The 57,671-nt window shown below is 34.9% G+C and carries 64 protein-coding genes and 2 pseudogenes (2 of these 66 only partly in view); 37 read left to right on the top strand and 29 right to left on the bottom strand.

Translation table 11 applies throughout. The features are described 5' to 3' along the window. From NST56_RS10190 to NST56_RS10130, 13 genes are all read right to left on the bottom strand, one after another. On the bottom strand, positions 1-160 hold the 5' end (the start) of the coding sequence (locus NST56_RS10190; protein WP_339181727.1) for a site-specific integrase. The gene continues 917 nt to the left of window position 1, outside the view; 160 of the gene's 1,077 nt are visible here — the first part of the coding sequence; it begins with the start codon at positions 158-160; its stop codon lies beyond the left edge, outside the window. After that, entirely contained in the window at positions 150-362 is a 213-nt protein-coding gene (locus NST56_RS10185) for a helix-turn-helix transcriptional regulator (protein ID WP_116315982.1), read from the bottom strand. The genes NST56_RS10190 and NST56_RS10185 overlap by 11 nt, the downstream gene beginning before the upstream one ends. A gap of 48 nt (positions 363-410) precedes the next feature. Then, positions 411-728 (bottom strand): hypothetical protein, encoded by a 318-nt coding sequence (locus NST56_RS10180; RefSeq protein ID WP_339182152.1) that lies wholly within the window; start codon positions 726-728, stop codon positions 411-413. 2 nt (positions 729-730) lie between these two features. Beyond that, complete coding sequence (locus NST56_RS10175) at positions 731-931, bottom strand: hypothetical protein (protein ID WP_004399418.1); 201 nt, start codon at positions 929-931, stop codon at positions 731-733. Positions 932-1,259: 328 nt separating this feature from the next. Next, positions 1,260-1,388 (bottom strand): lysogeny pheromone AimP family peptide, encoded by a 129-nt coding sequence (locus NST56_RS10170; protein WP_339181723.1) that lies wholly within the window; start codon positions 1,386-1,388, stop codon positions 1,260-1,262. 26 nt (positions 1,389-1,414) lie between these two features. Continuing rightward, entirely contained in the window at positions 1,415-2,575 is a 1,161-nt protein-coding gene (locus tag NST56_RS10165) for an AimR family lysis-lysogeny pheromone receptor (protein WP_339181721.1), read from the bottom strand. A gap of 165 nt (positions 2,576-2,740) precedes the next feature. Next, positions 2,741-3,343, bottom strand: a complete 603-nt coding sequence (locus tag NST56_RS10160; protein WP_225516788.1) for a hypothetical protein — start codon at positions 3,341-3,343, stop codon at positions 2,741-2,743. Between the two features lie 49 nt (positions 3,344-3,392). Next, a complete protein-coding gene (locus NST56_RS10155) occupies positions 3,393-3,731 on the bottom strand; it encodes a hypothetical protein (protein WP_339181718.1) in 339 nt (112 codons plus the stop codon). A 62-nt stretch (positions 3,732-3,793) separates the two neighbouring features. After that, complete coding sequence (locus tag NST56_RS10150) at positions 3,794-4,171, bottom strand: hypothetical protein (protein WP_225516786.1); 378 nt, start codon at positions 4,169-4,171, stop codon at positions 3,794-3,796. Then, positions 4,164-4,847 (bottom strand): hypothetical protein, encoded by a 684-nt coding sequence (locus NST56_RS10145; RefSeq protein ID WP_339181713.1) that lies wholly within the window; start codon positions 4,845-4,847, stop codon positions 4,164-4,166. Before NST56_RS10145 ends, NST56_RS10150 begins: the two co-directional genes overlap by 8 nt. A gap of 52 nt (positions 4,848-4,899) precedes the next feature. Next, complete coding sequence (locus tag NST56_RS10140; RefSeq protein ID WP_339181710.1) at positions 4,900-5,031, bottom strand: hypothetical protein; 132 nt, start codon at positions 5,029-5,031, stop codon at positions 4,900-4,902. 11 nt (positions 5,032-5,042) lie between these two features. Continuing rightward, the gene (locus NST56_RS10135) at positions 5,043-5,258 is read right to left on the bottom strand and encodes a hypothetical protein (RefSeq protein ID WP_339181707.1); all 216 of its coding nucleotides are present in this window, start codon (positions 5,256-5,258) and stop codon (positions 5,043-5,045) included. Between the two features lie 3 nt (positions 5,259-5,261). After that, complete coding sequence (locus NST56_RS10130) at positions 5,262-5,513, bottom strand: hypothetical protein (protein WP_339181705.1); 252 nt, start codon at positions 5,511-5,513, stop codon at positions 5,262-5,264. 70 nt (positions 5,514-5,583) lie between these two features. On the opposite strand from NST56_RS10130, the gene NST56_RS10125 reads away from it, so the two are divergent. Next, positions 5,584-5,763, top strand: a complete 180-nt coding sequence (locus tag NST56_RS10125; RefSeq protein WP_254517587.1) for a hypothetical protein — start codon at positions 5,584-5,586, stop codon at positions 5,761-5,763. Position 5,764: 1 nt separating this feature from the next. Here the strand turns inward: NST56_RS10125 and NST56_RS10120 are convergent, their stop codons facing one another. The 14 genes and pseudogenes from NST56_RS10120 to NST56_RS10055 all read right to left on the bottom strand — a co-directional run bounded on the left by NST56_RS10120 (position 5,765) and on the right by NST56_RS10055 (position 16,241). Further along, positions 5,765-6,574 carry a hypothetical protein gene (locus NST56_RS10120; RefSeq protein ID WP_339181699.1) on the bottom strand — a complete coding sequence of 270 codons (810 nt, stop codon included), beginning with the start codon at positions 6,572-6,574 and terminating at the stop codon, positions 5,765-5,767. 310 nt (positions 6,575-6,884) lie between these two features. Then, on the bottom strand, positions 6,885-7,112 hold the full coding sequence (locus NST56_RS10115; protein ID WP_339182149.1) for a helix-turn-helix transcriptional regulator: 228 nt from the start codon (positions 7,110-7,112) through the stop codon (positions 6,885-6,887). An 89-nt stretch (positions 7,113-7,201) separates the two neighbouring features. After that, the gene (locus NST56_RS10110) at positions 7,202-7,645 is read right to left on the bottom strand and encodes a hypothetical protein (RefSeq protein ID WP_187956761.1); all 444 of its coding nucleotides are present in this window, start codon (positions 7,643-7,645) and stop codon (positions 7,202-7,204) included. A gap of 95 nt (positions 7,646-7,740) precedes the next feature. Next, the gene (locus tag NST56_RS10105; RefSeq protein WP_339182146.1) at positions 7,741-8,124 is read right to left on the bottom strand and encodes a UPF0715 family protein; all 384 of its coding nucleotides are present in this window, start codon (positions 8,122-8,124) and stop codon (positions 7,741-7,743) included. Between the two features lie 82 nt (positions 8,125-8,206). Then, a complete protein-coding gene (locus NST56_RS10100; RefSeq protein ID WP_339181694.1) occupies positions 8,207-8,425 on the bottom strand; it encodes a hypothetical protein in 219 nt (72 codons plus the stop codon). A 160-nt stretch (positions 8,426-8,585) separates the two neighbouring features. Next, positions 8,586-8,750, bottom strand: a complete 165-nt coding sequence (locus NST56_RS10095) for a hypothetical protein (RefSeq protein WP_159376880.1) — start codon at positions 8,748-8,750, stop codon at positions 8,586-8,588. Positions 8,751-8,875: 125 nt separating this feature from the next. Beyond that, positions 8,876-9,442 carry a hypothetical protein gene (locus tag NST56_RS10090; RefSeq protein WP_339181690.1) on the bottom strand — a complete coding sequence of 189 codons (567 nt, stop codon included), beginning with the start codon at positions 9,440-9,442 and terminating at the stop codon, positions 8,876-8,878. Between the two features lie 55 nt (positions 9,443-9,497). Beyond that, entirely contained in the window at positions 9,498-11,099 is a 1,602-nt protein-coding gene (locus tag NST56_RS10085; protein ID WP_339181687.1) for a DUF4942 domain-containing protein, read from the bottom strand. A 54-nt stretch (positions 11,100-11,153) separates the two neighbouring features. Then, the gene (locus NST56_RS10080) at positions 11,154-13,031 is read right to left on the bottom strand and encodes an LPD29 domain-containing protein (protein WP_339181684.1); all 1,878 of its coding nucleotides are present in this window, start codon (positions 13,029-13,031) and stop codon (positions 11,154-11,156) included. Positions 13,032-13,360: 329 nt separating this feature from the next. Further along, positions 13,361-14,578, bottom strand: coding sequence for a hypothetical protein (locus tag NST56_RS10075; RefSeq protein WP_213377198.1), 1,218 nt, complete (start codon positions 14,576-14,578; stop codon positions 13,361-13,363). An 18-nt stretch (positions 14,579-14,596) separates the two neighbouring features. Further along, complete coding sequence (locus tag NST56_RS10070; RefSeq protein WP_339181683.1) at positions 14,597-15,442, bottom strand: GIY-YIG nuclease family protein; 846 nt, start codon at positions 15,440-15,442, stop codon at positions 14,597-14,599. 120 nt (positions 15,443-15,562) lie between these two features. Further along, positions 15,563-15,751: a hypothetical protein gene (locus NST56_RS10065; RefSeq protein ID WP_339181682.1), complete on the bottom strand. Its 189-nt coding sequence runs from the start codon at positions 15,749-15,751 to the stop codon at positions 15,563-15,565. Positions 15,752-15,795: 44 nt separating this feature from the next. Then, positions 15,796-16,046 (bottom strand): annotated as a pseudogene (locus NST56_RS10060) (hypothetical protein). An 18-nt stretch (positions 16,047-16,064) separates the two neighbouring features. After that, entirely contained in the window at positions 16,065-16,241 is a 177-nt protein-coding gene (locus tag NST56_RS10055; RefSeq protein ID WP_017696861.1) for a hypothetical protein, read from the bottom strand. 951 nt (positions 16,242-17,192) lie between these two features. Between NST56_RS10055 and NST56_RS10050 the strand changes: the two genes are divergently transcribed. From NST56_RS10050 to NST56_RS10035, 4 genes and pseudogenes are all read left to right on the top strand, one after another. Continuing rightward, on the top strand, positions 17,193-17,387 hold the full coding sequence (locus NST56_RS10050) for a hypothetical protein (protein WP_268468630.1): 195 nt from the start codon (positions 17,193-17,195) through the stop codon (positions 17,385-17,387). Between the two features lie 39 nt (positions 17,388-17,426). Continuing rightward, positions 17,427-19,946: a DNA-directed RNA polymerase YonO gene (gene yonO / locus NST56_RS10045; RefSeq protein ID WP_339181678.1), complete on the top strand. Its 2,520-nt coding sequence runs from the start codon at positions 17,427-17,429 to the stop codon at positions 19,944-19,946. A 244-nt stretch (positions 19,947-20,190) separates the two neighbouring features. Next, positions 20,191-20,469 carry an HU-related DNA-binding protein HupN gene (hupN, locus tag NST56_RS10040; RefSeq protein ID WP_004399274.1) on the top strand — a complete coding sequence of 93 codons (279 nt, stop codon included), beginning with the start codon at positions 20,191-20,193 and terminating at the stop codon, positions 20,467-20,469. 556 nt (positions 20,470-21,025) lie between these two features. Beyond that, positions 21,026-21,135, top strand: a pseudogene (locus tag NST56_RS10035) (hypothetical protein); the annotation flags it as partial. 701 nt (positions 21,136-21,836) lie between these two features. Here NST56_RS10035 and NST56_RS10030 read toward each other — a convergent pair. Then, the gene (locus tag NST56_RS10030; protein WP_019712269.1) at positions 21,837-22,016 is read right to left on the bottom strand and encodes a hypothetical protein; all 180 of its coding nucleotides are present in this window, start codon (positions 22,014-22,016) and stop codon (positions 21,837-21,839) included. Between the two features lie 272 nt (positions 22,017-22,288). Here NST56_RS10030 and NST56_RS10025 point away from each other — a divergent pair, with 272 nt between their 5' ends. Continuing rightward, a complete protein-coding gene (locus NST56_RS10025; protein ID WP_019712268.1) occupies positions 22,289-22,474 on the top strand; it encodes a YonK family protein in 186 nt (61 codons plus the stop codon). Between the two features lie 11 nt (positions 22,475-22,485). Next, a complete protein-coding gene (locus NST56_RS10020) occupies positions 22,486-23,691 on the top strand; it encodes a metallophosphoesterase family protein (RefSeq protein ID WP_286238975.1) in 1,206 nt (401 codons plus the stop codon). A gap of 357 nt (positions 23,692-24,048) precedes the next feature. Here NST56_RS10020 and NST56_RS10015 read toward each other — a convergent pair whose 3' ends face one another. Then, positions 24,049-24,960 carry a P63C domain-containing protein gene (locus NST56_RS10015; protein WP_339181674.1) on the bottom strand — a complete coding sequence of 304 codons (912 nt, stop codon included), beginning with the start codon at positions 24,958-24,960 and terminating at the stop codon, positions 24,049-24,051. Between the two features lie 643 nt (positions 24,961-25,603). Between NST56_RS10015 and NST56_RS10010 the strand changes: the two genes are divergently transcribed. The 30 genes from NST56_RS10010 to NST56_RS09865 all read left to right on the top strand — a co-directional run. Continuing rightward, the gene (locus tag NST56_RS10010; RefSeq protein ID WP_339181673.1) at positions 25,604-26,596 is read left to right on the top strand and encodes a hypothetical protein; all 993 of its coding nucleotides are present in this window, start codon (positions 25,604-25,606) and stop codon (positions 26,594-26,596) included. Next, a complete protein-coding gene (locus NST56_RS10005; RefSeq protein WP_032721637.1) occupies positions 26,596-28,344 on the top strand; it encodes a hypothetical protein in 1,749 nt (582 codons plus the stop codon). Before NST56_RS10010 ends, NST56_RS10005 begins: the two co-directional genes overlap by 1 nt. 23 nt (positions 28,345-28,367) lie before the next feature. After that, the gene (locus NST56_RS10000) at positions 28,368-29,906 is read left to right on the top strand and encodes a hypothetical protein (RefSeq protein WP_339181670.1); all 1,539 of its coding nucleotides are present in this window, start codon (positions 28,368-28,370) and stop codon (positions 29,904-29,906) included. Positions 29,907-29,924: 18 nt separating this feature from the next. Next, the gene (locus NST56_RS09995; protein ID WP_339181667.1) at positions 29,925-31,073 is read left to right on the top strand and encodes a hypothetical protein; all 1,149 of its coding nucleotides are present in this window, start codon (positions 29,925-29,927) and stop codon (positions 31,071-31,073) included. 39 nt (positions 31,074-31,112) lie between these two features. Further along, entirely contained in the window at positions 31,113-31,577 is a 465-nt protein-coding gene (locus NST56_RS09990) for a hypothetical protein (protein ID WP_160243852.1), read from the top strand. Between the two features lie 25 nt (positions 31,578-31,602). Beyond that, positions 31,603-32,706: a hypothetical protein gene (locus tag NST56_RS09985; RefSeq protein WP_339181662.1), complete on the top strand. Its 1,104-nt coding sequence runs from the start codon at positions 31,603-31,605 to the stop codon at positions 32,704-32,706. Between the two features lie 50 nt (positions 32,707-32,756). Further along, the gene (locus NST56_RS09980) at positions 32,757-33,230 is read left to right on the top strand and encodes a hypothetical protein (RefSeq protein WP_339181659.1); all 474 of its coding nucleotides are present in this window, start codon (positions 32,757-32,759) and stop codon (positions 33,228-33,230) included. A gap of 11 nt (positions 33,231-33,241) precedes the next feature. Then, on the top strand, positions 33,242-33,628 hold the full coding sequence (locus NST56_RS09975) for a hypothetical protein (protein WP_119996894.1): 387 nt from the start codon (positions 33,242-33,244) through the stop codon (positions 33,626-33,628). Positions 33,629-33,637: 9 nt separating this feature from the next. After that, positions 33,638-34,300 carry a hypothetical protein gene (locus tag NST56_RS09970; RefSeq protein WP_339181652.1) on the top strand — a complete coding sequence of 221 codons (663 nt, stop codon included), beginning with the start codon at positions 33,638-33,640 and terminating at the stop codon, positions 34,298-34,300. Further along, positions 34,297-34,803, top strand: a complete 507-nt coding sequence (locus NST56_RS09965; RefSeq protein ID WP_071580916.1) for a hypothetical protein — start codon at positions 34,297-34,299, stop codon at positions 34,801-34,803. Before NST56_RS09970 ends, NST56_RS09965 begins: the two co-directional genes overlap by 4 nt. Continuing rightward, the gene (locus tag NST56_RS09960; protein ID WP_339181647.1) at positions 34,800-35,510 is read left to right on the top strand and encodes a hypothetical protein; all 711 of its coding nucleotides are present in this window, start codon (positions 34,800-34,802) and stop codon (positions 35,508-35,510) included. Before NST56_RS09965 ends, NST56_RS09960 begins: the two co-directional genes overlap by 4 nt. A 42-nt stretch (positions 35,511-35,552) precedes the next feature. Continuing rightward, positions 35,553-36,359: a hypothetical protein gene (locus tag NST56_RS09955; protein WP_339181644.1), complete on the top strand. Its 807-nt coding sequence runs from the start codon at positions 35,553-35,555 to the stop codon at positions 36,357-36,359. 17 nt (positions 36,360-36,376) lie between these two features. After that, positions 36,377-36,988 carry a hypothetical protein gene (locus NST56_RS09950; protein WP_339182144.1) on the top strand — a complete coding sequence of 204 codons (612 nt, stop codon included), beginning with the start codon at positions 36,377-36,379 and terminating at the stop codon, positions 36,986-36,988. Continuing rightward, complete coding sequence (locus NST56_RS09945; RefSeq protein ID WP_339181641.1) at positions 36,988-37,215, top strand: hypothetical protein; 228 nt, start codon at positions 36,988-36,990, stop codon at positions 37,213-37,215. Before NST56_RS09950 ends, NST56_RS09945 begins: the two co-directional genes overlap by 1 nt. Before the next feature lie 63 nt (positions 37,216-37,278). Next, the gene (locus tag NST56_RS09940; protein WP_041352947.1) at positions 37,279-37,635 is read left to right on the top strand and encodes a hypothetical protein; all 357 of its coding nucleotides are present in this window, start codon (positions 37,279-37,281) and stop codon (positions 37,633-37,635) included. Between the two features lies 1 nt (position 37,636). Beyond that, entirely contained in the window at positions 37,637-38,854 is a 1,218-nt protein-coding gene (locus NST56_RS09935) for a hypothetical protein (protein ID WP_339181637.1), read from the top strand. A gap of 10 nt (positions 38,855-38,864) precedes the next feature. Further along, positions 38,865-39,215, top strand: a complete 351-nt coding sequence (locus NST56_RS09930) for a hypothetical protein (RefSeq protein WP_339181633.1) — start codon at positions 38,865-38,867, stop codon at positions 39,213-39,215. Beyond that, on the top strand, positions 39,212-39,403 hold the full coding sequence (locus NST56_RS09925) for an XkdX family protein (RefSeq protein WP_339181630.1): 192 nt from the start codon (positions 39,212-39,214) through the stop codon (positions 39,401-39,403). The genes NST56_RS09930 and NST56_RS09925 overlap by 4 nt, the downstream gene beginning before the upstream one ends. Positions 39,404-39,452: 49 nt before the next feature. Further along, positions 39,453-39,953 carry a hypothetical protein gene (locus tag NST56_RS09920; protein WP_226466709.1) on the top strand — a complete coding sequence of 167 codons (501 nt, stop codon included), beginning with the start codon at positions 39,453-39,455 and terminating at the stop codon, positions 39,951-39,953. After that, positions 39,937-40,356 (top strand): hypothetical protein, encoded by a 420-nt coding sequence (locus tag NST56_RS09915; RefSeq protein ID WP_144484068.1) that lies wholly within the window; start codon positions 39,937-39,939, stop codon positions 40,354-40,356. The genes NST56_RS09920 and NST56_RS09915 overlap by 17 nt, the downstream gene beginning before the upstream one ends. Positions 40,357-40,369: 13 nt before the next feature. Beyond that, positions 40,370-41,371 (top strand): site-specific integrase, encoded by a 1,002-nt coding sequence (locus NST56_RS09910; RefSeq protein ID WP_339181624.1) that lies wholly within the window; start codon positions 40,370-40,372, stop codon positions 41,369-41,371. Between the two features lie 223 nt (positions 41,372-41,594). Continuing rightward, the gene (locus NST56_RS09905) at positions 41,595-42,044 is read left to right on the top strand and encodes a hypothetical protein (RefSeq protein ID WP_339181622.1); all 450 of its coding nucleotides are present in this window, start codon (positions 41,595-41,597) and stop codon (positions 42,042-42,044) included. A 78-nt stretch (positions 42,045-42,122) separates the two neighbouring features. Beyond that, complete coding sequence (locus NST56_RS09900; protein ID WP_339181619.1) at positions 42,123-42,812, top strand: immunity protein; 690 nt, start codon at positions 42,123-42,125, stop codon at positions 42,810-42,812. Positions 42,813-42,865: 53 nt separating this feature from the next. Then, on the top strand, positions 42,866-49,756 hold the full coding sequence (cwlP, locus tag NST56_RS09895; protein ID WP_339181616.1) for a transglycosylase CwlP: 6,891 nt from the start codon (positions 42,866-42,868) through the stop codon (positions 49,754-49,756). 40 nt (positions 49,757-49,796) lie between these two features. Then, on the top strand, positions 49,797-50,558 hold the full coding sequence (locus tag NST56_RS09890; protein WP_339181615.1) for a distal tail protein Dit: 762 nt from the start codon (positions 49,797-49,799) through the stop codon (positions 50,556-50,558). A 12-nt stretch (positions 50,559-50,570) separates the two neighbouring features. Next, on the top strand, positions 50,571-53,213 hold the full coding sequence (locus NST56_RS09885) for a phage tail protein (RefSeq protein WP_339181612.1): 2,643 nt from the start codon (positions 50,571-50,573) through the stop codon (positions 53,211-53,213). A gap of 15 nt (positions 53,214-53,228) precedes the next feature. After that, on the top strand, positions 53,229-54,050 hold the full coding sequence (locus NST56_RS09880) for a hypothetical protein (RefSeq protein WP_160244985.1): 822 nt from the start codon (positions 53,229-53,231) through the stop codon (positions 54,048-54,050). A gap of 36 nt (positions 54,051-54,086) precedes the next feature. Continuing rightward, positions 54,087-56,021 carry a phosphodiester glycosidase family protein gene (locus NST56_RS09875; RefSeq protein ID WP_339181609.1) on the top strand — a complete coding sequence of 645 codons (1,935 nt, stop codon included), beginning with the start codon at positions 54,087-54,089 and terminating at the stop codon, positions 56,019-56,021. 173 nt (positions 56,022-56,194) lie between these two features. Further along, positions 56,195-57,298 carry an N-acetylmuramoyl-L-alanine amidase BlyA gene (gene blyA, locus NST56_RS09870; RefSeq protein ID WP_339181607.1) on the top strand — a complete coding sequence of 368 codons (1,104 nt, stop codon included), beginning with the start codon at positions 56,195-56,197 and terminating at the stop codon, positions 57,296-57,298. Positions 57,299-57,413: 115 nt separating this feature from the next. Continuing rightward, positions 57,414-57,671: the 5' portion of a hypothetical protein gene (locus NST56_RS09865; protein WP_072183127.1), read on the top strand. 135 nt of this gene lie beyond the right edge of the window; 258 of the gene's 393 nt are visible here — the first part of the coding sequence; it begins with the start codon at positions 57,414-57,416; its stop codon lies beyond the right edge, outside the window.

The raw sequence follows: 57,671 nt of genomic DNA, 5'->3' as shown, positions 1-57,671 counted from the left end.
CCCCTTCATAATTCTTTCTTGTGTTAGACACCCTTGTAGTTAATGAAGGCATCATATAGTTAGAATTCCCTGAGCTACTTCTTATATCTTTATTGATTAAAAAGCCTTCGATATCATCGTAAACCGCATAATTTTTTAATTGTTTAACTTTATTTTGCATTATCTTCTCCTCCTTTCTCATCCAATAACTCATCAATAGAGACATTCAATACAAGAGCGATAAGCTTTATGGTTGTAACATCTGATTCATCTGGCATTTCAATGATTTTGTTTAATGTCTGAATATCAATCATTGTCTCCCTCGACAATTCCTCTATTGTGATGCCACGTTTGACCATTAGCTGTTTTATTCGCTCTGACATGTCAACCTCCTATTTTTTATGTATACTATAGACTACAGTGCGTATATGTTATGGTTGATAAATAAACTCTTCAAATTCAATTGCTATATGTCTTTTTAAATTCTTAACAAAATGTATTAGGGATCTAAAATGTGGATTATTTTCAATGCTTCTTTTTAGTCCATCTCCTCCTAATAATACTCTATTTAGATCTTTTAATAATGCTGCTATCTCTATTTTTGCACCATGTAGATCATCTTCAGTTTTTGCATTAACAATCATTTTTCTTATGTTTAGTACACTCTCTATGTAAGTTTGTTTTGCATTTAAAACAAAATCGGCATCAATATCGTTTTGATTTGTAGACCTAAGTTCTACAACATGCATCATTAATCCTCCTTGTATTCGCTTAGCAATTTCATGTATCCTTTAGTTAGTTGTTTTCTAACATTTTCATTCTTCATTATTTTTGACTTTTCAATGCTTTTTTCATGAAAGAATAAATCATTTTTAACTAAGCTTTCAACTTTCTTTTGGTAAATGGTCTTATGCATTGTCATACTGTTTTTTAAGTAACTAATTGCGGACATACCACCAACCTCCTATATACATATTTTTTATCTTTTCCATCTATAGCAATTGTAATGCATTACAAAAGGGAAGTAAAGATTTTTTTAACGACAAATAGCACATTCTACGCAATTTTTTTTGCGAATGTGCTGCTTTCTAATTCCTTTCATTTAATTAGGGTGTATGTACTTGAAGTTGATCACTAGAAGTTATAAAAACTTAATATTTAAGTGATGGCCTTAAAACTACAAAAGACGCTTAGCTCAAAAGAGCCAAACGTCTTCCATTTCTTTGGTTAATTTAATTAAGTAAATAATAATACTAATAATTCTATGTGTCAATGTTTAATTACGCTCCGCGTACAATGCCAGCAACTTGATAGTCCCCTGAAGCTTGTTCATTTGAAGATGCTTTAGCACTCACAAACGAGATTGATAAAACAGCCGCAATAGTAATTGCCATAATAAATCTCTTCATTTCATCACCTCCTTTCATTGTTAAGTTTACATAGTAATAATCTTAAGTAATCTTGGGTTTTCGCCCATTTTTTCTAACTGAATAAGAGGCATTTTAATAGAGAGCTTGTCTTGCGATGATTTGAAATACTCAACAGATTTAAAAAATGCTTCTTTCTCGTTCGTTATAAGTCCTTTTAAATAATAATGGAACCCCAATTCGTTCTCATTTTGGTCTCTTTCCTCTAGTTTGTTTAACAATTGAAGTGCTTTGCTTAGTTCTTTATGATTAATTAATTCGAATATAACCTCTTGCATGTCTGTCACTGCATCTGAGTCATAATTGATCCATTCATTTTTCTTGTTCCAAAAATTGTTTAAAAAACTTAAATTTCTTTTGAAAAACTCCTCAAACCCTGGATTCCCCTTAGCAAACTTCAATCCAATTAAGTAGTTCTGCTTGCTTAAATTAAAGTCTGAAAAAATGTATGAAGTTCCAATGGTTAAATAACTAAATACCAAAAATCTTTGAGTATCAGTAGATGATATTGCTTTTTGTGCATACTCCCTACACAATTCAAGATTATTTTCATTCAAATAAATATTTGATAAGAGCACATTTATGCGAGTTTCAAAAGAGTTTTTTAAATATCGATTTTCTTTTATTTCACTAAGGTCTATTTGCTGAAATAAAAGCATCATCGGAGCGAAGTTTCCTTTATTTAAACAATCATACATAAGGAGCATTTTTGAGAAGATGTTCATCTCTGCAGTTTTAATTCTTTGTTTTCCAATGTTTGCAGAGGCTTCAAAAACATCTATTTCCCCTTTAGACAGTTCTCTATGTATTTTATACACTTTTCCATATTCTTTACTTTTCATATTGCTACAAGAAATCATTGAATCTATTAAAACATCCTCTATTTCAAAAAACATATTTGCATCAGCATACTCCAATGCACTTCTTGCTGCCTTTGTCTTAACATCTAGGTTTAAACAGTAATCTTTCATTAATTCATATTCACGGTCTGGATACTGACTCTTAACAATATTGACTATTGAAGAAAACTCATTAAATGTTTTCCCATCATGGTTTAAGAAGTCATAAAGAGGATTGGGGTTTTTAAGGCCAGCTACTGTTGCCCATTTATTCATTAAAGAGTTGTCATTTTCCAAGTCTTTCTTCATAGCTATCCTTATTAACTCCATTATTTCCCCTCATTTCTTTTTGTTGTCTTTATTGGTTAACTTAATAATACTATAGACCACTTCTCCAGTCAATAATTTTATACATATTTTTTGTATTTGTTTCTCTTTAAAATTCTTATTTTATTTAATATTTAGGAGGCGAAGATATGCCTCCCTAGTGAAGAGTCATTTAGAACAATTTCCTTCTTTTTTAACTGAAGGAGTTTTCAAGTAATCATGCTTATAAATGATGGTATCCGGCTTTGAATATTCATTGTATGTTACTTCAAAACCATTTTTCTGATAAAAGTGTACCAACCTATCATAGTGATCCATATCTTCCGGAGATATCCATCCTGTTATTGGCAATCTCTCTGCATGAGCTACTTTTTTTAAGTAACTCATAGCTATTGTTCCATAACCTTTTGAAGTGTTGTCATCATAAGTAATTATGTCCTGGATATAAATATTATCCTCTCGTATTTGTGTTAAAAATTTTATTAGAAAGAAATCAGTCCTTATAGGTTTTGTTAATTGATAAATTAAAATATCTAAATCAATCCCACCATACCCTTCTCTCTTGTTTTGGATTATAATGATATCATTTCCATATTTGTCTTTCGTTATTTCAAGTATATGGTACCTAGCATCTTTGGTAATTTTAATAATGTTTTTTATTATGATTTCTTTAATAGATAAGGTTCTTTCTGCTTCCTGATTTTTCTTAATCATAAAAGATAAATAGCCCTCTAGTTCTTTAATTCTGTTCTTTTTCTTACCCAAAAACATTTTGGAACCTCCTATATAAAACAATTATTTTACATAGACACAAAGAGGATTAATCCTCTTTGTGCATAGCCGGCCAAAAAAATTTCTCAATCTCCTTTTTCAAGTCTTCCTGTGCTTTGGGCCCAAGTTTATTAAATATGGATTTCATGAGAGAACGTTGCTCAAATATAATGTCAACGAGCTCATCCCTTTTTTGGCTTTTGTAACCGCTTCGTGTTGTAAGCCACTCATCATCATAACCAATACATTCTAATAATAATGTTTGCATATTTTTATTTCTTTTTTTAATATGTTCAGCACGTTTCATTCCTTCTTTAAATCCCCTTTTAAAAGCGTTCGCTTCTAATTGGTTTAATTCAAATTGTTTTTGATATTCCTCTATGCTCATGCGTATATCCTTTCTGATTAGAAATATTATCATTGTTGTACTATTATTTTCTTAAGGTATTATTAGTTTAACCACTTTAAATCTGTAAACGTTTTGAATTCATGTACACCACCGCTTAACGTAGAACTTACATTTAAATCAGTAAGCATAACCCTGGAGCCTTTTTCGGTATAACCAATAAGACTTAAGATTTCTGAATTCTCTTCAGTTAAAAACATTAAATCCATTTTTGCTTCACCGGTAAAATATCCTTTGTAATATGAGCTTAATTGAATACTTTCGCCTACCCACCCACTATCTGTTCTGTTAACTCTTACAGTCTTCTTCTCCTTAAAAAAGATAGCTTCATTAATATCATAATGGGCTAAACCTATAAATAAAGTGCATTCTCTTAATGTAATAGGCGATTTATATTTATTTCTAAATAGTGTATTAATCATTTTTATTCCTCGATTCGGAATGGATTGCAGCCAAGACGTGTTTTAAATCTTCCACCTGATCAACTAAATCATCCATATTCCGTTTGACCAAGTGAGATAATCCATATCTTTCTGCAAAATCAATCTCATATGAACGGACAATTTTTTTGGCTCCTCTACTTTCTTTTGGGGCAGTATAATAACTAATTAAAACATTTGATTTCATGGGTGAATTTGATTTTTTATATTGATCAATGGTATTAAAAAAGAAGCTAATTTCTTCTCCTTTTTCTAGAAGAGCAGTTCTTTGAAAAATGTTTAACTTATTTAATGACATATCACGATAGGGAATGTCTGGATCAAAAACAACATTTACATCATATGCTTGTCCTCCCCCAGTATTTTTAAGTTCTAAGTTTAAACAACCTAAACTTTCTTTATCAGGCATTACTTTGACTGTAACAGCAGGCTCTTCCATCGCAACACGTTGTCGCCTAACCTCTGTATAAGATATATAAGTTACAATTAATAATGCCAGTCCTCCAATCGCTGCAACAGTTGTTGCTATTGCACTAAGACCTGATAACATCTCGTTGTCAAAGTCGTTTCCTACAAAATTATATAAATGTACTACTATCGCTAATGAAATACAAATAAATAAGATAATTGCTGCTATTTTTACATATGATGTTTTCACAATATCTCTCCAATCATATCAACAATAATTTTAAAAACACGATTACCCCTTTTCAAAGCCGCTTCCATTCAACATACACAAATCGCTTTTGATACAAGTCTTCAAGTATAGCAGCCCATTCAATCCATCCTTCAGCAACAATGCTTTTCTTTTCCTCACCTTCAATCCACTCTATCCAATACACATGAACACCCCTTACCGACTCACTACTTGAATTTCCCTTACCTCACATTGAACATCACACTTAATTTTGAGCTCACTAGCTACCTCAATAACTTCTAACATATTATGCATTTTAGAAGCTTCATGGAGGTCATTAGATGTCAAATAACCACTCTCATCTAACTTAAATGATTTGAAGTATTCCTTGTTTTCAAACTGCAATACATAAAAATAATCAAGCAAAGGCATAAATCAACCTCTTTTAAATAATTTTGTAATCCTCATTACTAATGGCAGTAAACCAATTAACATGAAAAAAGCAATCACATTAAGCTTATTTTTGAAAAACAGGCTGGCCAAATTCCTTTCCATGCCCGCTGCTGTTTCTTTATCCATGAGTTCTTTAAACTCATCATCATAGACCTGATCAACAAAAATAAACTTAATGCCGGTCAATAATTCAACTCCAAGCCAGATAATTAAAAAATAAGCCAATCCAATCATTTGTTCCCTCCCTATATCGAACGAAATTTGGTATTCTTGAGTATGTTGAATAAATTATGTAGGTGATCTTGTGGAAGAGACATACGAAACAAACGGGTATGATACTTCAATCGTTTATGATTACAAAGAATATCCTGATGTAAAATATGGCCGATGCGACAATTGTGATTACACTTTGTTCAAAAGCTCTGTGAAGAGTGGCATATTCTTGCGTGAATGTCGGCGTTGTGGTATGAAAAAGAGCATTTAGATTAATGCTCTTTTTGTTTATTTTTATTTCTCTTGTAAAGCTTTTGACTCGGTGCTGCTTCGTTAAATAATATTTTACTTGTATCCTTATTTAAAAGTAACTCTCCATTATCTCTGAGTACAAATGTTGGTTCAATTTGTCCCGCCGGAAAGTGTAGATACTTAATAATTTCATATTCAAAATCAATGTGACGAAGTTTTTCAATATTAAATATTTTTTCTTCATGAATATCATCGATTATGCAATTGGCATCATTAAGAGCTCTTCGAAAACGTTCATACAAGAAAAAAATTTTGCTTACCGGAATTATTTTCCCATAATTATAAAGGGTTGCAGGTTCATTGAATGCTATTGTTATTTGAAAAAGTTGTGTATCAAAATCTTTCGTAATGTTTATTGCCATTAAAGGACGGATAAATTTTCTTCGTATATCATAATCATTTCCTTTAGAGGTATTTAAAACTCTTGGTATAAAGCAAAGATTTGATATTTGACAATCTAATCCCTTATTATTAAGGTGATCAACAACATACCCTTCTTTAGTTGCCTTTTCTAGCTCATCTTTACCATACCAATATTCCATTATAAATCTATGAAGATCAATTTGTTTCCCTTTTATTTTCGTGTAAATATATGGGTGGAGCTTCATCTTTTTCTTATTATCACGCCGACCATACCTTATGTTCCATTTTTTCGATTTTATCTTTAACCATAGATCATCAGTATAATCAGTTATTCCTAAGGCATTTACTTCAGGTTTATCTGTATAGAAATAAATTTTATTATTTTGCACATATACTTCCATTGCCATTCATTTCACTACCTTTTCTGCCATGAACAATATTATTGGATAAGCCTAATTTATGAAATCATTTTCACCGCAAGTTGTTTCGTTCGAAATAAAAAAATGCTACATCAATTTATCTGCTATTGTTATCTTTTTGTTTCTGTTCTAAGTGGCATATGTAATTGCCATTGCCCAATAAATGAAATAGTAATTGATAAACATACGGTGCTGACTATCGCTAATTAAAATGTTCTTTCTCTTTAAAAGTACGATTTTATGTAGACCTAGAAAACTTGTAATTCTTTCCTAACCTTATAACTTTAGTATACCATTTTCATCCTGAGTGATCGATATGGTTATGATTTTTATGGAAAATCAATAACTCAGGCAGCTCGATGTTTAGATATGTACAGACTTTATCTAACAGCTCTCTTGGATACCGCTCCATTTCATCTCTGTATAGCTTTCTGACAGTCGGATACTCATGATCAATATCCCTGGAAAGTTTCCGGATACTGATCTTTCTTTTGTCTAATATGTGCTTTAAATTTGATTTAATCAGTGTTCTCACCTCAATTTTGAATACTTAAAATGATCATTAAATTTGTATTAATGGCCAAGGCTTTCAATCAGCCTTGACCCTAAAGAAGCTTAAAATGGATAGTCATCGGGCTCGTCATGGTCAATCCCATATTTGCCTTTGATTTTTACGTCCCCACAACCGGGATTCTTTTCGATCACTAAAGAATGATTTTTATACGGATCTCCTTCCACTCGATCGGTTGCAGAAAAATCAAAATGGTTTCCTGTGAATTCTTTAACACTTCGTGGAAATTCCCAGCCACCTAGTGTTATTCTGTATATTGTCATTTTTAGAGTACAGCCTTCTGCATCGAATATAGTGAACTTGTACCACAACTCAGTGGGGTGATAATGCCAATTGTTATAATCAGCCATTGAGAACCCCTTGGTTTCTTCAGTCATAGTGAAGCTGACTTTCGTGGATTCAGTTGTAATCTTGGCATCAGCACTTTGAACATTAAAACCTGAGATTAAACCAAAGCAAACTAAAGTAAGAACGATTAATTTTTTCATTTCCTCTCCCCCTTTTTTCCAATTATAATATAAATTGGTAATTAAAGGGTAGTCGTTTTTTCTCTGGATAATGAAAAATTCAAAGATGTTTAATCTTACTTAGCTGCTGTCTTCGCCTTATTTTGCAGAAAAACTGAGTCCAAGACCCAAAAGATTAGAGCAAATGTGATACTAAATAAGTAAATTTCATATCCCATTAGGAAGTCTATAGTGGTCTTAGGGTCAGTAATTATTGCGAAGATTAACCACACTAAGAAGGAAAAGAATATGTATATGAGTAAATATTTCAGGGTAAACCTTTTTGGATTACGATTCAAGAAATATTGAACAGGTGCAGCAAAGATTAAATAGAAGATAAAGAGAATAACACTTATTAAGAAGTACGGAATATAACCATCATAATCAATGCCCAAAACATAAACAACAGCAGCTGATAACCCAGACAAGACATGAACAATAAAGATCCTTAAAATTTGCATGTTTATAACCCCTTTCATGTTAAAAGCTTCTTCAACATTGTCTATACGCCTCCTTAAAATCACTTTAAAATCCATGTTTTATTCAGCTGATTAGATTTGGCCTAATTAGATTAATGATTTCTTTTACATATTCAATAAACTGATTTTGGTCTTGAAGAATACCAAGCTTTTCATATTCACCGGTAAAAAGCCATTGAGGGGTTTCCCCATTTGTCTGTATCTCCATGATAAAACTTGATCCTTTTGTGTTGATCTCTTCATCTTCCTGAATTTCATAATGATGTGTAATTAATTTTTTCAAAGAGTGGCTGTCCTTTATTTCTTTTGTATAAAATGATAATCCCTGCTCCTCATACCGCTTTAGTTCAAAGCCATTATCCAGTAAAAAGTTCAAGTTGTTTTAATTTAATGTAAGCATCATTATTTTCCCCTCTCATTAAAACTGCTGTTTTATTCTCTGATTAATTTTCATTTTTCAATAATGTTTCAACAAAGACAAAGACTTCATCCAAGTTTTTAACGGGCTTATTGCTCAATGTTGCTTTATAACAATCATATAACCATTTTAATCCTTCTTTTAGTTCTTCATTTTCCTTCTGTAGTTTAATCGCCGTTTTATTGATCAAATTAAACATCCTCCTCTTCCGGTTAAAATTGTTGTTTTATTTAGTATCTATAATCCCAATTGTCTCTGCACTATGTAAAGTAAATTTGCCTACTATCATAAGTAATCGTACTGATTGAACCCACTTTATATTTCAGAGAAAAAAGATGTTTTCCCATTGATGACTCTAATCATATCAAAATACCTTGCACCAATTTTGCTAATATTCTTATAACTTTCACCTATTTTTAACCAATATTTATTATCAAAATAATTGATCTGAACACAATCATTACCAACGTATTTTTCTACTATATCTCTATCTGAATATATTCCTTCGGGATAAGTCCATTTTTTATTTAAGACTTTTTGTTCTCTTCCTATTACCATTGGTGACTTTCCCTTTTTAAATTCTAATCTTTCTTTCATAAATTTAATTTCTTGCTCCACTTCATTTGTCCATTCTTTAAGCATCCATCTTTCCGATTTTTCATCAAGATATATATTGAATACTTCATCTGAAATTTTAAACTTAACTTTTTTCTCCCTATGAGCGATTAAGGTAAATCCTTCAAAAGTTTTTAATTCCCTTAGAACATTTTCATCTATACCCCCCACCGACTCAACCCCAACCGAATAGTCTTCATAATTAAAATAATCATCTAAGATATTTTCTTTCACCGCTTTCAGGATTTCAATTTTCTGAATACCCATTATTACTTCTCACCTTTTCTGTTTAAAATATGCATTTTATTTAAATTTAGGAATGTTATGATGTAAGCATGAGAAGCTTTGATGTATCAATGATGTAATATGATATGTTATTTACCGTTTCTCTGTATGATTGCTCGCCCTCAAAATCATTTATCACATCTTTTTCTTCTGTAGTCATATCTTGATACTTAACCTTCCCATATGATGGAGGAAGCCAGTTTTTCTTTTGGCTGCCAAAAATATTAAACTTCTTAAGTATCTCCTCATCTTTAAACTCGATGTGACACGTCCCTTTTTTATAGAAAGTTACATAGAAGTACTTTAACTCTATTTTTTTCGTCTCCCCATAATGCTCAGCTAATTTTAAAGTTTCATCAATATTTATGTCTTCTGTCAAACCATTGTCAAGATAATTGAAAACTTTTTCGATATCTTTCAACTTTTCTAAGACCTTATAGTCTGTTGGATTATACCGACCATCTAGCCAGCTATAAACATTCAATGGGATAATCACTTTTTTGTTAATCTTGTACGATTTATTTGTTTTCCATCCATTATATAAGTGCACATTTTTTGATGATTCATCATAGTAATGCTTGTGGCTAAATTCTTCAAAAAGATTAAGTATTGTGTCTTCTACTCCCTGCGTCATCTCTTTGCTCATTTGAATTCTCAATGTATAGATATTGAATAAAGAAAAGTCATAGTCTTTTAATTCCTCAACATGCTGCAAATATTTTCGCTTAAGATTGCTTGTAAAGAGCCCCATAAATTGATCATTATTAAATAACGTATTCCAATACTTCGCCCTAATTTGTTTTATATATGCATTCTCTATATCATTTTCTTCGTTATTCTTATCAATTTGCAGCCTCAATATTGGAGTACTATTATCATTGAAACTATGCAGCATTAAGGGTTTTAAACTGTTGTATTCATTGATTAATTTTAAACCCGCTTTGATTTCATAATTGAATTGTTCTACTATCCCTTTTATAAAGTCTGCATTCACTAACTGTGTTGCTTTATAATCCTCATTAATTCTATGAGACTCATCTTTTTTTAAGTCTTCTATTAGGATACTGCTATATTCTTGTTTTTCAATGCTTATGTATATTAGTGCCGTTTCAACTTCTGTGCTTCGCTCTGAGTTCGAAAAAGCGTTTTGAATGTATTCAACTTCTGCATTTATTTCCTCTAGCTTACGAATCAAAAATTTCCTGTCATTTGAATACGGATTTTTTAATGTTTCGGCATTTAGTACGCAAACAATTTGACCAGGTCTTTGTTGCTCCTCTATTAATTCAATCGCCTTTAATAAGTGTTTAACACCGCTGCTAAAAGGTGGATTCATAAAAATCAAATCGTACTTCTTGTAAGTGTTAAAGGTCAAAAAATCGTCTGCTATCACTCTGTATTCTTTGCCTTTAAGTATGTGCTGTAAGTTTTCATCTTGCTCAATTGTATCCACGTCATACTTTGAATTCCTTCTGTAGTTCTTAGTGTTTTTAAATTGAGTGTAAATGGCTTCTACTAAGTTTCCTTTACCTGCTGACGGCTCTAGAACAGAGTTAATGTACTTCCATTCTACTTTAGATGTCATCTTTCGGATTAACTGTGGTGGTGTCGGATAAAAATCCGGATTATCTTTAAACATTTTTATTCTCCCCTTTTTATAAGGGAATGAGATGTTTTCCCATCCCCTATTAGTTTATAGATTAGGCTTATATGTATTGATTATTGGTTTGAAGCTTTTTTTATTTAAGTAACCTAAAACTTCATCAAATTGTCTTTTATCACAAGAGTGGTACTTACTATGAATTATTTTCATCCCATCTGGTTTAAGCTCTACATTATTCAATACTGTTTCAGGCAGCGAGTGCCACCCTTTGAATATCAATAATTCTGAATAGAAGTGACGATAATATAATTTTCTTTTATTTTCAGGCCGGTATGTCAACTTGACTGCATTATCATATTGGGCATATTTAGTTGGCCGATAACTGTCATACGTTATTCTTTCAGTAATCAAAGACCCAAGATCAGATATGTAGAATAGAGTATATTTTTCACCTTTTTCAAGTTCAGCATTTTTGAATTGCTCTTGAATACTGTCAACTTCCTGGAGAATTCTGTATAAAGAAATTTTCAATTCCTCTATACATACTTGTTGGACAACATTTTTACTCAACTTGAAATTATTTAACCTTAGCTTTTCTTTTAATGAAGCTTTATATTTGTTCCAGCCTTCCTTTTTCCAAGTCTCAAACATATTCAATTCTTCAATAACCGAAGTTGAAATGTCTTCTAACTTATCTGCTTGATTTTTTAACTCCTGTACTTCTTCTTCGTTTAACGCTTGCTTATGAGAAATCGACTTTTCAATTTTTGCATTATCCACTAAGCCGACATATCTTGCATAAGAATAACCTTGAGCATCTACAATAAATTGTAATTTGCCATTGTAGTACACACCTACACCGTACAAACTCCATTGAACCGTTCTCTTTTCTAGATCGTTCATATTGTAATAGTCAATCATTGAATTGATTCTATTGTCTTCCGTAAAGCTCCCTCCTGTTTCAGCTAAGAAATCAAAATCATTTAGTAGCATGTTAGAAAAGTTGATTAGAGCTTCTTCGGTATTGAAATGCACTTCCTTTGTTATTTTTACATTTTCAAGAGTAAAAGCACCTTTAGTAACCTCATCTTTATACTGTTTAAGTGTGCAATTCTTATTTAAGTTTGCGAACTGTGAATCAATAACAAAATACTGTTGTTCTTCGTTCAATTGTTTTACTACAATGCTGCTATAGATATTTTCAATTAGTTTCTTTTCTTCTTGTTGTTGTCTCTTATATTCAGCATTTTTTATTTCTTGTTCTTTTAGATATTCCTGAAGTTCTTTTTCTTTTCTTGCTTTCTCGGCTTCTTCAAATTCTTCAAGCTTTGAATCAAACAATGTCATATCTTTTTTAATTTCTTCTGTCTGTTCAGTTTCCTTGTATTCCCAGTCTAATGAAACATGACCATAAAAGTTGTAACTACCTGCGTAATCAGTGTACGGATCTGCTGGGCTGTAGCAGTGGCGATAATTGTTTAAAAGACTGTTGCAATAATGATAAATCGCAGTCAAATAAACAGAGCCTTTTTCATAAGGACTTGATTTGATTTTGATGTTAATAGTGCTATGTAAATAGCTTCCCCCAGTAGTAACAGAAAATTTGCATTGTGGGAAACGTTGTCTTACATGCTTTCTTATTTCCTTTGCCATTTCTTTAACTTCCTGTTCCTTGTTAACCTCGAACTCATTCCATTTCGTTGCATCCCACAGACTAATTTTCACACCCTTATCTTTCCTGCTGGTGTTAGTGATGGTGATTGTGTTAGACGATGTATTTTTTTGTTTGGTAATGTCATTAGCGACCTGCATTGATTTTTCTGTCCGTTTGTTCCACCAGCATTTTTTGAATCCAGAGAATCGAAAACCGTTTGATTTAAGATGAGTTAATACCTCTTGTTCTGGTTTACTATCAAAATAAAGTTCAATTCCGTTTAACTCTTCATTAATTCTTAAAACAGCTGTCATTTTCAACCTCTCCACTCTTTAATTTTTTATTGTACATATTTTTTGTATTTGTTAATTATATTATATCTTGATAATCTATAATAATCAATACTTTTATACATATTTTTTGAATTTGTATAGAGTTAAATACCAATTGCTCATGAGGGGGTTTGGGGGTGGTGTGAGCAAAAATTGTTCAGGTGAGGAACGAACCGTTTTGAACAATTAGCAGCACCCCCATTCTCTTATTTTATTATTTAATTTATTTTTGTCTCTCTTAAAGACTTAGACGGGAAAACCCTTGGTATTATTGAGCTTTTTTTAGAGTTTAAGAGGTTTATTCTCTTTAACTACCCATTTAACCATTCAATTAGCAGCTCCCTCATCCTTAATGAGGGTATGTATAATGTTATTTCTTCACCATCTCTAATTGCAGATCTCCAAATCCATTGTACTAATTCGGATAATGCAAATGCATCTTGATCAATTGTTATTTGATATTTCTCTTTAAAATAATTATATAGAACAGTGTTAACGTATCTGTTTATTGTATACACTAAGTGTTTTTTGTGCTTAAAATCATTGGTAGCTCTTGCATTACATGACACAAACCCTTTTGTATATCCGTTCCCCTTTACTTTGTTTTTGTGTTCTGAATAAGTCGTCCACATAGCTTCATCACTTGATGACTTAACAATGTTGTTAAAGTAATTGAATACATTGTTCTTTACTTTCTTGATCGTATACGGTGATTTATTTTTATACCAGTTAGAAGATAATGAATAATCCAATTGGCCAACTGTATTCAAGTTACCTTCATATATTTTTATTTTATTTCTTAATTGAGCCTTTAGAATACTCTCATATTCAGTATTATGTTTTGTAAACCTGTATTGCCCATCTATAAATTCAGAAACGTATTTTTGATACTTGATATTGTTTATATCATAATAATATCTTTGTATTTGAGCATCAAACATGTAAGTGAGTATGTAAACTTCTTTAAACAACTTGAATATATCTGCAGGAAAATTCCAAATCAATATATTGTCTTTAAAGTACATCAGATTATTGTTTAAAGCCATATCACGAATATCATCATAACGTGTTTCATAGTCCTTTTTTTCTTCGTTCCATTTGACAAATCCGTCTTCAACATATATTAACTTTGATTCAAATAGTGTAGTTAGATCATGCTTCTTAACGCGTAACTGTTCAACTACTTCCATAACTTCATCTAATATCAATGTATAGTTGCCTGAAAGGATCAGCTCCTTTGTTTCGTCATTAGCATTTTTGAATAGATTATGTGTAGCAACAATATTTTTGTTCTGAGATAAAAGTTCATGAAATGACTCAAACTTATATTGTGTTTTGTCACCTTTCTTCTTTACTTTAGGTTCATAAATTTGTTTACTGCTTATACTCTTCTTAATGCGATCCACTTCATCCAAGTACGGTGTAATGAAAATAAAATTTTCGTCTGTCCCTGAATTATTCATCATGTCAATTGCTGCAGATGTTTTACCGCTACCCATAATAGAATCCACTATTTTTATTCTTGTCATAAATCTTATCCTTTCCTTTTAACCATTTTTCAACCATTCTGAAAGTAGTTCTTCCATTCGTAGTGAAGGAATGAAAATTATTAAAGGTTTATTGATATTTCCACAGTTTACTATCCATTTTAAGATCAATGATAAAGCATATGTATCTTCATCCAACGATGATAACTCTTTGTATTTTGCAAGTAAAAATGAATTTGGAAAACAATTAGCTGCAAAGCAAAGATAACTTTTCTTTTCCTTTAAATCTTGCCCGTTGAGTGGTACAAATCTTTTCTTGTTCCCTTTAAATTCTAATTGCCTTGCGTATTGTGTGAATGTTGTCCAGCAACGATCTTTACTCGTTGAACTTGTTTGATTATAAAAATAATTATTCATATTCAATTTTAGTTGTTGCACATCTTTAGTGTTCTTACTGAACCAGGTTTTACTATAATCATATTTAAATTTTCCGCTATGAAGTAACTTACCTCTTTTCTTATGAATCATTAAATTCTTCCTTAGCAGATGTTGTGTTTCCTCTGAAAGTTTTTTGCAATAGAACACATCTTCCACAAAATCAGATGGTGCGGAAATACTGTGCATTGTAGTAGAGCTTAGTACATTGTAAAGGTTGTTTATGTCTTCTCCATCTAACCACATTTGTTCAATTGTAAGTAAATCATTTTTGTTCTCAACATACTCCAATATTTCAAATGTGAAATCATTTAAACTATATTTATCCCAATCCTTTTGAAGAAGATGTGAATGGTGTAAACCATAATGCAGATCAGTTACATGCTGCTTCCATCGTTTAAATACGTTTATACTGCTACCTATATATTTCTTCCCGTTAAGTTTATTTGTTATTTGGTAAATCCCCCTCATTCATTGACTCCTTTTAATGTTCTTGTTCTTTCCATATAGACTCCTTATATTTTCAATTTGAATCTAAAAATAAGGAACGATAATTGGTTTACCGCTCCCTTATTTAAAACGCATATTTAATTATCCTTTTTCTTTTTGCTGAATGATTAATACTGAATCATCTTGTTTTACTTTGCTTATCTCTTCTTTATACTCTAAAAGGTCTGAATCAATTCTGTCAGTAGTTTCCTTGATGGTGTCTAAATCTTTCTTGAGCATTTCCAATTCCTTAGTAAGCTGCCGAATAGCATCCAGGAATTTATTCTCCACTCATCTCACCTCAATGATTTAATTATACCATGAGGCCTATATGATTAGTGTGACTTGTTTCTTAGTTTAAGGAATACAAAATAGATGATCCATATCAGAAGGATAATGATACATGTGACTACAAATATTGTATTGATTAGTGTTTGTGCTTCGCTGCTGAAGTAATCTTTAATGAGTTGAAACATTAAGAATAAGCCAATGAATGTGATATGGGTAAGCCATAGTGAGAATCGTTTCATGTTTACAATGTGCTTGATCATGTTATAATATGGGTAGAACTAAAGGAGAAGTTCATTCCCCTTTAGCTTAGCTCTCATCGGCGTATACGTTGGCGTTGTCTCTTTGGTCGGAGCCGCTTGCGTATACGCTTTTTCTTTTTGCTTGTCCCATTCTTTAGGTTTCTTATCTTCTCAACTATTGTTAGACTGTTGATTGTAAGAACCGTTAAAGATATGAGGAAAGCAACTATGATACCCACTTTCTCAAGCACTATGTACACCTCCTTTCCTATAACTCTATTATAACATATTTCATTAGTTTTATATACATATTTTTTGTATTTGTAGTGAGGTATTTGTGTGTTGATGGATGGTGTTGAAATGCTTTGTATGCTGCCTGAGTGAACAGTAATGCAATTGATTGGGAATTGATTAAGGATGCTTAGAGAGGTGTCAGATTGATTCTGAGAATGTGTGAGTGTGATGAGTGGTTAGTGTAGGATATATGATTAGATATGATATGGTTATGTATAGTGATGAGGATAAAATAAATATGTCTTCGATTCCCTCGGATTCGTTATAAATACGATTATTTTTAATGAATGGATATTCATTTTTATATTGCCAATCAATTTATTTTTTAAAATTTATTCTTGTGTTTAGCCTGGAATTATGTTAGCGCTGTTGCAAACCTATCCAAGTCATGAAATGCACGTATAATGTACCTTATACACGTATTACAATACCAATATATGGGGGTATATTTACATCTAATGGTAAAATTAAGGGAACGGATGTACCCATAGCACTTCCATTTCCACACCCTATCCAAATTTTCATTTTCCTAATTTCACCTCAAAATCACCCTTTTTCACATCGTAATCGCTATCGTAAAAGCCTTTTATATCAACGTTTTCCCCTTTTCAAATTAACTCGTTTTCTTCAATATTTAGATAAAGCAGCCACTTCCCCCTACTCTCACTTATGTTTTACGATCGTTTTACCCCTAATCACCATTCGATGCATCAAATACCCTTACGTTTACTGGATTTTTGAACTCTATTATATTATTTACGATAGGCATGTTTTTAGATTACGATAATCACTCTATATGGCTTAGAATTCATCTCAATAACCTGGAGCTGTTAACATACTAGCGAAAAAACAATAGACAAATACAAATAATATGTATATAATCATCTCATAGGTGAGGAGGTGAGATAATGCAAAAGGATTCAAAGAAAGTAACATACATGTTTAGTAATTTAATTGGATTTTTAGAGACTACTATTATTGAAGGAACTGCTTCACAAGAAGAAAACACTCTTTATGAGGACTATAAACTTTTTGGAACAATCGATAAACAGAGCTATACATACAAAAATCTTGTACAGAAGTATCTAAAAAGCGACTATTAAATCAAAAAATATGAATAAAAGTAATAAGGGGAGAATTTATTGAAAGGAAAAAAAGATGGCCTAAATAAGCAAGTACATATTTACAGTATTGATACTTCTGCTTTTTATAATGATCAAGAAAACAAATTACATAACAAGATTTTAAAATCATATAGGTACAGAGATCATCTCAAAAATCTTGAACATGTTGATAAAAAACATAAGAAGTACATAACGCAAAGGATTATTTCCTTAAAAGAAAAGCTTTATAACGCATTTAACGATCATATTCAAATAAGAACACTTAGAACAGATTCTCTGAAAGATAATAATGTGATTTCATTATTTGATTCAGTCTTAACTCGAACGCTGGGAATCAAAGAAAACTCTCTCTCTGAAGAGATCATGGTTGTCCAAACTTATCACTTTCAAATTTTAAGGGACATTATTGATAAAGGATTCCTACATAACAATGAGAAATACGTTTATTTCACTAGCAGTGCCGGTCAAATAAGAACAAAAAAATCTTGTTTTATCAAACAAAGCACCTTAGATAAGTATCAAAATGCTTTAACTTGTGGTCTTAGTGTGGAGCATATCAATGCTCAAGGTGGAAGCAGCATAAACAAATGGAATAGCTACATGGCCTTATCGAATAGCGCCAGCAGTCCATGGGAAATTGATATTGATAAAGCAATTGTCGTAAATGACTTAGAAACAAATGTTTCCAGCCTAGTTGATTATATTGACCGGGATACATATGAAATCACACGTAAGATTATGGATATTCCTATAGAACATACAGATGGTTGTGGAATGATGCTTCCTAGTTTGAGCCAGAAAAGCTTTATGGTCAGATTGCCTTGGGTTAAGGGTCTACTAGTTCCATTTGATTTTAGAAAGTTTGCTGAAAAACACAGTTCATTTATAGTTAAGGACGTCTACGGTAAAGAATGGGATATTATTAAAGATGATATCCAAATAATTTTTACGAAAAGTCAGTTTAAGATGTGGAAGTACTATGATTCTTGGGATGATTATCGCTCTAAATTTAAAAAGTATGGATGCTTAGGAGCTAAATTAAATGAAGAAGATCCATCTGTTGAGGGAAAACTGACTTACCAGATGCTACAAACACTCACTGATATCACAGATGAGGAATTGAAACAAATCAGCTCAAAGACTGTTAGTGAGATTACTCAATTAGGCACTGATAAAGAAACAATGATGAAAGTTTTGGGGGCTACCGAGAAAAATAAACATAAGACAAGCCTTCAAGAAGCTCTACTGATATATCCAGAGCTACTAAATGATGATCACACCAAAGAAATCATTAAGAATAAGAAGAAGAGTATGATTAAGGACGCCAAATCAGGAAAATTACTTGTCAGTAACGCCCGGTATACATATTTATGTCCTGATCTATATGCTTTTTGTGAAAGATTGTTTCTTGGTATTGAGAATCCGAAAGGACTGCTTTCAGGAAGCGATGTCCATTGTTCTTTATATGATGAAGGGTACATTGATATCCTTCGCTCCCCTCACCTATTCAGAGAGCATGGTGTTAGGTGGAACAAAAAAGATGAGGAATATGAAAAGTGGTTTATTACCCCAGGTGTTTACACCAGCATTCATGATCCGATATCTAAATTGCTGCAGTTTGACAATGACGGGGATAAGGCCTTAATTATTTCTGATGAGTTAATCGTCAATATTGCCAAGCGTAATATGGAGAACATCGTTCCTTTGTATTATGAAATGTCAGTAGCCCAGAAGCAAGAGATTAATAGCAGAAACATCTATGAAGCACTAACTCTTGCTTATGGGATCAATATCGGGGAGTACAGTAATAATATCACTAAGATATGGAACAGTGACAATATAAACCTGGACGTGATCAAATGGTTATGCATGGAGAATAACTTTACTATCGATTTTGCAAAAACCTTATTCATGCCCACCCGCCCTGATCACGTTGATGAGAAAATCAAAGATTACATAAAAAATAAAGTGCCCCACTTCTTCATCAATGCAAAGGATAAAGAAGAACATAGCGTAGAATTGATTAATGAAAGTACAGTAAATAAGTTAGACTCAATTATTCCTAATGACCGAATCAACTTTAACGCAGTTGCAGGAAAATTTGATTACCGTTTCTTACTCAAAAACAAAGAGATTAAACTTAATGAAGCCGTAATTAATGAATACAAACGTCTTGATCGAAACAAAAAATGGCTTATGAATGATGAAGAAATTAAACCAGGACAAAAACTTTATGTCTATAAGATTATCAAACAAAAACTATTGGAAATACATAATGATGACAGATTTATTACAGATGTATTGGTAAAACATCTATATAAGAAAAAAAGTAAATTCAAATCGACACTGTGGGAGTGCTTTGGCGATATTGTACTGGAGAATATTAAGCATAATTTAAAGACCTTTAAAGGATGCTGTATTTGTGGAAAAGCTTTTAAGCCAACATCTAACAAAGCGAAGTACTGTCAGTCTTGTGGAAAGAAAAAAGAACGTGACAAATACAAAAAATATAACAAAAAGAGAATTAACCACCGTTAGAAAGTGCCTTGAGCCTTACTCCCCCAAGGTGTACAGTGATTTTACCGAAAAAAACTTCAACAAAAAAGTGCCTTTATCCCTTGGTGCTACTGGGTTGAGAGCACTTTTGGAGATAATCGTCTTAAGGGAGACAGAAAGCTAATTTCCACATAAAAGGGCTAGTACGTTTCCCCCCGTCTATATAAAAGACAATCTTTATTGATCATTTAGAATAAATTTAAAATTACTTAGGAGGAAATTGATTATGAATAAAACAGAACTAATCGCTAAAGTGGCAGAAAAACAAGGGGTATCTAAAAAAGAAGGAGCTCCCAGTGTCGAAAAAGTCTTTGACACTATTTCAGAGGCATTAAAAAGTGGAGAAAAAGTAAGTATTCCTGGTTTCGGAACATTTGAAGTTCGTGAACGTGCAGCTCGTAAAGGGAGAAATCCCCAGACAGGAGAGGAAATTGATATTCCGGCTACAAAAGCACCTGCATTTAAGCCGGCAAAAGCACTTAAAGACGCAGTCAAAGCTAAATAATCAGTTAATGAGGACGACAGGAAAGGCTACCTGCACGCTTTGTCACAAAGAGCTTATGCTCCTAAATGTGGCAGAGTTAGAAGTTATGGAGGAAATTGTCGACCTCCCCTCTTTTCGCTTATCTTCATCTCCGGGTTAATTAATTATAGTTGTTTATTGATGGCATGGGGGTGCCGTCAATAATTAGTTGATTACTGATATTTGGGATATCAGTTCTCGACTAATGTTCATTTATGAAGGTAAAGACTAATCTAAATGAATATTAGTGGAGATTCCTCTCCAGTGTGGACTAGCTTTTCTTGATTAAACAATATCTACTCCCTTCTTTTCTGTATCATTCTGATACAAAACTGCGGCTGGCCATTGCAGTTAGTCGGATAATAGTCATTTATGAGGGTTCGAGGTTAACTCGGATGTCTGTATCTAAAGGAGACAGGTAAATGACTATTATCGGGCTAAACATGTCGGTAAGACCTATGCTACTCAAGCTGTTTATGTAGGGTGAATCCCATCACAGTCTTACTATGGGTGACATGTAACCTGAATATTAATTGCGGTGTACTGCTTCGGCTTACACTTAGGGAAGGTAGATGCGTCTCCCTTCCCTTTAAATAATGCCCTTGTAAGCTTTGATGCTTATTATGCGGTCAACAAAATTTTCCGGGTTAGCGAGTCTTCTATACTCGTAAAATAAGTGAAATGGTTTTTGGGCGCTTGATCACCGCTCCCATTTCATTGAAAAGGATTATTTTCGGTCTTTCCTTTTCAATTTCACTTAGCAACACGTTCACTTTATTTCACTTCATCTCCTTCAATGTTCTGAATGGAGACTTACCTTTCCCAATGTACATACCTCCTTACACGGGTCAGAGAAAACTGTGCAAAATAAATGGCGAGCGTTTGAGACGCTTTCTCAATAAGGCGTGTAACCTGACAAGGGAGACTGAAAATGCCATTGAGAAGGCTTATAATGGGTCTTTCCTTCTCATTCAATACAATTTCCTTTTATTTTTAAATGGCTAATGTGCAAGCTCTTTTAAGGTGGTGCTTAACAGAGCGATATTAAGCAGATCACGAGACAACCGTGAATTCTCCGCCGGTGGAGAATTAAAATACGTTCCGGTAAGCGTGTGCTTTAGTTGTTATAGCTCATCTGCCAGGTGTAGAAGGAGCCAGCTGGATTTCGCACAGCGATAACCAGGCTTTTATGTTCATGTACCATGATGTACAAGGAGTTCCTGAAGACGTCCTTATGACGTCTTTTGTTATTCAGATTTCCCTGTCGATCCGAAGGCTTGCGTTCCTACGTGAGTTACTGGTGTAGGTGAGATGGGTAAGAAAATAACTAGAACAATAGAATTTAATAGTCATTCACTCTTCTTTTTAGCTTTTACTTTGTCATAACCAAACATAAAGCCAAAAGCTATCATTATTGCCCCACCAAATCGAAGATATTGGTGATATTCAAAATCTTTAAAAACAGTAACCGCTCCAACTACCAACAAAACACCTATTATAATAAAGGCATTCAAAACTTTGTCTATCAAAAAAACACCCCTTTTCAAATTCATCTGCACTTCATTATACCTATTGTGGATTATTTTACCACACAGAACAGTTGTTGATAACTGGGATAGGTCTGTAATTCATATGTACGTAAGTTATCAATAATCTCCTTCGGGCGTTTCCCCAACGCCTATCCGACTTATCTTTTCATCTCCTTTATATCCCCTTTTCGGACGTTACCGATGCTTCGGATCATCGGGCTTCCGAAGGAGCTTATTGTTCGTAAAAAACACAAAAAATTGGAGGAATTTAAATGGCTAAGAAAGTTCATACAGTAAATTTAAAAGGAAACTATACTTATATTGATGGAATTATTGAAGAAGAAACAAAAACAGACATCGAGCGTTATGATCTGAATTCAATTTTAAAATCATTTGACGGTCGGAAAGTGAAAATTTCTATTACCGAAGAAGACGAACTTCCACAAATCAATGAGTAGGCGGTGACTGAATGACAGCTATTTTAGATCCTGTTTTACAACGAGAAAAAGACGAATCATTTACTGATTATCATATTAGACTTTTCAAAAACAAAGACACTTATCACATTGATACTAAAACCATTGCTGCTCTTTTAAACAAAGATCAAGGTACAAATTATGATGAGAGTAAATGGCGCAAAGACTTTAAGCAATATGAACGTTGGAATGATTACATAATGTCCAAGAATTTGGATGAAGAAATTCTGAAGAAATACGAGGAAGTGCGACTACAATCTGAAAAGGAAAAGATTAGAACTCGTGATCAAAAAAGAGAATACAGAAAAAGTATAGCGAATCAAGCACGCTTTGAGAAAATCAAGGATGACGTAGTCCAAGCTATTGTTAATTTAGAATCAAAAAGACCTCTTCGTTTCACTTACCCCCTCCCTGCAGCTGCTGAAAAGCATGGGCTTGCTTTATTCAGTGACTGGCACTTCGGAATGGAAATCGATAACCGCATCAATAAGTTCAATAAAAAAATATTCGATGAACGAGTTGAGCATCTCACAAACAAAGTAATTGAGTATGGAAAGAAGAATCATGTCTCCACATTACACGTTGCAAATCTTGGCGATTTAATTGGAGGTCTTATACATGTTTCAACAAGAGTTCAGGCTAATGAAGATGCTGTAGAACAAATTAAATATGTATCAGAAACGCTTGCTGAGGTTTTAGCGATGTTGGCAAGTGAGTTTCAAGAAGTTAAGTTCTACAACGTAGCAGGCAATCACGGTCGCCTCTCCCCTTCTAAAAATGATGTCGGGATTAAAGAAAACTTTGAATACCTCATTAATTGGTATCTCGGAGCTAGATTAAGAGATATTAAAAACATTTCAATTGAACCGGAACAAGATGGTTTTATCCCCGCTAAAATCAACAATCAAGAAGTCGTGTTTGTCCACGGTCACTATGATCGTGTTGATCAATGCGTAACCCGCCTACCTCAATTACTTGGCTATATCCCTTCTTACATATTCGGTGGTCATATTCATCACAACTATGAAAAAGAGTATGGCAGCACAACAGTTGTTGTAAACGGAGCGCTTGTAGGCGCTGATGATTATGCGATGCAGGGTCGCTTTGGTACGAAACCGTCCCAAAAGTTTATGGTTTTTGATGATACAGGTATTGAGGCTACATACATAATTAGATTTAAGAATGGCACATATAACTGAGCCTAGTTAGAGTATTAGGACATTTTTGAACCCAACTACGGGAGTCTCGGTGTAGACTCCCATTAACTTTGTTTATTTAGTATCTAATTAATCATTGGAACGACTTTTCATCCCATTTTAAACTCAAATCTCAAAAGTTATCGGAGGTTAAGTTATGTGGATAGATGATGGCGTATCAATATGGATGTGCGACCGGTGCGGCATGTCTTGGTGTGAATGCTGTAATGAATGCGGAATGCCACATAGCGACTGCGACTGTCCTGTCCTGTCCTGGTTACTATAAGTGTAATGACGAATTAGATTAAAACTTTAATTTTATTTAGTTTTCAATATTTAAAAATGACCGAAGGACTTCGGTCATTTTGCTTCCTTTGTATCCAAATCAAACTCTAATTGATCAACAACCCCAAAAACTCGATTAAATTTCTTCATAAATTCACTCCAGCTTTCCGAAGCCTGCATTAATGTTATAACTTTTAAAAGATGTTTCTCTAAGTGTGTGTTACCAATATCTTCAGTTAAAAATTGATGATGTTTATATTTCCGTCTTCCTGCAATCGACGGGTTATTTTTTTGAAGCTCTTCTTTTACACCTGGAGGAAGATGATCGTAAACATATTTATTAGTATAATGACCCACTATACCGGGTCTCTGACCAGAAGCAGTTGGATAATCCCATCCTTTTAGTCTAAACATTTCTTTATAAAATTCATCTGGAAATCTTTTTACCCACGGTAGGAGCTCTTTAGAAATATATTTAGAAAGCAACTTTTGGAGCTCATTTCGGTCTCTATCTGCTTGATACCCCGTTGCTTCATCCACAAGTGCAACTATGCCTAGTTTTGATAAACTTCGGACAAGAATCTCACTTGCAATAGCTAAGTTCTCTTGTTGCTTTGTCAGAACCTTGTCCATCCTTGCTGTTAGATAAACATCACACATTAAAGGAATTAATTCAGCTTTATAGCCTTCAACCAATCTGCCATTTTGCGCTTTATATACAACAGGGTTAAGCAATAAATCCCTTACTTCACCATTGATATATTTAGTAAGATTGTTCGCATCAATAAAGCTTGGCAACTTTGGCATATCGGCAACCCGTATTTCTCCTTTTTTTCTTCCTCTTTTAGTTCGTCCAAAAGCTTTAAAAACTGCGTTTCTAGAAATGATTCTAGAGCCGTCTTCTAAAACAGCACACGTTAATTCTTTTTCCCCGATATTTAATTTTCCGAAATGAGTTGCTGTTAAAATCTTTGTTTCATTTGTCATGATATCTCTCCTTTATATCTAAAATTAGCATTTTCGACATAACTTCAATAGCGTCCTTACTCATTCCTGAAATCTTTAAAATTGCTAAACGATACCTTGAAAAAAGAAACCCTATTTTCTCCAACATTCTGTGAGCTGTGTTTTTATTTACTTTTATTATGGACCCTAGTTTTCTATACGTTAACTTGTTATCGTTTAAATATAGATGTAAAGCAATTAGCCATTTTCTTAAATCAATCTTAGATTTATGCATAATAGTATTCACTGTCAAACTAAAATTTGCATTACATGTATTACAGTGGAATCTGAACTTGTTTTTTAATTGTGTATTCCGTATAGAACTACAATATGGGCAAACAATGTTTTTTGACCACCTTAATTTTAGAAGGTACTCTTTATAACTAATATCATTTGGGAAATGGAAGTATAAATTTGTAATCATATACCTTTTTCTCCCTCGTTTACTTCATATTAGCATATAGTCTGTTTATAAAACACTGCCATTAAGTAGGTCAATATTATTGAATTTCAAAAAATTCAATAATCATAAACACTTTTTAAAAGCGTCTAGAAACTTTTTAACTTTTATATCGTTGTAGGTGTTTCATAAAAAGTGTTTATTTCTAAATTTGGAGGTGAAATAATGGGTCGGAAATCAAAAGACAAAGAAAAAATGTTATGCGCTGCATGTCAAAAAGAAACAGACAAAGATTCTGGCTTTTATAATTCTCGCAGCAAGCTTTACGAAAAAATAGGAAAAGTACCCATTTGCAAATCTTGTCTCAAGAAAAATATAGATTACAACGACATGGACTCTGTATATACTGTCTTACAGCAAATCGATGTCAAATTTGATCCTTTATACTGGGAGCAAGCTGTTCAAAGAAAAACTGACACATTTAGCGCATATATGACAATGGCAAATTCCCTAAAGCAGTTTAATAGAACTGGTTGGAAGGACAGTATTTTAGAACAACAACAAGAAAAAGCTATTGCTGCCGAAGCTCAGCGTGATTCAGTAGAACAAGTCTCAGATGAAATAATTGATAAATGGGGAATTGGTTATACACCCGATGAATACCACCAGTTTGAAAGGAAGTACAACAAACTCATTCGAAATTATGGAGAAAAAACCGCTCTCCATACTGAGGGATTACTCTCCTATATTCGCTTCCGTGTCAAAGAGGAATTAGCTACAGCTAAGGGTGAAGTAAAGGAAGCTAAAGAGTGGGGTCAAATGGCTTCAAAAGCAGCTACTGACGCAAAGATCAACGTTTCTCAGTTGAGCAAAAGCGATATTAGTGGCGGTGTGGATGTGCTGTCACAACTTTTCGAAGCAGTTGAAACTGAATTAGGTATCATCCCTCTCCTTCCCCGCCTAACCGCTCAACCTTACGATGATGCTGATTTAATCATTTGGGCCATAATCAATTATTACAGAAGACTAGAGGATAAAGAAAAAGTAGCTTATAAAGACATATATCATTTTTACGATGAGATGCTCGAAGAAGATTTCAAATCAAAGGGGCTAACTACAGAGGAAATTGAAAACTTGAAAAAAGCACGAAACAACGTTTTCCGTGACTTAGAAGATGTGTATAAAGAGCCACTTTACGACACTGGGGATGAAGAATAATGGCAAGCTACAAAAACTTCACCTCTAAGAACAATAAACATACAAAAAATCGAACAGATATTTATGAATCCTCATTTGAAACTCCAGTAAATCCCAATGATAGCTCTAACTTAATACAGAAAAACATTTCAAAATGGGCAGAATTCACCTCCTTCATTCGTTTTTATCCTGATATTTTTTATGACATGTTAAAACCCGAAGTTGGTGGAATTGAACTTGATTTATACCAAAGAGTTATGATGAGAACCCTAAGTCGCTTCCCTCAAAATTACTTCTGTATTCCTCGCGGCGGATCAAAAACCCTCACTCAAATCATGGTTGCGTACCATACAGCAATCTGCTTCCCAAATGTCACATTAGCAATAACCGCTTCAACCAAAGAATCTGCGGTTAAAATTTGGAAAGAAAAACATGATGAAATTTTAAGGTTCTATCCTTCTATTGCAGATGAAATCAAAAGCGAAAGTTTTTCCAAAGATACTGGAAGAGTTGAATTTCAAAATGGCGCAATTATCGATAACCTAGCCAACGCTCAATCTTCAAAGGGATTACGAAGAAGACGTGGCTCTCTTGAAGAATCTGCCTTAATCGATAAGGATCTCTATGATGATGCCATTGAACCAATATTCAATATTCCACGAACTACAATGACTGGTGAAATTGATCCTGCAGAATTAAATGGCCAAATAAACCGTTTTTCAACATCAGGATACAAAAACTCTGATGAATACGAAAAGATTCTTACTATGGTTAAAGAAACTGGTGACTTGAAAGGCTCCTTTGTGTTTGGATCAGATTGGAGAATTCCTATCCACTTTGGTCGTCAAAAAATGTCCACGATTAATAAAGCCAGACAAGGAAACGTTACCCGCTTTCGACAAAACTACCTTTGTGATTGGATTGGTGCAAGTGACGGAGCTTTAATCAACATCAGTAAATTAATTAAAGCCAGAACTATTACACAACCAGAGCTATCTTGTCCTCGGGATAAAAACAAAAACTTTTTGCTTAATGAGTATGTTATTGGTGTAGACGTTGCACGTTCTGCAGCTGAGTCAAACAACAAAACGGCTATTATTGTTTTAAAAATTATTAGGAATAGTAACAACCTTATTAGACAAGTTCAAGTAGTTAATATCATTGAACCACCTAATGGATTAAGCTTTAAGGAACAATCCATCATGGTGAAAAGAGTCTTTAAAAATTATGGTGGAAACCAAGACCTCTCACTCTCTAGAGTCAAAGCTGTTGTTGTTGATGGTAATGGAGTCGGCGGTGGATTAATCGACCGATTATTAGAAGATGTTACTGATCCTGAAACAAATGAAGAGCTTGGATGTTGGGCTACAATTAACACTGATCAAAAACCAGACGTGCCTAATTCACCTGAAGTCGTTTACAACCTAAAATCACAAGGTATAAACCAGGATATTATCACCCAGTTTTTAGACTATGTTGAATCGGGGAAGTTAAAGTTACTCAAAGCTTTCGAAGATATCAAAAACCAAAAAGACATTGCAGACGATGTTATGGTTGAAGCAGCATGTATCCAAACTCAGTTGTTTATTGACGAAGTGGCCAACCTACGGATCAAGAAAAACCAAAATTCTTTTACTGTAGAACAGGTTGTAAAACGTATCGATAAAGACAGATACAGTGCGATTGCTTACGCCTTATATTACATTGCTCAATTTTTAGAGAAAGAGGAATCCGATGAAGAGTATTCATTTGGGTTCTTTTTTAATTGAATTTTTTAATCAGGAGGTGAAAAATGGATACTCAAAAAGAGCTGTCTTATGAATATAATACTGATTTATCAAACCTGGATTCGCTATTCTTTAATACCTCAAATACTTCCGTTTCATATGATCGAGTGAAAACTTGGCTTAATAATCACAATCTTTATAACAAACAAATCCGAAATGCCTCAAAATTTCTTTATAATTCAAATGGTATTTACAGGAATGTAATTGACTACATGGTTTCTCTCCCTACCCTAGACAGAGTTGTCTACGGGAACTCAATTGATCATAGTCAATTAAAATTGGACAAACGAACATATGGAATCGCATTAAGAAAAATAAATGACAAAAATATTGTTCGAGATTCACTTAGAAAATTAAGTCTTTACGGCACATCTTTCCATTATTTCGAATCAGTTGCAGCTGACAACTTTCCTAAAACACTTAGTGATTATGAAGTTGATTCAATATCTGAAATCAACGATACAAAAGAGTTCAATTGTTCTATCCTCCCTCTCCCTATCGATTACTGCAAAATTGTCGGGAGAAAAAATTCTTCATATTTGGTGGCTTTTGATGTATCCTACTTTGATCAATTTACAAGCAAAGGGAGATCTTTAAAACTTAAAAGGTGGCCAAAGGAATTTAGACAAGGTTATGTTGAGTATAAAAAAGATCTCAATAAACGTTGGCTCGTATTAGACAACAATAAGACGATCACCGTTAAAGGCAGCGCTGATTTGGAAGATCAATGGGGACGACCGATTGGACTAGCTGCATTTGTTGATATGGTTTATGACGATTATTTTGTTGATACAAAAAGAAACATTCTTGATGATTTGAACAGTACATTAATTTATCAAACATTACCTGAAGGTGAAAAGAAAGGTGTATCTTCTTTAACACAAAAGCAACAAGAACAACAGCACAACAGTATCAAAAATGCCTTAGTTTCTAAAGGCGCTGTCAAAGGGATAAAATTCTTCTCTTTGGCCTCAGGTACTAAGCTAGACAAGCTTGAGACTAACGTTGATTTCCTTAAAGTCAAAGGTGAAGATGAATTAATAAAACGAATATCAACTAACTTAGGTTTTGCAGGTTCAGCGTTAAATGGTCAAGACGGAAATTATTCCTCTCAATCTACAAACATCGAAATGGTGTCCTCACAAATTTTCTCCTGGTTAGAACAGATCTCTAGTGAGTTTAACAAAGTCATTAATGCAAATATCATTAAAAATCCCAAGTCTTATGTTGAAGTTTACTATCTCCCCCTTACCCACGTTAACCGTAAAGAAAAAGTCCAAAATATGAAGGACTTGTACACGAGTGGTCGAGGAAGTTTAACTGCGTGGATAGCAGCTACTGGCTGGAATCCTGATGCCTACTTGTCATTAATGGAATATGAAAAAGAAGAAGGATTCGATGAGAAGTTCCCTGTTCATGCAACTTCCTACACTATGAGTAAGAATGATAAGTCTGCTGGTCGTCCTGAAGACGATAGTTCTCAAAACGAGAACACCATTAAGTCCAAAACAAATAACAGTAACGGTACGCCCTCTGGCTCATGAAGGGAGGTGAATTAATATTTGAGAAGTGCAATCTTAGAGATTAATAATCAACGAAAAGTAAGTGGACGAACCTTTGTAAAGTGGGTTGTTCTTGAAATACATGAAAACAATGCCCAATACAATAAAAACGGTATTACCTGGATCGAAAAACACGTTAATGCAAACTTAAATTCCATTAAGGATATGCCGCTGTGTGTAGAATTTATTGATTGTGAAAACAGTGAACCATTTGGCCATGGTATGACAGAAATTAAAGATGGGACTCCCCTGTTTGAAAACAGCACTGTAGTTGGTGTTACAACCAATGGATATATCGACACTATAGAAGTAAATGGTCAACAAAAAAGAGTGTTAATTGGTGAAGGTTTTATTTACAACCAAAGGTACCCTAAGTTTGTACAATGGCTTAAATCGAAAATGTTTGATGGCGAATTCCCTGAGACCTCAGTAGAAATTTCTGCAGTTGAAGGCAGCTCTTCAATTGAGTATGACGGTGGGTATAAAGAAAAAGGTCGTATACCTATGAGATTTGATTTCACCGGCGACGCAATTCTCGGAATTGATCCAGCTGATGATGCTGCTGTCTTACTGGAACTAAATAATAACCACAAGGAGGAACAGTCGATGGCAAAAACACAAGATGAAGCATTAGTTGAATTGAATAATAAGCTAAACATTGAGAATAAAGCACTTGAAACAAAAGTGGCTGAACTTAATGAGGCGCTTAAGAAAAAAGATGAGGAGTTAAATGCTGCAGTAAAAGCAGCTAAAGATGAGAAAGCAAAAGTTGAGGAGAAAGAAAAAGAAATCAAAAAAGCAAAAGAAGAAAAAGAAAAAGCTGATACCGAATTGAATTCACTGAAAGAATTCAAACAAAACGCAGAAAACGAAAAGCTAAAAAGTGAACTAAATCAAGATCTCAATAAATATACAGAGAAAGAAAAATCGGTCGCGAAAGAAAAAATCGAACTCTTCTCCAAATCTCCTTCTCTTGAGCTAAAGACACAAATTCTCTCGGAAATTAACTCTTCAATTGCTCAATCATTTATTGCACAACGTCAAAAGAATCAATCAACTGAAACAAATAGCACTATTGATAAAAATATTTATTCAGAAATTAATGATGCTGCACAAGAAAGCTCAGTATCTATTGATGATCTCTATTAAGATAAAATAATAACACTTTTATAGAAATGAGGAATTTATATGTTCAAGTTTGGAACTATTGGTGCCTTCAAACAGGTGCGAAATAACCCGCGTTGTAAAGCAACGAAAGATTTAGTGCCTGGCTTGGTTGTGTTACCAGATGACTCTACTGGCCTGGCGCCTACCCCTGCCGATGCTACAGCAGCAAAGGGCGACATTTATGTTGTTGGCAATATCATTGATAAACCTGAGGTTAGAAACAAAGCTGATTTTAAAGTATTGAAAGATGAATACGTTCGTGCTTTCCGTGTAACTGATTTGGCTGACCTACCAGTTGAGTTGAGTCAAGATACAGTTCAAGGTTTTGATGCCCTCATTGCGGGAGATGTTATTGTCCCAGCAGGTGATGGAACTGGTCAATGGACTAAAGCTGGAGAAGATGTTGCTGATTACAAAGTTAAGCTTAAAGTTCTTGAAAAAACTACATTCGGTGGTAAAGGGCTGTACTTAAAAGTACAAGCCTAATCCCTAACTTTTGGAGGTAAAACTAATGAAAATTGAACTTAATAACGTAAAACGGGACTCAGATGTGTTTGCTAATCCCAAGTTAAATTCAAAGTCACCTATTATTGAGATCTTCTCTGCAATTGCAACAGGAAAAGATATTTCTAAATTCGGCAATAAAGCCGATACAGTTATGAAACATGTCAAAGATTTAGCAGCTCAAGCTGTACTAGGTAACCCCTTAGCAAAAGCTGAAATAAATACAATTGTTAGATTGGCAATTGAGCCAAAACTTATTTCAGCTGTTAAGCTATTCGATTTCATGGGAACCTTTAGACAAATCGGTTATGATCAACAACCAATGATGACTACATATGCACACGAATCAATTAGAAGTGGTTTCCAAGCTTCTCGTGGAGATGTTCCATTTGCTACTACAACTTGGAACGAATACCCTATTGGAACACAGACGATTTCAGCAGGCTATGCAGTTAATTACCGTGAAATTCAAAGTGGAAACCTTGATAAAGTTGCTGAAGGTATGGAACAAGTTCAAACCGATATGATGAATAAAGCTATGTATTATGTCGTAAAAGAAATGTACAACGCCATTAAAGCAGCTACCGGCGTTAAATATTTCTCCGAAAATGCTGGTATTCAAAAATCCGCAGTTGATGACACTATTAAGAAGGTTCGTAGATTCGGTCAACCATCTATCGTTGGTGATTATTCTGTTGTTTCTCAGTTAAATGATTTTGCTGGATTCCAAGCAGTCGCCGGTGATGCGACTAGTACAAAATTGCCTGAATCAGTAATGGATGAAATTCGCAAAACAGGTTTACTGAGTACTTACAAAGGTTCTTCTGTTGTTGAATTACCTAATGCATACAACCTCACTGAGCTTAACAAGACTGGTGATAACTTCAAAACTTACCTTCCTGAAGGTCTTCTATTCTTCATTCCTCAAGGTGCAAAGTCACCTCTTCAAGTATTCCAACGTGGTGGATTAACTTCTATGACAGGTAACGATATCGTGTCTGGTACAGAAATTACACGATTTGACATGGAAATCGGTGCTGGTGTAGCTAAAGGGCAAGAATATCAAATCGGCTTAATCCGTGATGAAAATTTCGAAATCACACCTGAATAAAATCTTTATGGAGGGCGTTGTCCCTCCTAAGTAAAATTATGGAGGGAATTATGTCAATTAATTTAGATAAGAAAATTGCTATTAAAAATTTATGTTCGTGGGACTTATATTTCAAAAAATTAGAAAGCCATGGAGATTTCCGTTTACCTGCTAATGGTATTCGTCAAATTACAGTTGGTGAAGTTCAGTCTCAAGTTTTTGATAATGTGAAAATGTTTGTAGGCACAGATGGGCAAGGGTCTCATGCGAAAATTTTCATTGATGATAAAGAAACTAGGGTTCACCTTGGGTTTGAGGCTGCTGAAAATGACAGTGAGCAAGAAGTGATCACACCTGAAAGAATTAAGCAAATTTTAGCTTATAAAACCCAGAAAACATTTGAAGAAAATGTAATTAAAGATATCAAACTAGAATCCGAAAAAGCTCAGTTATTTGAAATTGCAAAGAAAGAAAAAGTAAATGATTATAAAAAGATCAAGTTTATCGAAGAGTTTACTGGTTTTAAGTTTGATACAGAATCATAAGGAGTGATTTGATGACCCCTTATGAAAAAATCATCAATGTTTTTCATTCTTTGTTTCAATCGAATGAAGTATTGCCGGAGGGTCTTGAAAAACAGTTTCTGATTAATGCTATTAGCGATTACGAAACAGATCTCACAGATCTTGGTTTTCATGAAGAAACTAATACGTTTGATGTCTCACTTTCAAGAGCTCAAACCCAATTACTCGGAATGCTTATGTACAGAGGATATTTAGGCAGATACAGAGATAGAGCTCTCAAGTTAAATAACGTAATTGGACGAGATATTCAATTAACAGGCTTAGCAAATACAAAAGCACAAGTAAATAGAGCATATGAGAGCTTGTGTGATGATATTGATCAAAAAATAAGTAAGCTTAAAACCAATAATTTCGAGTGAGGTGCTTAGATGTCAATAGATTGGTACCTTTCTTCCTCCTCGAATTATTTAAGTGGCTGGGAAAACGATGAATTTAATACAAACAAATATGAAATATTTAAAGAAATTCTTGCGAATTCACCCGAAACATATGATATTGAGCTCAATCATAAGTCTCAACAGGTAATTATCCAAACAACCCAAGACAGTGAAACTAAGAAAGTTCTTACCGTTTTAGGATTGCTTAATCGAGGCGACTTGATTAAATATGATGATAGTTTTTGGATTGTTAATTCAAGACCTACAGACAATAAAATGAACGATAGTGCTACTATGAGACTTTGTAACACCTCATTTTTTCTAACCTCAGAAGACAAGTTAGTCGATACTGGCAAAATTAACGAAATCACCGGTAAGCCAATTTATGAAAAAGTACCTGGTGAAAAAACTGAAGTACCCTGCATATTCGAAAGGACAACTTCAATAAATGGCACTGAATTGGCTGTGAATTTTCCAGATGGTCAAGCAAACATTACAATTCCTTATCTTGTACATGAAAAATTGAAAATCGGACTTACCCTCACCTTCTTTGGCGAAGATTATCAAGTCGATGATATAGACTTTTCAAAAGTTTATGGAGACCACGGAACAATAAAATTGGTTGCCAAAAAGAAAGTTGGTGAAAAGACATGAGCATGACTGTTGAACAGATGACAAAAGTCTTCAGATTAGTTATGGATGATGTTGAACTGAATCGGCTCTTGTATTACAAAACTGATCCTCTCTCCCCTTCTCATCCAGATGTTCAATCACTCGAAAATTATTATGACTCCACAAATGACTCTCCCGCTATAATCAATACCATATTCAAGCGAGCACCTAAAACAGATGATCTTTCGGATTCACCATTATGCAGGATGTGTGTTTATTTAGGGAATGCATTGCCTAAGCCGACAAATCAAAGCTTTATGTTATTAAATCAAGATTTGATGATCGATGTATACACACACATTAATACATTTGAGATATCTGAGTATCGAAGTTTGAAAATCATCGACAGGGTTTCAAAATTGTTTTTCAATAAAAATATTGCTGGTTTTGGTGTCACAGTAGATTATAGACGTTTGCTTATTAGTAATCCTCCTGACGGATACCTGGGTTACAAGATGATCTTTACTTTTGGAGCAAGCAAATGAATGAGTTAAAGGATTTCTTTTTCTTGGGAAAACCGATCCAGACTGAAATAGGTGAGATTGATTTCATCCGCTTAAAAGATTATCCTCTCTACACCAAAGAACTAAGCATGTTGAGGATGAATAAGAAAAGTCTCATTAAAGAATATTCGAGGTTTAATGAGGATGGCTCGCTTGACCCATTTATTATTGAAATGAAAAAGAGAGATCTTTATGAAATTGTGCATTCGGTACTCCCTGATTTTCACGATGCTTATTTCAAAGTTTTCTCAAAAATATTGATAAACAAGGATTCCCTATCGTTGATCGGAAAACATAATTTTCCCCGTCTCAGAAAACTAATACTAGACATGCATTGTATCACTGAAGACAAGGTCGTTGACAATGATGAACTTCAGGAGTTCCACGATATAAGTAAATCACTCAAGCAACAAGATTCTCAAAGTGATTTAAAGGATATAGTAAGCTGTGTTGCTGCATTTAACGGATACACATATGAAGAAATATCTGAAATGACGATGTATCAACTATATTTGTCGTTCTACAGGATGGCTGAAGTAATGAATTATAACACAACCACACTTTTTGCTACTGTCTCTCCTGATGTAAAAGTGAGTGATTGGAGCAGTCACATTAATCTTTACAAGGAAGAGTCTTATCACCTGAGCACTAAAGATGCTAAAAATATCGAGCAATTATTCGGAGGCTAATTAACTTTAGTCTCTTTTTATTTTTATTTAGGAGGAAACAATTTGGCAAAACAAACAGTAATCCATGAAGTTGGAAAAATTACAGCTAAACGTCTGAGCGATAATAAGATTATTGCTTCCGGTGTTACACAAATGACCCAGTTTTCCCAACAAGTTCAACAAGACTTTTTAAAAGGCGGATGGGGTAACCGAGACCTGTATGTTATTAATTCAAGCAAAGAAGTTTCGGGTAATGTGCGAAATGCTTTCTTCGATCTTGATTTCATGGCAATGCAGCAAGGCGTAAAAATTGAAAACGAAACAATTTCTGTGTGGGAAGATGAAAGCTTAACTGTTAGTGATACTGGTACAGTTACCCTTTCTTATCTCCCATTGTCTAAAGTTTCATTAACTAACGAAGATGGAGATCAAATTGAAGTTGACGCTGCATCTAAAACAGTTACTGTACCTGATACTTTTGCAACCAAGGGCGAAGCTTTAACAGTTCATTATCAAATTGAAGTTGAAGCCGAGACTGTTGAAATTAACGGTGAAAAATTCTCTGAGAATTACTACTTTGAAATTCACACAATTGAATACGATCCTAAGACTTCAAAAATCTACAGTGATCTGTATATTCAGCTCCCTAAAGTAAACTTCTCTGGTGAAGCAGACATGTCGTTTGAAGCAGGAAATGCATATACTCCGGAAATTGGCTATCGAGCCCTCGCTGATAATAACGGCAAAATCGGTAACTTTGCTCGTGTAAAACGTAAAGCTGATGGAACAAAGGGTGTTGTCACTACTGATGAAGGAACTGGTGGAACTAGTTCAACTCAAAGCTCAGATCTTGGCGGAACAACTGAATAATTAAGGAGGCGTTTATTATTGCTTTTTTAAACCAGGACGGTGATAAATACACCTCTGCAAAAGATGATGGGACAGGTAATCCCATAACAGCTGTATCAATTGAACGTTCCACTGTCCCTTTGGAGGTTGGTTTTAATAATGACCGGCCTCTTAATGTTAATGTGGCAAACACAGCACTTGATGTAAATGTAACTAATACAGCCTCTGTTCCTGTTTTGGTTAAAAACACTGCAGCAATTAAAACTCAAGTTCAAAAATCTTATTCTGAATTTGTCGTTACTGATGCTGACACTGTAGCTACAGGTGCAACTAAGTCTTATACAGTTGATCTAATTGATTCACTTGGTGTTTTCAGAACTTATGGTGTTGCTATGTATACAACTCAAACAGACAGCTCAAACAGCAAAGTTTTAGCAAGTATTTATTCCGTACCGAAAAACATCCCATTTTATTCTGCAACTACATCAGGTAACGATAATTCTGTTCTATTCAACAGCATTGCCTTTGTTCAGAATTACCCATTGCAAAAACAATTAACTTTCACTGCTCCCAAAATACATCTGACAGTTAAAGCAGCCGCGACAGTTGATCTAACTGGGTTAAAAATCGTTGTTTGGGGGATGGAATAATGACATTTGATGAAGTATGTGGCCTGTTCAAACAATTTGATGGACTAGAACAAAAATTCCTATTACTATCAGATGGTTCTTATATCAGTGTTGATGATTTCAAGCAACGCTTTGAAGGCGACTTCAATGAGTACGAACCTTTAAGTTCGCTTCAGTCATCCCCTTCTTCTACCCCAGCTTGGGATGGTATATGGAATAAGCTACAAGAGGATGGGCTTTTTGAATAAGTCCTCCCCTCTTGTTTTTCTAGATAAAAGACAGTTTTTATTCAAATTAAGGAGGTGGAGTTGTTGACAGAAACGACTGAAAATGTCGTAATCACGATTCCAGACAAAACTTCATTTACATTTCACGAAGCCGCAACTTCCCCATCTGAAGGTGAAGAATTTGTAGTGGGTCATTTTCGGGAACTTACTGTTAAGATCTCTGGTTCCTCAACTTCACGAGAAATAAAGTTTTATGCAGTTGATGAAAATGGCGAAAAAACTGCACTTAGTGGCACCAATAAAACAGATTTCCAACTTGGAAGCAGTACTTTAAATACTAATGAGTATTGGGACTTTGACATTGTTGGATTGTTTAAAGTTATGTTCGAAGTTGTTTCTGTTACAGGTGATGTGACTGTTAAAGGGATTGCGGTGAGTTAAGATGAGTAGTAGTAGATACGTTGGACAACTCAAACAAAACAATATTCAGATCAACTCATTAAGGGAATCTAATGACAGAGCTGAAAAACATATGCTTGAGCACGAACAAACTTTAACAGAAAAAACAAATTTATTTATGGAGTATCAACAGAATGAGCTTAAGAAACATACTGTTGATAAGTCTAATCCTCATTTAGTTACCAAAGAGCAGGTTGGTTTGGGCAATGTTTTAAATAATGTCCAAGCAACTAAAGAGGAATTTGACGAGCACCTAAACGATACTCTCAACCCCCATTCTGTAACTAAAAGCCAAGTTGGTTTAGCAAATGTCCTGAATGAAAAACAAGCAACTAAAACTGAATTTGATCAACATGCTCAAGATACAATTATTCATATAACAGCAGCCGAAAGAACCACTTGGAATGCAGCTGAAAGTAATTCCAAAAAGTATACTGACGCACATTCTCAGAACACAAACAATCCTCATAAAGTAACTGCAATTCAGGTCGGGTTAGGAAACCTTACGAATGATAAACAAGCGACAAAATTAGAATTTGATGCACACACAAAAGATAATGAGCGCCATATCACCAATACCGAAAGAAACAAATGGAATTCGGCTCAATTAACAAAAATATCAGGTGACGATGGGCAACCACTAGTTTCTATAACGAGCGACTTTCATTCTGAACTTTTGAATTCCCCTACTTTAACATATTTCGGATATGATAAGGCTGCCCTAGAGGCACCTCCAAGTAATGGGCGAGGATTTTGGACATGTAGTGCTGATAAACTTTATGGTCAAGCCATTGTTCTGACTAATGATAATAAGACTTACAGAAAATCATTGATAAACGGAGCATGGTCAAGCTGGGAACGATTGATAAGTAGCAGTGAAATTGATAATGTGCCTTGGTTAAGCGTTACATATAAAAATGGCGCAAAGACAGGCTCAAGGCCACTTCAATATCGTAAAGTAGCTGGGACTTTGCAGCTTAGTGGGCACGTTGTAACAAACCGAGATGTAGTATTTGCTTCTATTCCAACTGAATTTTCTCCAACACAAGGTGCTGTTAAGTCTGTTGAAGTGAGTGGAACTTTCGGCAGAAGTAAATTATTTGTAAACTCTAATGGTGACCTTCAGCTAAGTGGGGTATCAGCTGACAACAGTACTGCAATAACGGGTTACTACATAGATGTAGTTGTTCCGTTGAATTAGGAGGTAAGTCGTGATACAAGTCTATAAATATGACGAAAATTTTATGTTCGTTGAACCCCTAGTTGTAACTGAAATCGATGAAAAGGGAGATTATATTTTTCCCGATAATTGCACTTCTGTTCCATTACCTGACTCTCCCTCCTATTACCTTCCACGATTTGATTTATCAAAACAAGTTTGGATAGAAACAGCCTCTCAAGAATATATAGAGAGCCTCTCACCGCCCCCTGAAGAACCTTCTGATGTGGAATTACTTGGACAATCACTAGCTGAAGCCAGAATTTTAATTTTAAAACAAAATCGCATAATCTTAAATTTACAAAATGAAGTTAAAAACTTGAAAGATGGGACAACAGCATGAGCAATTTTTGGGTTATAGCCCTAAACAAAAGCTGGGCAACTCTTGATCAGGTTAAAGAAGCTTATTATTACGATGATGTAACTAAGGAAGAACTCAAAGAAGGAGTAGACAATAACTTAATTACTCCTGAGCAATATCAAGAAATTGTTGGGGAAACCTATACTTCAGTTACCTTATCTACAGAATAAACACGTTATCATTGTTTGCTCAAAATGAGGATATTAAGGAGGATATTAAATGGCATCAAAAAAATTGAATTTAAGTTTAATTGAGGAAAGTGTCAATAAGTACGACAAGAAAGAAAAAGTCCAATTAACCGATGATGTACATGTATTCATCTACCCATACTTTTCTCCTTCTCGGTTAACAAAAATGCTAACTGAAATGATCTCTGATCAACAAAAAGCTGAAGATAAAGGTATTGATTTTAGTAAAATCAACACTGTTCAATGGGTATTCTTTTCAATTGTCAAAGAATTTTCAGATTTAGGGATTCCGAATGACATCAAAAATAAAGTTAAATGGTACCTTAAGCTTGTAGATTCCGAATTCTTCCCTATGATTATTAACAGTTTTCCAAAAGAAAGTATGAAGAAACTTAAAGATGCAACAAAAGCTTTAGAAAAAATCACTGAAGACTTGTTAACTATGAGCCACGAGGAAATCAACAAACTTATTCTAGAAAAGGTAGAAGAAATAGAGACTGGTTCTGGTGAAGTTAGTGGCGAAAACAATTAAAGATATCAAAGCTATGGTTGAACAAGCTGCAATTCAATCAATTCATAAGTCTTCCTCTAATGTGAAACAAATTATGGTGAAAACAGGACAAGAGCACATTGATGAAGATGTTTACGGTGCATATGATCCCCTACTTTATGAACGCACAGGACAAGTTAAAGATGCCTTTATAACCACCAACGAAAGCAATGGGGTGTCATTGGACAATATTAGAGAAGATGATGGAAAAGACATTGCTACAGTTATTGAAACCGGGCAGGGGTATACATACCCTGATTCATATGGATATGGATATGGTAAACCTCGTCCTTTTATGAAGAATACCTCTGAGACCTTAAGAGATGGACGATTAACTGCAGCGCTAAAAAAAGATTTAAAAGCAGACGGTATTAAAACAGACTAATGGCGGTGAATTAATGACCAAACCAATTGAAAAGAATATGCTCAGATCTCGAGCAATAAAACTCCCCGAGATCACGGAGTCAATGTGGGAGCAAGTAGATGAAGAGCACAGAAGCTTGGTTCAAGAGTTTTTAGATGCGCATTCATTTAGAGATAAAACACGAAAACAGTATTACTCCTCCCTCCGCCAATTCTTTTGGTGGGTACATACCTCTCTTAACGGCAAAAAACTTTATAAGATCTCAAAACGTGATTTCATTAGGTATCAAAGTTTCTTAAAAAATCGTGGAATGTCTTCCAGTGGGATTGCATTAAAAAAAGCCGGTGTATCATCATTAAATAATTACATTGAAAATGTTGTTGCAGAAGATGATGAGAATTATGAGAAATTCAGAAACTTCACACGTGGACTCCCGGCTATTCCAAAAACCACAACATATGAAAAAGTAAAAGTTACATATGATGAATATAAACTTATGATGGACGCCCTAAAAGAGGATGAAAATTATTTGGGGATGGCATGGCTTGCCACTGCCTTTAATGTCGGCGGACGGAGAGCAGAACTCATACAGTTAAAAACAGAAATATTAGATTACCCTATTCCAGAGGGGCAGTCATATGTAATGAGTCATAAGGTATTCGGAAAAGGTAAAGGTGAAGGAAAACCACTTGAGTTCATGATTAACACAGAAGCATTGGGGTACCTTCGATTGTGGCATGAAAAACGCCGTTATGATCATGAATACCTCTTCACTACTCAGTATGGCGGAGAGCCTAAACAGATGTCAGAGTCTTGGGCTGATTATTTTTGCTCGGACGTTTTATCAGACATTCTTGGTCGGCGTATTAACCCCCACCTCTTCAAAGCTTCATGCATCACTTATCTCCTAGAAGTTAAGAAAATCAAAATTGAATTGATAAGTAAATATGTAGCTCATCACGAAGATGTCTCAACAACAATCAAACATTATGATTTACGGGATTTTGAAGAAGAAAAGAATCAAATATTTGTTTAGTTAAAATCCCTCTTTTATTCAGAATCAAGATTCCTCGTTTGAGGGATTTTGCTTATGTATAAAACAAAGAATCACTTTTTCCCCTATAAAGACAAAGTGATTTTAAAATTAGCTATTAGGTAAATCCACTTTTGCATTGAGAATTAGAGAAACGTACCCTTGGAAATCTAATTTCCATTAAAATCCTTTACATATTCGTCGATAATATGGAGAGGTGATGAAAATGTTAAATAAAAAAGTACTAAAACACAATCTGGTTGAGATGAATCCCAAAGAATTAATAAAGTTTATCAAGCACGAATTCCCTATTAATGGACAAGATTATCATACACATGCAAGGAAAATCCAAATAATAAAAGCTTTAAGCCCGTCTGAATTATCATCTGCCATTGCAAGGATGGAAGGAATAAAATCGCAATATGATCCATCTAAAACTTGGGGAATTGGAAGTTTGATTTTGGGAACATCGTTTATAGGATTTCAAGTATTATTTGGTGTGAATCTATCAAAAATTACTGAGGGAAACCGATTGAATGCATTAATTTACGTATTAATCACAATCATAATTTGCTTATGGACACTTCGTAATATTTTAAAAGATAAAGAAAATGCTACAACTGCAGATTATCTTAAAGAACTGCTCATTCAGATAAAATCAGAAAAGAACCAATGATTTCACTTTCCATTTATATAGTTCTCCATGACTGGAAACAGTGATATAATGTAGGAAAATGATACCGGCGGTGGTTGAATGGGATATAAGTTAATGGCTTATGGTGGCTATTTTTTATTCTGTCTTTTCTTTTTGCTAATGGATAGCTGGAGAGGCATGGGAATTTGCTTAATAATTGCAGGATTAGCCCTATTAGCACTTGAGCCCTATAAAATTAAAGCCCAAAAAAATATAGATAAACTAAAAGAAAATGCGCAAAAACTTAAGCACTTCGACGGTGGTTTTAATCCAGACAATTTCTTTAATACTTACCAAACTAAAATTGCTTTTAAGGAATCTGAATTCCTTGTGAAAATATATCATCTTAATAGAGATAGAGATGAACATATTGAAGAATACACAATCCCTTTTTCTAATATTATTGAATCCGAAATTGCTTTGGACAATCAAATAATTTCTAAAGTATCAAAATCGGGAATCGTAGCTGGAGGCCTGTTAGCTGGAGGCATTGGAGCTGCACTTGGAGGGTTGTCTGCCTCTTCAATACAAAATGAAATGGTCAAATCCGTCACACTAAAGATTACTGTTGAAGACCTAAGTAAACCTATCCATTACATCGATTTTCTCCCCACACAAGAAGTTGAAGGGTATAATACTCAGGGGTATAAGAAAGATAGCAATATCATTCAACAAGCACTTAAGAATGCAGAATATTGGCATGGTGTTATGGATGTAATTATTAAGAAAGCAAACAAAGTCGCTCAATAACTGAGTGGCTTTTTTCTTTGTCCTCTCCCCTACTGAAAGGAAGTGATTCTTACTTGAGTCAAAACCTCAAAATTATACTAACCCCACAAGCTGATACCTCATCCAAAACTGTCGAACAGTTAAATCAGCAAATTAAATCTCTGGAAAAGAAACTCAACTCCCTCAAGCTCAATACGAATATTGATTCTACAACCTTAAAAGCTCTGCAAGAATTCTCCTCTGCTGTCGATACATATCAGAAAAACCTAAAATCCTATAACCAAACAGTTAAAGAAACCTCAACAGTAATTAAGTATGCTGACGGATCAGTTGAAAAGCTCACCCAGCAATATAAGAAAAATGGTGAGATACTTCAACGTGAAACAAAAATAATCAACAATCGTAATACTGCTTTAAAGCAAGAAACTCAAGAGGTTAACAAGCTTACACAGGCCACTGAGAAACTAGGTCAGGTTCAAAAAAAGACCGAGCAGAGAAATCTGCAGGGACAGCCAACAAAGATTGTGCAGAAAAATCGCCACGGGTTCGATGATATTGTTTATACAACTGATCCTAAAACTAATTCAACCTCTTCAAAAACTACAACTAATTATGACCAACAAAGGAGAGCAATTGAGCAGCTTAAGCAAGATCTAGAGAAGCTTAGACAGCAAGGTATTGTTACCGATACGACCATCTCATCTCTCGGCCGAAAAATAAACACAGCTCAATCTGCTCAGCAAATTGAAGCACTGCAAAATAAGATAAGGATGCTAGATGATAAATCTGCGGCAGTTGCAAAGAACAACGAATTAAAGAAAACCATTGAATTATATCAGCGACAGGCACAAGTAAATGTCCAAAACCTAAATACACGGTATGGCAGTTCCATGGGGTCTAGTAATAGACAAGCTGTTCAAGATTATTTGAATGCAGTAAATAGTCTTAATGTAAGCACTGGAAGCAATAATATCAGATCACAAATTCAAAGCTTGAATATGCAATTTAGAGAATTAGCCTCCAGCGCTCAAGCAGCTGCTAATCAAGCCTCTTCTTTTGGAGCAGAACTAACTCAAACCTTCAAAAGCATGTCCACCTATTTAATCTCCGGTTCTTTATTCTATGGAGCTATCTCCGGCCTTAAAGAAATGGTATCCCAAGCAATAGAAATTGATACTCTCATGACAAATATTCGCCGTGTTATGAATGAGCCGGACTATAAATATAATGAGCTTCTCCAAGAATCTATTGACTTAGGTGATACACTTTCAAATAAAATCACAGATATTCTCCAAATGACAGGCGATTTTGGGAGAATGGGTTTCGATGAAAGTGAACTCTCCACGTTAACGAAAACTGCTCAAGTTCTTCAAAATGTCTCCGATTTAACTCCCGATGATACAGTTAATACTCTTACGGCAGCAATGCTCAACTTTAATATTGCAGCAAATGATTCAATATCAATTGCAGATAAATTAAATGAGGTTGATAATAACTATGCTGTTACAACCCTCGATCTAGCGAATTCTATCCGTAAAGCAGGTTCAACTGCTTCTACATTCGGGGTCGAGTTAAATGATCTTATTGGTTACACAACCTCAATCGCTAGTACAACACGTGAATCAGGGAATATCGTCGGCAACTCTCTAAAGACAATTTTCGCACGAATTGGGAATAATCAAAGCTCAATTAAAGCGTTAGATGAAATCGGTATTTCTGTCAAAACAGCTAGTGGAGAAGCTAAATCAGCAAGTGATTTAATAACTGAAGTTGCCGGTAAGTGGGATACACTTTCTGATGCTCAGAAACAAAATACTTCAATTGGAGTAGCTGGTATTTATCAGTTATCCCGTTTTAATGCAATGATGAACAACTTTTCTATTGCTCAGAATGCGGCTAAAACTGCGGCTAACTCAACAGGAAGTGCTTGGAGTGAGCAGCAAAAGTATGCAGATAGTCTACAAGCTAGGGTAAATAAGCTTCAAAATAACTTCACTGAATTTGCTATTGCAGCTTCAGATGCTTTTATTAGCGATGGATTAATTGAATTTACTCAAGCAGCAGGTTCTTTGCTTAACGCTTCAACAGGAGTAATAAAATCAGTTGGGTTCCTACCTCCCCTTTTAGCTGCAGTAAGCACTGCAACCCTTTTGCTCAGTAAGAATACCCGCACATTAGCCACCACCCTAATTTTGGGCACACGTGCAATGGGGCAAGAAACTTTAGCGACTGCTGGGCTAGAAGCTGGTATGACTCGTGCAGCAGTCGCCTCAAGAGTTCTAAAAACTGCTCTTCGAGGGTTGCTTGTTTCAACATTAGTTGGTGGTGCGTTTGCTGCTTTAGGATGGGCACTAGAATCATTAATTTCATCATTTGCAGAAGCTAAAAAAGCTAAAGATGATTTTGAGCAGAGCCAGCAAACCAATGTCGAAGCAATTACGACCAATAAAGACTCCACTGATAAACTAATACAACAATATAAAGAGCTTCAAAAGGTTAAAGAGTCAAGATCTTTAACTTCAGATGAAGAGCAAGAATACCTTCAAGTCACTCAGCAATTAGCGCAAACTTTCCCTGCATTAGTTAAAGGCTATGATTCTCAAGGAAATGCAATTCTTAAGACAAATAAAGAGCTTGAAAAAGCGATTGAGAATACTAAAGAGTATTTGGCTTTAAAGAAACAAGAAACAAGAGACAGTGCAAAGAAAACATTCGAAGACGCTTCTAAGGAAATTAAAAAGTCTAAGGATGAATTAAAGCAGTACAAACAAATAGCTGACTACAACGATAAAGGTAGACCTAAATGGGATCTCATTGCAGATGACGATGACTATAAGGTTGCAGCTGATAAAGCTAAACAAAGTATGCTCAAAGCTCAATCTGACATTGAGAGTGGAAATGCTAAAGTTAAAGATAGCGTCCTTTCAATTGCAAATGCTTATAGTTCAATTGATATCAGTAATACTATAAAGACGAGTATTAGTGATGTTGTCAACAAACTGAACTTAAAAGACGATTTAGATCCTGAAGAATTAGAAAAATTCTCCTCTTCTTTAGGAAAGCTTCAAGAAAAAATGCAAAAAGCTTTAGATTCAGGTGATGAAAAAGCTTTCGATAATGCAAAAAAAGATCTTCAAAGTCTCTTAGAAACATACTCCAAATCCGATTCTTCTATTGATGTTTTTAAAATGAGCTTCGACAAAGCACAGAAGAACATAAAAGATGGAGATAAGAGCTTATCTTCCGTCAAATCTGAAGTTGGTGATTTGGGTGAGACGCTGGCAGAAGCAGGTAACGAGGCAGAAGATTTTGGTAAGAAGCTAAAAGAAGCTCTGGATGCAAATAGTGTCGATGATATTAAGGCAGCTATTAAAGAAATGTCAGATGCTATGCAGTTTGATTCCGTTCAAGATGCCTTAAATGGGGATATTTTCAATAACACCAAAGATCAAGTGGCTCCTCTCAATGATCTTCTAGAAAAAATGGCTGAAGGTAAAAGCATTTCTGCAAATGAAGCTAATACCCTTATTCAAAAAGATAAGGAACTTGCCAAGGCTATTAGCATTGAAAACGGTGTTGTGAAAATTAACCGTGATGAAGTTATCAAACAAAGAAAAGTTAAACTTGATGCTTATAACGACATGGTTACCTATAGCAACAAATTGATGAAAACAGAAGTTAACAACGCTATCAAAACTTTAAACGCTGATACCTTACGGATTGACAGCCTGAAAAAACTACGAAAAGAACGAAAGCTTGATATGTCTGAGGCTGAACTGTCAGACCTAGAAGTTAAGTCAATTAATAATGTTGCAGATGCAAAAAAAGAACTTAAAAAGCTTGAAGAGAAAATGCTTCAACCTGGTGGGTACTCCAATAGTCAAATTGAAGCAATGCAAAGCGTTAAATCAGCTTTAGAATCTTATATTTCAGCATCTGAAGAAGCCACCAGCACACAAGAAATGAATAAACAGGCACTTGTTGAAGCTGGAACATCTTTGGAGAATTGGACAGATCAACAAGAAAAAGCCAATGAAGAAACCAAGACTTCCATGTATGTTGTTGATAAATACAAGGAAGCATTAGAAAAAGTTAATGCTGAGATTGACAAGTACAACAAGCAGGTCAATGATTATCCGAAATATTCTCAGAAATATCGAGATGCAATTAAGAAAGAAATTAAAGCACTTCAGCAAAAGAAAAAGCTTATGCAGGAACAAGCTAAGCTGCTTAAAGATCAAATTAAATCCGGTAACATTACTCAATATGGTATTGTAACCTCTACAACTTCTTCTGGCGGAACCCCCTCCTCAACTGGTGGATCATATTCAGGCAAGTATTCAAGCTACATTAATTCAGCAGCTAGTAAATACAATGTTGACCCTGCCCTTATTGCAGCTGTAATTCAGCAAGAATCAGGGTTTAATGCTAAAGCACGATCTGGTGTAGGTGCCATGGGATTAATGCAACTGATGCCAGCAACAGCAAAAAGCTTAGGAGTAAATAACGCTTACGATCCTTATCAAAATGTTATGGGTGGAACAAAGTACCTCGCCCAACAACTTGAAAAGTTTGGCGGTAATGTTGAAAAAGCATTAGCTGCATATAATGCTGGGCCTGGTAACGTAATTAAATATGGTGGTATCCCTCCTTTTAAAGAAACACAGAATTACGTCAAGAAGATCATGGCCAACTATAGCAAATCGCTCTCATCTGCCACTTCTTCAATCGCCAGCTATTATACAAATAATAGCGCTTTTAGGGTAAGCTCCAAATATGGACAACAGGAATCTGGTCTCCGCTCCTCCCCACACAAAGGAACTGATTTTGCTGCAAAAGCAGGTACAGCAATTAAATCTCTTCAAAGTGGTAAAGTCCAAATTGCTGGCTACAGTAAAACAGCAGGTAACTGGGTTGTTATTAAACAGGATGATGGAACAGTTGCCAAGTACATGCACATGCTTAACACTCCTTCTGTAAAAGCAGGTCAATCAGTTAAAGCCGGTCAAACTATTGGTAAAGTTGGTAGCACAGGGAACTCGACTGGGAACCACCTTCATTTACAGATCGAACATAATGGAAAAACAATCGATCCTGAAAAGTACATGCAAGGTATTGGAACTTCTATTTCAGATGCGTCACAAGCTGAGGCAGAACGGCAACAAGGGATAGCTCAGGCTAAATCTGATCTTCTCTCCCTCCAAGGAGATATCAGTTCAGTCAATGATCAGATTCAAGAACTTCAGTATGAACTAGTTAAATCTAAACTCGATGAGTTTGATAAAAGAATTGGGGATTTTGATGTTCGGATAGCAAAAGATGAATCAATGGCTAACAGATATACTTCTGACAGCAAGGAGTTCCGAAAATACACCTCTGATCAGAAAAAAGCTGTGGCAGAGCAAGCTAAAATCCAACAACAAAAAGTTAATTGGATTCAAAAAGAAATTAAAACAAATAAAGCATTGAACTCCGCTCAACGTGCACAGCTTCAAGAAGAGCTTAAACAAGCCAAGCTAGATTTAATTTCTGTTCAAGACCAGGTTCGTGAGTTACAGAAACAACTTGTCCAATCTAAAGTTGATGAGACACTCAAGTCAATTGAAAAGTCATCTTCTAAAACCCAAGGGAAAATTAAAGATGTTGATAATAAAATATCAATGACTGAAGAAGATGAAGACAAGGTTAAGTACTATAGCAAACAGATAAAGCTTATTCAGCAACAACAAAAGGAAGCCCAAAAATATATCAAACAGCTTGAAGAGCAAAAGAAAGCTGCGAAAGGTTTCCCTGACATCCAGGAACAGATCACTGAAGAAATCGAAAACTGGAAAGATAAACAGAAAGATTTTAACCTTGAGCTTTATAACACCAAGAAGTCGATCAAGGATATCTATAAATCATTGGCTGACGAAGTTGTATCCATCTACAAAGAGATGTACGAAAAAATGCGGGATATAGAGCTAGAAGCCCATCAGAAAGCGACACAAGATAAGATTGATGAGATTGACAAAGAAGACGAGGAAGCTAAGTATCAAAAGGAATTGAAGGAGAAAAACCAAGCAATACAGGAAACAAAAGATAAGATCAATAAACTTTCCATGGACGACTCCTCTGAGGCTAAATCGCAAGTCAAAGACCTAGAGAAACAGCTTCAAGAGCAACAGGAAGCTTTGGATGAGTATATTAAAGATCGCAGCAACACAAAACGGAAAGAAGCCCTTCAGGATCAGCTAGATAAAGATGAGGAATCAATTAACAACAAGTACGATGACCTGGTAAATGATGAACGAGCATTCAAAAAGCTTGAAGATAAGCTTATGGATGGTAAAATCACTGATATCGCTAAACAGCTTAATGAATTCACCAAGTTCATAAACGAGAATATGAAGTCGATTGGGAAAAGTATTTCCAATAACTTGATTGATAAGCTTAAGGACGCTGCCAGTGCATTAAATACCGTTACAACTGGAAATACAACAGGTAAAAAGGTGTCATCATTTGCTTCTGGTGGATATACAGGCACGGGACTTGGAGCAGGAAAGCTTGCATTCTTACATGATAAGGAACTTATTTTAAACAAGACAGATACTGAAAACATGCTGGAAGCTGTGAAACAAGTTCGTCAAACGTCCACTGACAATTCAGTAAAGACTACCTCTAAATGGGGTCAACCTGGTAAAATTTCAGATGTTTTAAGTAAGAGTATCGCCCTTGTCACCCCAGCAATGAACGCTGCAGTTACTAGCCAAACAAATCTAACTAAAGGCTTAATTCCAGCTCTTAAGAACTTATCAACACCTACTGTATCCGCTTCTACACCTCAAGGGAATACATCAAACAATCAGAACTCATTCACAATTAATGTAACAGAAGCTAGTAATGCTAAAGAAACTGCAAGCTTAGTGTACAAACAATTAGCAAATGGTCTTAAAAATACTGGACTGAATTTCAACATAACATGAGCCGGCTAAGGCCGGCTCTTTTTATATTGGGGGTGAAAAATTGATTAGACAGAGCCAATATTTCATGTTTGATAACGTAAAGTCGATCGACTATGGTGTAGAAAACGTTAATACAGAATCAGGGTTAGTTGAAGAAACTTTTTTGGGCTCACGATCAGTTAATGAAACTTATGTAAAAGGAAGATCTGAGCCGTACACTGAAGGTGTCAAAAGAGAATCAAAACAATTCCCTTTAAACTTTTATGTTGGTGAAAATTATGATGAGAAAAAAATAAGAGCAATTAAGCGCTGGCTAGATGTCGATGATTACAAGCCGTTAGCGTTCAGCGAAAATTTAGACATTGTATATTATGCAATGCCCGTGGATACCAGTGATCTAGTCCATAATGCGGCTAGACATGGATATGTTCGTTTGACAATGAAATGCAACTCCCCTTATGCATATAGTCGAAACACAAGTTCCCACTCCTTTGATATATCATCAGGAATGAAAATCATTGAACTCCAAAACAAAGGTGATATTGCGATTTACCCTACTGTTGAAATTCTTAAAATTGGCGATGGCGATGTGAAAATCGAGAACCTAAGTGATTATACTGAACCCTTTATATTCAGCAATCTAAAAGACAGAGAAATTGTTAAAGTGAATGGCGTCAAAGAAATTATTGAGTCGTCTTTATATGGGAATGAAAGATATGATGATTTTAATGACAATTATATTAGATTAGATTACGGAAAAAACCGATTAAAAGTGACAGGGAAATGCAAACTGAGATTCGCTTTCAGGTTTAAGTATCGGTAAGAAGGTGAAAAATTGATAACTATTCGCAAGGATACAGAAATAAAAAACATACGTTTATCCCTTGCTAAGCCAGATAAGACTAAAATAGCCAACATTGATGAAGTTCTAAATCCCACTGTAACTTTAAATCATGGAAGCAGCGTCCACGAACTCTCCTTCTCTATCCCACGTAAGGCCACCTATGATGGAGTCATTAAAAGAAATCATGTTGTAGATCTACTAAAACCCTGGTATCTAATTAAAACAGAGTTTTATGGGCTTACGATTTGGTTTATTATCACTAAAAGAACCAATTCATTCAGCAGTGAAATGGATACTGTACAAGTTGAGTGCCGATCTCTTCAACATGAATTGAGCAGAATAAACGTTCTTAAATATGAAGAGACATCTAAAAACCTCCAGGAAGTAGTTACAGACTGTTTAAAGAATACCAGTTGGACGGTTGGATACATAGATACTCTCTTTAACATAAAACGAAGACAGTTTGATGTATCATCAACTAACAAGCTTGATTTTTTATATTCAATCTGTGAGAAGTTCGATGCAGTTCCAGTCTTTGATACAGTAAAAGAAACTGTAAGCTTCTATAAAGAATCCGACATTTCCAAATACAAAGGCCTTAAACTAAACCCTCGGCAATATATGATTAGCATGGACGATTCTGAGGATGCAGACGAATTGGTAACAAGACTATATGCTACTGGAAAAGATGGTATCAGTATTAATTCAGTGAACCCAACTGGACAATCCTACATTGATGACTTTTCTTATTTCCTCTTCCCCTTTCAACGTGACGAACAACGAAATGTTATTTCCCACAGTGCCTATATGCCAGATGAACTTTGTCATGCAATTCTTGATTACAATGACCTTGTTAATAACGAAGGAAATGCGTTTAGTAAACTTCTCACTCAAAAGAACGAAGCTGAAACTGCTTTAACCGAATTGAATAATGAGCTTTACACTCTTGACCTTGAAGTCCAAAAGCTATTAGATCGAATTGAAGTTGCGAAGAAAGCCGGAGATGACACAAGTCAACTGAAAGCTCAACTCGCCATAAAGCAGAAAGCAGTTGTAGGAAAGAAAAACCAAATTGCTACGATTGAATCAACAATTTCTCAAATATCTGCTTCAATTTCCAAGCTTAAAGAAAAGCTCTCTTTTGAGAACAATTTTAGTGAAAATCAGCAAAAACTGCTCTCACGTTTCATTTCGACTACTGAGTGGTCAAATGACAGCATCTATGATGAGAATGAACTTTATGATGATGCAAACGAAGAACTCGAAAGTCGTAATACACCGCCAGTGAATGTAACACTCGATATAGTAAACTTTTTTAACTGTATTAGTGAAAAACATAACTGGGATAGGTTCAGTTTAGGAGACATAGTAAGAGTTCAACAGAATGATTTAAATACCGATATTAAAGCCATACTTTCAGCAATAACAATTGATTTTGAACAATCAAATATTAGTGTCACTATAACAAATGGAAAAAGAGTTCAATCTGATTTCGAGAAAATCGTTAAGACCGTTTACAGAACAAACAAAATAAGTACTGAATTAATCAAAAGAAAGATTGAATGGGACAAAGTAACTGAAAACTTCAATATCCGAAATGACAGAATCTCAGTGCAGCCTGCACCTCCTACCATTGCTTCTGATGGCACTGCAATTACCCATAAAGTAAATGATAACGGGTCAGTTGATATTACCATTCAGTGGAACTATGTTGATTCCGATGAGGACAAATACAACATTGATGGATTTGAGGTTTACTTACACGGTAGTGATGACAATGAGGAATACACATTTGGCTCTGTGCAAGCCAGTGAAAATTTACAAAATGTTAAATATGACAGACGCACAGCCACTTTTACCGGATTACCTTCAAATATGTACTACACTATCGGTGTTCAAGCTTATCGAAGAGTAGATGCAGATATAGATATAAATCAGATTCTTCTTTCGGATATAGTTAAATCAAATCATCCTTCTGAAAACCCCTACCTCCCTTCTCCATCTATCGAAGTAAAAGGAAGCCTTAGTGGAAAAGTTAATGGTCTCTATACAATCTCCACAGAAACTAAGCCAGAAGATCCAGAGACAGGGACAATTTGGATCAATCCCCAGAACAATAAACAAGAACTGTTTAACGGAGAAGAATGGATTGTCTCATCTGCAGGTTCGGCAGACTCCTTAAATGGTTTTACAGCTTCTACAACCACCTCGCCAAATTCAATACCAGTGCGCAATGAATTAGGAATTATTAGTGGTTCAATAGACGGTAATGCGGAGTTGTTAGGTGGACGACCAGCATCAGATTATCTATTAGCTGAAAATATCCCCCTACCTCCTAAGTTCTCAAAGGGTGTTTATATAGGAGACGGCACTCCAAGTAAACAAATCCCCCTCTCCTTTACTCCAGATCTAGTCAAAATAACTCCAATTTCAACTGAAGACAGTATGCTGGTTATTGAAAGTCCTACAGGTGGTTATGCCTATCAATGTACAGCGTCTGGTCTCTCTCTAGTTGGCGGAGATTTAAGCTACGGAGCTTTAGGCGATAAAATCTTTTTAACTGGCTCAGATGAAAATTTTAGAGGAAACAAATTAAATGTCAAATATATATGGGAAGCTTACCAGCAAAATTAAACGGAGGTGATTAATCTGACCGACTTTGCTGAATTGTATAACGATCCAATTTTAAGTAAAAAAAGAAAAGGTTCAGTTGATGATCCCTATCTGACTTATAATGAGACATTAACTGTCTATAACGGCAGAGTACTTCTGACTGAGATTCCAAACAGAGAGTTTCGTGTCGAAGTTATAGGAAGTAACAAGGAGTGGCGAGAAATTGAAGATGGTGAGCTTGAAGACAATTATTTTAAGGTTGATTACCTTATGGGTGTTGTCTTTTTTAATGTTTCAAATGAAGGAAAATCACTTACCTTTAATTACAGTGGTGAAGGTGCCTCCTTCTTCCCTGCCTCTCGAATTTGGATAAAACGACAAGGGAATATGGTTATTGAAACTCTTCAAGGACTTATCGATGAAGCTGAAGATACAATAATTCGAATGAATGAACGTATAGCTGAATGTGAACGAGTTACAAAACGGTGCCAAGAAGTGACAGCTTGGTGTAGACAGGCTACATCAAATTATGAAGAAGTTGTAGAAAATACAAGAAAAATTTATAAACCATCTGTCTATACCTATTCAGATATTTTCACCTATTACCCAACCCCACAGATTGGTTGGGCGGTGACTGTTAAAGAAACAAAAATCGTTTATCGATGGGATGGATTTGAGTGGGTAGATATTGGAACTTCCGAAGTATATGAAGGTTTTAATATACTCCTAAGCGCAACAGAACCATTTAATGCAAATTATATCTGGTATAAGGATGCCTCTTTTTCACCTGAGAAAAAACGAGTTGTTGTTTCAGATACAGCACCAGATTCAGGACAAGTATGGTACAAAACTGACTAAGATCCCCTCCGGGATCTTTTTTATTGGAGGAAAGTTATGGCTGGTTTTTATAGATATGATCAAAATTTAGATAAATATGTTCCGATGCCTGTTGAACTACTAGCTTCAGAAGGAGAAGAATACACCGCTCCTAAGATTACTCAGAAGTTTAATGAAGTAGAAACGAAAACAACAGAAATTTTAAACAAGGTATTAACTGATGACAGATATTTTACAGTAACAAGTTCTTTTAAACAGGATGCCACTCTTGGTATTGAGTACTATGTTACAAAGGTTACTCCTAAAACAACCGAAGCTAAAAAAAGTATGGTGCAAAAAACGTTTGCATATGACTTTGAAAAATCCATTGATCCCACATCTTCTTATTTTGGTACAACTAATCGTGAAACAGTTTTAAGTATGGCCAAACGAAAAAGATCTGTTGTTGCAATAAACGCTAGTGGTTGGCGATCAAATGGTGAAGTCATGGGGCTTCAAATTAAAGACGGAGTTCTCTACAAAGATTATGACGCTGCTGGATACACAGGCGCTGAGGCTTGTGTATTTTTTGACGATGGAACTATGAAGGTTTACGGAAACAGAGAAGTTGATGCCGACATCCTAATTTCCAAAGGCGCACGAAACTCTTTTGCTTTTGGCATTTGGCTAGTTAAAGATTCTAAGCCAAGAACGGCTCAAATGACTACATGGGCAGATTTAAATGTTAAGCATCCTCGACAAGCCATTGGGCAAAGATCTGACGGTACATTAGTTATTATTACTGTAGATGGCCGTTCACTTCGATCTAGTGGTATTACAGCTTATGATATGCCATCTTTATTTTTATCTGAAGGCTGTGTTAATGCATTTCTTTTAGATGGTGGTGGAAGCTCTCAAACTGCTGTCGAAGGAAAATATATTAATAACATTAGTGATGGTATTGAACGTGCAGTGGTTGATACCTTAACAATTTCATATCCTGATGACGATACAGATAGCAGATTTTTTGAAGTTCAAGAAGGAAGAGGTTTGGCAACAAGTCTAAACAGACGTGTAGAGTTTATCGAATCCAAGCCTACTTGGAATGTATTAGACTTAGGATTCTCACCAGATGGCTTAATCGATAATACAGCTAAGTTTAAAAAAGCCCTTAGCGATTTATCTGAAAAAGGAGGAGGGAAACTACATTTCCCAAAAGGTACATATTTAATCGGTAAACAGAACACAACTAGCGCTAGTGAAAAAATTGAACTCCCCTCGAATGTCTCAATTGTTGGTGAAAGAAGATCCTACACTAAACTCCTCAGAAATCCAAATCACTCACTTGATGAATTGTTGCGAATTACAGATCACAATTATATAGAAGGCATCGAAATTGATGGCAATAGTAGTGTAAATAAGAGTAGCTGCCGATTAATTGCAGGTGGAAATATAAAATCATTTAAAATGAAAGACTGCAGCTTGGTTAATGCTACAGACCGAGGAGTGAGTATTCACGGGATCGGCAAGTCTATCACAATTGAAGGAATGTATATTTCCAATATAGCCAATGAGTGCATTAACATTGCTGAAGGAGAAATTATTAAACTAATTGACTCTGAGATCACATTTAGCGGAACCGCCCTTTGGGTAGGCAATGCTGCAAATATCTTCACTAAGAATAACCTCGCTAAATCCTTAAAAACCTTCGCCCGGTACAAAAACTCGCAAAATGCAATTTGTTCAGGAAACATTATCACTAATAATATTGATCGCGCAATTTGGGGGTCTGTAAGAGAAGCTATTTTCTCTGATAATGTTTTCAAGCAATGCCACTCTGATTATCACCTTTACTTTATTCAAGAAGACACTGGAACAAACGATTTAATTGTAACTGGGAACTCAGTTTATAGTGATGTTGAGGGAACAGCTTTCATTAGAACTCCATCAGATATAGACAGAAGACGAGTGTCAGGTAACGTAGGTAATATTCCTAGCTTGAACTTGGATTAAGACTAAAGGAACAATAAAGGCGGTGGTTACGTTCTAGATAAAATATAGATTTTATTCAAAATACATACTTGAAAAACAGAGATAGCAAGAGCATACGTGAGATAAAGAGAGATTGGGTTCAGACCCCTTCTCTCTTTTTTGTGCTCAAATTTAATTATTAGGAGAGATGTTATTTGTCAGCTTATACAAACAATTATATTCCAGTAAATAAGTATACTCGACCTGGTTTAAAGTTAAATGGTGTGAAAAAATGCGTTCTACACTATACAGCCAATCCGGGTGCCGGTGCAGACAATCACCGAAGATATTTTAGCAATGCACAAGTTTATGCATCAGCTCACATTTTCGTAGATAAGACAGAAGCAATTTGTATCATTCCGTTAAATGAAGTAGCTTACCACGCTAATGATATTCAGCAAAGAGACAGTGCCGGAAATCCTTATCGAGGAGTAGCTGCGCTAAAACCAAATGCTAACTTCTTATCTATTGGAGTTGAAATGTGCCTTGAGAAAGACGGTTCATTCCATTCAGATACAGTTGAAAGAACTGAGGATGTGGTCGTTGAATTATGTAAAAAGTTTGGTTTAGATCCTATTGATGACATTGTTCGTCATTTTGATATTACTCACAAGAATTGTCCTGCACCTTGGGTATCCAACAGCCAAAAATTTGTAGACTTTAAAAATCGAGTAAAGGCAAAAATGTCAGGTAAATCTGTTTCAAAAGCTTCTCCAACTAAACCAACAACATCCTCTCCTTCCTCTTCATCAGCAGCAAGTGGTTCCCTTAAATCAAAAGTTGACGGTCTTCGTTTCTACTCAAAACCATCATGGGAAGATAAAAATGTTGTCGGCACAGTAAATAAAGGCATTGGATTTCCTACAGTTGTAGAGAAAGTTAAAGTCGGATCTGCGTATCAATACAAAGTTAAGAACTCTAAAGGCGCTACATATTACATTACCGCTTCTGACAAATATGTTGATGTTACAGGATCAGTCAAAACCTCTTCTCCTGCCCCAAAAACAACATCAACTTCTTCAAGTTCCTCATCTATTAAATCCGTGGGAAAAATTAAAATTGTCGGTGTATCAAGCGCAGCAATCGTAATGGACAAACCTGATCGAAATAGTTCTAAAAATATTGGCACAGTCAAGCTCGGAAACACTATTTCAATCTCTGGTTCAGTTAAAGGTAAAAACAACTCAAAAGGTTACTGGGAAGTTATCTATAAAGGTAAACGTGGATACATCTCAGGACAATTCGGTTCTAAAATTTAATTATATTCAATTATCTCGGAGGATATTTGTTGATCTAATGTATCAGTGACTATCCTCTTAATTTTAGGAGGTGATGTAATGTCACCTTTCTATATTCATTAAAGGTTGGTGACAAATGGATAACTTTGAGCAAAGCACCATTTCAAGATTAAGTGCACTAGAAGAAAAAGCAAAACACACTGATAACAAGATTGACTCTCTTGAAGAAAGAACAAATGTTATCGGTCGTATCGCAACACTTGTTGAGCAACAAGTCGAAATTAACAAAGATTCTCAAGCGCAATCAAGAGAACAGTTCAGCACTCTTAACGAAATGAGTAACAGTTTAAAAAATCTAAGCAAATCATATGAAAAACTGGACAATCGAGTTGAA

Source organism: Bacillus sp. FSL R5-0560 (assembly GCF_037966305.1).
GTDB lineage: Bacteria > Bacillota > Bacilli > Bacillales > Bacillaceae > Bacillus > Bacillus mojavensis.
Note: the sequence above shows the minus strand (reverse complement) of the source record. Positions and strands in the feature narration are given on the sequence as shown.

Excerpts from the sequence above, each read along its gene's own strand:
- NST56_RS10185 (WP_116315982.1), bottom strand. The coding sequence starts at position 362 with ATGTCAGAGCGAATAAAACAGCTAATGGTCAAACGTGGCATCACAATA.
- NST56_RS10180 (WP_339182152.1), bottom strand. The coding sequence starts at position 728 with ATGCATGTTGTAGAACTTAGGTCTACAAATCAAAACGATATTGATGCC.
- NST56_RS10175 (WP_004399418.1), bottom strand. The coding sequence starts at position 931 with ATGTCCGCAATTAGTTACTTAAAAAACAGTATGACAATGCATAAGACC.
- NST56_RS10170 (WP_339181723.1), bottom strand. The coding sequence starts at position 1,388 with ATGAAGAGATTTATTATGGCAATTACTATTGCGGCTGTTTTATCAATC.
- NST56_RS10165 (WP_339181721.1), bottom strand. The coding sequence starts at position 2,575 with ATGGAGTTAATAAGGATAGCTATGAAGAAAGACTTGGAAAATGACAAC.
- NST56_RS10160 (WP_225516788.1), bottom strand. The coding sequence starts at position 3,343 with ATGTTTTTGGGTAAGAAAAAGAACAGAATTAAAGAACTAGAGGGCTAT.
- NST56_RS10155 (WP_339181718.1), bottom strand. The coding sequence starts at position 3,731 with ATGAGCATAGAGGAATATCAAAAACAATTTGAATTAAACCAATTAGAA.
- NST56_RS10150 (WP_225516786.1), bottom strand. The coding sequence starts at position 4,171 with ATGATTAATACACTATTTAGAAATAAATATAAATCGCCTATTACATTA.
- NST56_RS10135 (WP_339181707.1), bottom strand. The coding sequence starts at position 5,258 with ATGCCTTTGCTTGATTATTTTTATGTATTGCAGTTTGAAAACAAGGAA.
- NST56_RS10130 (WP_339181705.1), bottom strand. The coding sequence starts at position 5,513 with ATGATTGGATTGGCTTATTTTTTAATTATCTGGCTTGGAGTTGAATTA.
- NST56_RS10120 (WP_339181699.1), bottom strand. The coding sequence starts at position 6,574 with ATGGCAATGGAAGTATATGTGCAAAATAATAAAATTTATTTCTATACA.
- NST56_RS10110 (WP_187956761.1), bottom strand. The coding sequence starts at position 7,645 with ATGAAAAAATTAATCGTTCTTACTTTAGTTTGCTTTGGTTTAATCTCA.
- NST56_RS10105 (WP_339182146.1), bottom strand. The coding sequence starts at position 8,124 with ATGCAAATTTTAAGGATCTTTATTGTTCATGTCTTGTCTGGGTTATCA.
- NST56_RS10090 (WP_339181690.1), bottom strand. The coding sequence starts at position 9,442 with ATGGGTATTCAGAAAATTGAAATCCTGAAAGCGGTGAAAGAAAATATC.
- NST56_RS10085 (WP_339181687.1), bottom strand. The coding sequence starts at position 11,099 with ATGTTTAAAGATAATCCGGATTTTTATCCGACACCACCACAGTTAATC.
- NST56_RS10080 (WP_339181684.1), bottom strand. The coding sequence starts at position 13,031 with ATGACAGCTGTTTTAAGAATTAATGAAGAGTTAAACGGAATTGAACTT.
- NST56_RS10075 (WP_213377198.1), bottom strand. The coding sequence starts at position 14,578 with ATGACAAGAATAAAAATAGTGGATTCTATTATGGGTAGCGGTAAAACA.
- NST56_RS10070 (WP_339181683.1), bottom strand. The coding sequence starts at position 15,442 with ATGAGGGGGATTTACCAAATAACAAATAAACTTAACGGGAAGAAATAT.
- NST56_RS10050 (WP_268468630.1), top strand. The coding sequence starts at position 17,193 with ATGCAAAAGGATTCAAAGAAAGTAACATACATGTTTAGTAATTTAATT.
- hupN (WP_004399274.1), top strand. The coding sequence starts at position 20,191 with ATGAATAAAACAGAACTAATCGCTAAAGTGGCAGAAAAACAAGGGGTA.
- NST56_RS10025 (WP_019712268.1), top strand. The coding sequence starts at position 22,289 with ATGGCTAAGAAAGTTCATACAGTAAATTTAAAAGGAAACTATACTTAT.
- NST56_RS10020 (WP_286238975.1), top strand. The coding sequence starts at position 22,486 with ATGACAGCTATTTTAGATCCTGTTTTACAACGAGAAAAAGACGAATCA.
- NST56_RS10015 (WP_339181674.1), bottom strand. The coding sequence starts at position 24,960 with ATGACAAATGAAACAAAGATTTTAACAGCAACTCATTTCGGAAAATTA.
- NST56_RS10010 (WP_339181673.1), top strand. The coding sequence starts at position 25,604 with ATGGGTCGGAAATCAAAAGACAAAGAAAAAATGTTATGCGCTGCATGT.
- NST56_RS10005 (WP_032721637.1), top strand. The coding sequence starts at position 26,596 with ATGGCAAGCTACAAAAACTTCACCTCTAAGAACAATAAACATACAAAA.
- NST56_RS10000 (WP_339181670.1), top strand. The coding sequence starts at position 28,368 with ATGGATACTCAAAAAGAGCTGTCTTATGAATATAATACTGATTTATCA.
- NST56_RS09990 (WP_160243852.1), top strand. The coding sequence starts at position 31,113 with ATGTTCAAGTTTGGAACTATTGGTGCCTTCAAACAGGTGCGAAATAAC.
- NST56_RS09985 (WP_339181662.1), top strand. The coding sequence starts at position 31,603 with ATGAAAATTGAACTTAATAACGTAAAACGGGACTCAGATGTGTTTGCT.
- NST56_RS09980 (WP_339181659.1), top strand. The coding sequence starts at position 32,757 with ATGTCAATTAATTTAGATAAGAAAATTGCTATTAAAAATTTATGTTCG.
- NST56_RS09975 (WP_119996894.1), top strand. The coding sequence starts at position 33,242 with ATGACCCCTTATGAAAAAATCATCAATGTTTTTCATTCTTTGTTTCAA.
- NST56_RS09970 (WP_339181652.1), top strand. The coding sequence starts at position 33,638 with ATGTCAATAGATTGGTACCTTTCTTCCTCCTCGAATTATTTAAGTGGC.
- NST56_RS09965 (WP_071580916.1), top strand. The coding sequence starts at position 34,297 with ATGAGCATGACTGTTGAACAGATGACAAAAGTCTTCAGATTAGTTATG.
- NST56_RS09960 (WP_339181647.1), top strand. The coding sequence starts at position 34,800 with ATGAATGAGTTAAAGGATTTCTTTTTCTTGGGAAAACCGATCCAGACT.
- NST56_RS09945 (WP_339181641.1), top strand. The coding sequence starts at position 36,988 with ATGACATTTGATGAAGTATGTGGCCTGTTCAAACAATTTGATGGACTA.
- NST56_RS09935 (WP_339181637.1), top strand. The coding sequence starts at position 37,637 with ATGAGTAGTAGTAGATACGTTGGACAACTCAAACAAAACAATATTCAG.
- NST56_RS09925 (WP_339181630.1), top strand. The coding sequence starts at position 39,212 with ATGAGCAATTTTTGGGTTATAGCCCTAAACAAAAGCTGGGCAACTCTT.
- NST56_RS09920 (WP_226466709.1), top strand. The coding sequence starts at position 39,453 with ATGGCATCAAAAAAATTGAATTTAAGTTTAATTGAGGAAAGTGTCAAT.
- NST56_RS09910 (WP_339181624.1), top strand. The coding sequence starts at position 40,370 with ATGACCAAACCAATTGAAAAGAATATGCTCAGATCTCGAGCAATAAAA.
- NST56_RS09905 (WP_339181622.1), top strand. The coding sequence starts at position 41,595 with ATGTTAAATAAAAAAGTACTAAAACACAATCTGGTTGAGATGAATCCC.
- NST56_RS09900 (WP_339181619.1), top strand. The coding sequence starts at position 42,123 with ATGGGATATAAGTTAATGGCTTATGGTGGCTATTTTTTATTCTGTCTT.
- NST56_RS09875 (WP_339181609.1), top strand. The coding sequence starts at position 54,087 with ATGGCTGGTTTTTATAGATATGATCAAAATTTAGATAAATATGTTCCG.